The organism is Adlercreutzia agrestimuris (assembly GCF_943193125.1).
Lineage (GTDB): Bacteria > Actinomycetota > Coriobacteriia > Coriobacteriales > Eggerthellaceae > Xiamenia > Xiamenia agrestimuris.
On sequence record NZ_CALPCX010000004.1, the window covers coordinates 173,015 to 230,685 of the forward strand.

The window sequence follows — 57,671 nt, forward strand, 5'->3', positions numbered from 1 at the left end:
GTGCAGCCGATCGGGAGGAAGTTGTTTACTTTGTCCTCTAAGAATGCGGTTACAACCTGACGGTGTACGATTGGGTACAGCGGAACTTCTTCAGAAAGAACGTCGAAGCACTGTGCCCAGAGTTTCTTCTGCTCGTCACCTTCTGCAGCAAATGCCTGATCCATGAGCTCATGAAGCTTGTTGTAACCGTCAGAACCCTTCCAAGAAGAACGCTTTTCGGTCCATGAATTGTCGCCGTACCACCAGTTCATCAACAGGTCGGGGTCGGTGCCGAAGCAGCCCGGGTCACCAGGCGCAACAACGATATCAAACGGTTGTACGTCGTCGTCGGTGTCGCAGCGATTTGCATACAGTGAAGCAGAAGCTTGTGAAGAAATTTCAGCGGTTACGCCGATTGCCTGCAGGTCTTGTTGGATTTGGGTTGCCAGACCAGCAATCCAGCCAGCGTCGGTAGTATCCATAACGATGGACAGATCCTTAACACCAGCCTCTTCAAGCAGTTGCTTTGCTTTGTCAGCATCATGGGCAAAGTCGTTTGTAGCAGGACCGGTGTAGTCAACATGAGACTCCGGCAAGAAGCTCTGAGGACGCGTTGCAACATCAGGCAAAGCGTTTTGGATCATCTTCTCGTAGTCAATTGCATACAGGAATGCTTGGCGTACGCGAGCGTCATCAAACGGAGCCTTCTTGGTGTTGAACATCATAAAGGCAACAGCGAAGCCCTGAACGTTTTCAACTGCAGCACCAGTGCCGCTAACCTGAGCAACCAAGGTTGCCGGAACGTTTTCCATAATTTGGTCGGTGCCGTCTTGCAGATGTGATGCACGTGAAGTGTCGTCTACGATAACGTCATAGGTGATTTTGTCTACCAGAGCAGGGTTCTGGCCGTTGTACTGATCATTCTTGACGAATACGAGCTGACCGCCTTCTTGGCCATTTACTGACTCATACTTGAAAGGACCAGAGCCAATTGGCATCTTGGTAAGTTCTTCGTCACTTACGTCCTTCGGAACAACAACAACAAGCGGCAAGCGGGTGGTCAAAAGAGACGTGGGCTTGTTGAGCTTGATGGTAACGGTGGTGTCGTCTTTTGCTTCCATGCTATCAATAAAGGAAAGCATGGGAGCATACAGCGAACCATCAGCTTCTACGCAGCGCGTGTAGCTTGAAACAACGTCTTCAGCAGTGACAGGGTTGCCGTTTGAGAACTTGGCGTCTGCACGGAGCTTAACTTCGTATTCGGTCTCTGAAACCTCAGTAGGATCGCCGTCTGCCAAAGCCGGGTATGGCTTGCAGCCGTTTGCCATGTCAAGCATGTAAAGACCCTCAACAACGTTCCAGTTAGCACCTTGTGCCAAACCCGAAGAGTTGTTCATCGGCAAGAAGTTATCAGTTTGATAGCTTACGCCTGCACGCAACTCAGTTGCGCCGCCGGTTGGGGTAGAACCGCCATCGGCAGGGGTGCCATCAGTGTCGGTATCACCACCGCAAGCGGTAAGTGAAAGACCTGCTACAGCAGCAGCTGCTGCTCCGCCGACCAAGAAAGAGCGGCGAGATAATGACGGACTAGATAAATGTTGCATAGGTTTCCCTCCATTTCGGTTTAAAGCTTTACGCTTTGCAACATGCATGCGCACCAGTGTGGTGTGCATAAACATTTCGTTATTATCCCAGATTCAAAGTAAAATGAGGTGCTCGCGACCACAAATAATTGATTTTTGTAAAGTTGGGGATGCTGTAAATCCTGATTGCTGCCATATTTAAGCTTTTGTGTTACCAAATTGTTACGTGAATTAGCAGAGCGTATCCCCTGACCACTTGCCGAACACAGACCCCCCGCAATGAGCGATATTTCGCTTGTGAGGTCGCAGACAACCCTTCGCCTGCTACTATGCAACTACCAATTAGTCTTGGGGTGTGGCGCGTGGTTTGACGCGTCACTTTCCGTAAAAGGCGCTCTTTTATAGGGCTCAGATAAAGATTGATTGGTCTGCAGGCAAGAGGAGTTCGCAGTGTTTGCAGGTTGCCCCTTATTTCGCGAGGAGATATCTATGGCTAGAGAATTCAAGTCAATGGATGGTAACAACGCGGCGGCATATGTTTCATATGCATTTACCGAAGTTGCTGGCATCTATCCCATTACGCCATCAAGTCCTATGGCTGACTTAGTGGATCAGTGGTCCGCTGCAGGTCAGAAGAATATTTTTGGCACCACCGTTAAGGTGTGCGAAATGCAGTCAGAAGGCGGAGCAGCTGGTTCAGTTCATGGTTCGCTTGCTGCTGGTGCATTGACGACAACCTATACTGCTTCACAAGGTCTGTTGTTAATGATTCCTAATATGTACAAAATCGCAGCTGAGATGTTGCCTTGCGTTTTGCATGTTTCAGCTCGTACTGTTGCTACGCAAGCACTTTCAATTTTCGGTGATCACTCTGACGTTATGGCTTGTCGTCAGACTGGTTTTGCAATGCTTGCCGAGAGCAATGTGCAAGAGATTATGGACCTGTCAGCGGTTGCCCACTTAGCTGCCATCAAGGGTCGCATTCCCTTCATCAACTTCTTTGATGGATTCCGCACCTCTCACGAAGTGCAAAAGATTGCTGTTTGGGATTACGCAGACTTAGCTGAAATGTGTGACATGGATGCTGTTCGTGCCTTCCGCGAGCATTCTCTTAATCCCGAGCGTCCCGCTATGCGTGGTTCACACGAAAACGGCGACATCTTCTTCCAGCATCGCGAGGCATGCAATAGCCATTATGACGCGCTGCCATCTGTGGTTGAAGAGTACATGGCTCAGGTTAACGAAAAGCTTGGAACCGATTATCAGCTCTTTAACTACTACGGCGCACCTGATGCTGATCGCGTTATTGTTGCCATGGGCTCATTTAATGATGTAGCTGAAGAGGTTATTGACTACTTGAATGCACAAGGCGAAAAAGTTGGTTTGATTAAAGTTCGCCTTTATCGTCCGTTTGTGACGGACAAGTTTGTTGCGGCACTGCCTCAGACATGCAAGAAACTTGCTGTTATGGACCGCACAAAAGAGCCAGGTGCTGTTGGCGAGCCGCTCTATATGGATGTGGTAAACGCATTGGCGCAAGAAGGCGTTGAAGGCATTACGGTTGTTGGCGGTCGTTACGGCTTAGGTTCAAAAGACACGCCGCCTTCATCAGTTTTCGCCATCTATACCGAGCTGGCAAAAGACAATCCTGCACGCGAATTTACTGTAGGCATCGTTGATGACGTGACCAATTTGTCGTTACCTGAGGATCCTTCTGCTCCAAATACCGCAGCTCCTGGCACTATTGAGTGCAAGTTCTGGGGTCTTGGTGGCGACGGAACTGTGGGTGCGAACAAAAACTCAATTAAGATCATCGGCGACCATACTGATAAATATGTACAAGCATACTTCCAGTATGACTCGAAAAAGACAGGTGGCGTGACAATTAGTCACTTGCGCTTTGGTGATGCTCCTATTCGCAGCCCGTATTATGTTAATAAAGCAGACTTTGTTGCATGCCATAATCCTTCTTACATCACCAAGCGTTTCCCCATCGTAAAAGATGTTAAGCCTGGTGGTACGTTTATGATTAACTGCCAGTGGGATCTTGAAGAGCTGGAGCATCACTTGAGTGCTGATGCAAAACGCTACATTGCCAACAATGGAATAAATCTTTACACCATTAATGCTATTGATTTGGCACGTGAGATTGGTATGGGTAAGCGCACAAATACCATTTTGCAATCAGCATTCTTTACGTTGGCTAAGGTTATGCCGCAAGAAGATGCTATCCGCTACATGAAAGATGCAGCTACCAAGTCATACCTGAAGAAGGGTCAAGACGTGGTAGATATGAACCATCGTGCTATTGATGCGGGTGCTACGGCATTTGTTAAGATTGATGTTCCTGAGAGCTGGAAAGAGGCGGTTGACGAACCGGTCGCCAACGAACTTGAGGGTCGTCCTGAAGTGGTTCGCATGGTTGAGACCATCATGGAGCCTGTTTCTCGTATGGATGGTGACAGCCTGCCAGTATCTGCTTTCGTTGATCATGTTGATGGCCAGTTTGAGCTGGGTGCGGCTGCGTATGAGAAACGCGGTGTAGCAGTTACTGTTCCAACTTGGGCAAAAGAGACGTGTATTCAATGTCATCAATGCTCGTTTGTGTGTCCGCATGCAACCATTCGCCCCTTTGCTCTTACTGAGGCTGAGGCACAGGCTGCTCCTGAGGCAATTAAGCTGGTACCGGCAAAGGGCAAACCTGCTCAAGCAGCTGGCTATTTGTATACGATGGCTGTTTCGCCGCTTGATTGTATGGGTTGCGGCGTTTGCGTTAATGTTTGCCCGACGAACTCCTTGGCAATGGTTCCCACCGAAGATGAGCTGGACCAGCAAGCAGTCTTTGACTATTGTGTGGCTGATGTTACGCCGAAGCCTGAGCTTATTAATGCAACCGTTAAGGGAAGCCAGTTCAGCCAGCCCTTACTTGAATTCTCGGGCGCATGCGCAGGTTGTGCTGAGACTGCTTATGCTCGCTTGATTACGCAACTTTATGGCGATCGTATGTTTGTCTCGAACGCTACTGGTTGCTCTTCAATCTGGGGTGGCCCAGCGGCAACTTCTCCTTACACCGTCAACAAAGACGGTCATGGTCCTGCTTGGTCAAACTCACTGTTTGAAGACAACGCAGAGCACGGTTTGGGTATGCTTTTAGGTCATGAGGCCGTGCGCGCTAAATTGGTTGCTGATACCGAAGCGCTGCTTGAGCTGGATGCTCTTGATGAAGGCGTTCGCGCTGCCGCAAATGCATGGCTTGAAGCTATGAACTCGGCAGAAGAGAGCAAGGCTTGCGCAGCAGCATATGTTGCAGCGCTTGAAGGTGTGAGTGGCGAAGCACAAGCTCTTGCGAATGCAATTCTTGAGAACAAAGAGTATCTCACCAAGAAATCTGTTTGGATCTTTGGTGGTGACGGTTGGGCATATGACATTGGTTATGGCGGCCTAGATCACGTGCTTGCATCTGGCGAAGATGTAAATGTCTTCGTATTCGACACTGAGGTGTATTCAAATACGGGTGGTCAAGCTTCTAAGGCTTCAAATATCGGTCAGGTTGCACAGTTTGCAGCAAGTGGTAAAGATATCAGCAAGAAGAGCTTGACTGAAATTGCTATGGCTTATGGTTATGTATATGTTGCACAAGTTGCAATGGGTGCAAATCCTGCTCAGACCATCAAAGCCATCACCGAAGCTGAGGCATATCCTGGACCATCTCTTATTATTGGTTACTCGCCGTGCGAGATGCATTCAATTAAGGGTGGCATGACCAATTGCCAGGCTGAAATGAAGAAAGCGGTTGAATGCGGTTACTGGAATTTGTTCCGCTTTAACCCTGCGGCTGATGCTGGTAAGAAATTCGTGCTTGACTCTAAAGAGCCTGCAGGTGGATACCGTGACTTCCTGATGAATGAAGCACGTTACAGCCGCCTCACACGCGAATTCCCCGAGCGTGCTGAAGAACTCTTCGAGCTCAACGAAGAAGCAGCTATGAAGCGCTTTGATCACCTGACTAAACTCAAAGAGGTGTATTCGGGCGAATAAACACTTCAAGGTGTACTTAGCTTAGGTCTTTGTAGAAGACAAAGCACACGCTTTTGAATGCGAAACAAAATGGAGCCAACTCATTTGTGGTTGGCTCCATTTTTTGTGGAGAGACACATTGTCTCTGAGCAATTTTGAGCGCGCACCTGCTTTTAATAGGTAATTGAGGTGCGTGCTTTATTAAAGAGTTTTAGACATCCATTGATGCTCAACGTGTTCATCAAGCTCAATGGGTCCATAAGCGCTATAACCAGCTCGTTCATAGAAAGGTTTTGCGTGCATTTGTGCATGAAGATGGGCAGAGGTGGCTCCTTGGGCTTGTAGATAACGTTCTACTTCGGCAAGAATCGCTGAACCATACCCCTTTTTTCTAAACGCTGGCAAAATAGCTATTCTTCCAATAATCCATATCTTTGGATCTGCATCAAAACCCGCTTGCAAGCGTGATGGACAGACACGTGCGCACCCAACAAGAGTGCCGTTGTCATATGCGGTTATATGGCCAACTTCTTCGTCATCGTCAATATCTTCAAACTCAACTTGAAATCCCTGTTCATCTATAAAGACACACTGGCGTACATACTTTGCGTCTTCAAATGAATCGGTCTTAAATATGAGCGACATGCTAACTCCTTAGCCATACAGGACTGATAGTGTTATCAAATCTTATGATAACAGTTTGATTGGTATTGTTATTGATCTGAGTAAGCAAAGAACAGAGACACAAACTGAGGGACTGATCTCGAAACGACTACGGGAATTTGTCTAGTTGATAACAAAGGCGTGTCGCTTTGCTTGCGCTTCACCGCATATTCCACCTTTATTTTGTGCCGGCTTTATGATGGCGAAAGCAGGATATAGTAGACCAAGGAGGTCATTATGAAGCGCTTTTCACGTCGTCAGTTTGTTGCTGGGGGAGCTCTTGCGGCTTTCGGTTCCACATTGGCATTGGCTGGATGCGCACCTATGAGTCATGATGAGGCTCAGGAAAAAGAAAAAGAGGCATCTGCTCAACGCGCAAGCAATTCACAAGGACAAGTGACTGCTATTGGGCAAGGCATGGGAAAGCATGGTAACTTTAACGTCGAAGTGTCCCTTAAAGATGGTGCAATTGATCGCATCACAGTACTTGACTCACGCGAAACACCGGGTATGGGCGATGTTGCCATGGATAAGCTTACCCAGGCAATTATTGAAAACCAAACACTTGCAGTTGACACCATTACCGGAGCAACGCTGTCTTCGATGGCATTTTTAACTGCGGTTGGTTCAGCGCTTGATGCCATGGGCGAAGATTCAAAAGATTGGCAGAATCGCACAAAGGCCGCCTGGGTAAGCGATGTTGAGGTGCCCAAACAAGCTGACGTTGTTGTTGTGGGTGCAGGCGGCGCTGGTTTTGCGGCAGCAATTACGGCAGCAAACGAAGGTAAAAGTGTAGTTCTTTTAGATAAGATGGGAGTCTACGGAGGCGACACTGCCTTGTCTGGCGGCGAAATGGCCGTACCGGGTAACTGGATCCAGGTAACACAAGGTGTTGAAGATAGTCCTGAGAACCTCATTGAAGATATGCTTGTTGGTGGCGACAATAAAGGCGACCCTGAGCTGGTGAGCATTATCGCCAATGGTGCCTTGGATTCTGCGAATTGGCTGACATATGAAGGTGGTATTTCGTGGAAGCATGACCTGATGCAATTTGGAGGTCATAATATTAAGCGCTCTATTATTCCTCTTACTCATTCAGGTTCTGAGATGACCACCAAGCTTACTAATCGCGTAGGCACGATAGACGAGATTACTTTAATTGATAATCTCAAAGCCACTGAATTGATACAAAACGACCAAGGTGCAATTACTGGCGTTAAGGTAGAAAATCAAATTACCGGCGATGAATCTACTATTTCTTGCAACGCAGTCGTCCTTACAACCGGTGGTTTTGGCTCAAATGTTGACATGCGTGTGCAATATAATCCTGATATGGATGACAAAATCTTATCAACCGACTCAGTAGCCGCTCAAGGTGACGGTATTGTTATGGCGCAAGCAGTAGGCGCGGACACCATTGATATGGAATACATCCAAACATATCCAGTTTGCGATCCTGAGACAGGAGCCCTTTTGTATGTGGGTGATGTTCGTCTTGAAAACTATGGCATCTTGGTTAACAAAGAGGGTCAGCGTTTTGTTCAAGAGCTTGATCGTCGAGATGTAATTTCAAATGGCATCAAAGCGCAGACAGACGGAATTGCCTATCTCCTTTTCAATCAAAAGGCAGCTGATGAGACGGGGCTTGTTGAGCAGCATGCTGACGAATACGAAAATAGCGAGTCACGTGGCGTGATTGTAAAAGCAGACACCCTTGCCGAGGTAGCAGAAGCGCAGGGTGTTGATCCGGATGCACTTCAGGCAACTGTTGATCAGTGGAATGAATATTGTGCACAAGGAGAGGACCCTGATTTCAATTACAGTGCAGAAATGAACACAATTGAGGAAGGGCCATATTATCTCATGGCATGCAAGCCGGCTGTTCATTACACCATGGGTGGCTTACATATTACCCCTGAAGCAGAAGTGTTAAGTGTTGATGAAGAGGTTATTCCGGGCCTCTATGCTGCGGGTGAAGTTGCTGGTCACAAGATGGGCACTAATCGTCTGGGCTCTTGTTCTATGACCGACATTTATACCTTTGGTCGTATTGCAGGCAAAAACGCTGCAGCATATAACGCATAACCGCGCACCTCAGATAACCACACAAAGGCAAACCTTAAAAGGTTTGCCTTTGTTGTTATGATGCATAAGGTGAGACATTAATGCAGTTGGGCTTATGGTGCGAAAGCGCATACAATCGTTTTGATCGAAGTGCCGAAAGATCAAGTGGCACAAGCGGTACTGGTTGGCTCAGGCGCGGGTAAGCGGTCTTTCCTGCAAGCGCAGCAGGACTTTGATGCACCATAATACTATTAAGGCGAAAACCAATCAGATAAGCTGAACTTTGAAGGGTTGACCCATAAAGATTCATAAGCTCAATACAGGGCGCAATATCAGTTTCTTGGACAAAGAGATGCACACAATAACTAGGTCGAGGCGGCTTGCCTTCGCGTGTATTTTCTCCACCCGTTGTGGTGCGACGGTCAATGAAATTGGTGTTTTCCATGGCTGCGCCTTCAATATGCGCTAAGAAGCTTGCAGCATCATCAAGCTGTGCAAAAGATAAGCAAACAGCACGTTTGAAGCATTCTAAGAGCTGTTGCTGATCTTGGTGCGACTTTGATTCAAGTGGATCAGCCGAAACAAATGTTGGCTTTTGGGCATGAGCTGGAAGGGTGGTGTGTCCAGCTTGTAGATGCGCTACAAACTCTGGATACAATTTGCGCTGTTTCATGCCGCGCGTAGCGGAGAATAGCGTGATTTCTTCAGCGGAAATACCCTCAACGTGTAAATAATGCAAGAGTAGTTCTCTGCGTGCATTGATTTCGGTTTTTGCGAGGGGATCATCCACATAGATTTGCATAATAAAATGCTTTTGCTGTTCGGCGTCGCCTTTATAAGCGCGCGTATCTTCACAGATGTACATTGTGTTGATGTGCGCGAGCAAGTAAAGCGCGGCGGATTCAGCTGTTGCCCAGGTAGCTATAATAGCGCGAGCAAGTGCCGCGTTGTTTTGCGCAATATGCTGAGCTTTCTTCTGTTTTGGCGAAGCTTTGGCCATATAAGTAGCAAAGCTTGTCTCAAGACTTTCCACGCGTATCCTTCTCTTTGTTAGCAATGCACGTTATTGTATCAGGGTATGTTGGGTTGCAATTACTTAAGCTGCAGCAACAATTAAAAGAATATAGAACAGATGTTTGTATTATATGATAGAATAGCGAACGCGTAATTTCAAGAAGGAGGATCGTGCCACCGTGACAAAAGATTATAACAATCAGGCCAATATGCGTGATTCGTCTTTGGTGGCTGATGCTCTTTCGCGGTTTACCTCATCGGTGCGGCGATGGTTTACGCATGCTTTTAATGCGCCTTCTCCCATACAAGTTGATGCATGGAATTCTATTGGGAGCGGCAACAACACTCTTGTCATAGCTCCAACAGGATCAGGAAAAACACTCTCAGCTTTTCTCATTGCCCTTGATGAGCTCATGCAAGAGCATGTGCGTGCAGCACAAAAAGGAGAGGCAATTAAGCCGGGAGTACGAATTATTTATGTTTCACCTTTGAAGGCACTTGGCGCAGATGTAGAGCGCAACCTTCGCATTCCTCTTGCCGGAATAGAACGCTATGCGCATGAGGAACAGCTTTCGTTTGAGCCTATTCGCGTTGGGATACGAACGGGGGATACGACCCCTTCCGAACGTCGTAAACTAGTGAATAAGCCACCCGATATTTTAATAACTACACCTGAGTCGCTTTATCTCATGCTTACGTCAAAAGCGCGAGAAACCCTTCGTTTAACTACCACGGTTATTGTGGATGAAATCCATGCGCTTGCCTCTACCAAGCGCGGCGCTCATTTGTCGCTCAGTCTTGAGCGGCTTGATGATTTATTAGAACATCCGGCCCAGCGTATAGGGCTTTCTGCAACCGTTTGGCCTCATGAGCGTGCAGCTGCTTTTTTGGGTGGCATACATCCAGTTACTATCGTGTCGCAAACAGCACAACTTCCTTTTGAGCTTACTATTTCAGTACCAGTGCGTGATATGACCTCCATTCCGGCACTTTCTTCGGGAAGTACTTTTGCAACTAAAGAAGGCGTGCGTGGTTTTGGACCACGTCGCGCGCCTCTTGAGCAGGCATGGAAGACGGATAGGGCACTCAGTGCTGCCATGAGAAAAGATGGTATTACGGCACCTGATACGCGAGCAAACACCACTTCAATTTGGCCGTTTATAGAAGAAGCAATACTACACGAAGTGCAGACTCATACGTCCACTCTTGTTTTTGTTAATTCGCGAGGCCTTTGCGAGCGCCTGACGGCCCGACTTAATGAACGCTATGCCGCCTCGTTTGATGCGCAATCTTGCAATCATGAATCACAAGAAGGTGGTGGGCGCGCTAATCAATATGAAGAGGAAGTGGTAGGCAGAAAAACCCCCGTTAAGGCATCTTCGTCTTTTGTGTCAGTTCGTTCTGATATAGGTTCAACTTCTGAGCTTATTGCGGATTCGGAACATGTTATTGCAAAAGCACACCATGGATCAATTTCAAAAGAAAAGCGCCGTGTGGTTGAACAGGAGCTCAAACAAGGCATTATTCCATGTGTTGTTGCAACGTCGTCTTTGGAGCTTGGCATTGATATGGGTGCCATAGATCTGGCAATTCAAGTTGCAGCCCCTCCAAGTGTTGCAAGCGGCCTTCAGCGTATCGGTCGTGCAAATCATCAGTTCGGCGGAACATCAGTTGGGGTGGTGTATCCACGAACACGAGCGGACATTTTAGATGCTGCGGTAATTGCTGAAGGTATGCACGAAGGTATGATTGATGAGTTGACGCTTGTTGAAAATGCCTTAGACGTGCTCTCGCAGCAAACAGTTGCTGAGGTGGCTGTTGGTGATCGTACAGTTGAATCATGGTATGACACAGTGCGCAGAAGTGCTTGTTATCAGAACCTGAGTAGGCGCGCTTTTGATGGAGTACTTGAGATGCTTTCAGGCGGTTATGCCTATAGAGATCTTGCAGATATAGCCGCGCGAATTGTTTGGGACAAATCCCAGCAAATACTCAAAGCACGTCCAGCAACTCAGCGTCTTGCCGTAGGTTCTGCGGGCACCATACCTGATCGTGGAACATTTTCGGTTGTTTTACCCGAGGGAGATGCGCAGCTTGGGCGGCGTCGCGTGGGCGAACTTGACGAAGAGATGGTACATGAATCTCGAGTCGGAGATGTGATTGCGCTTGGCACTACTACGTGGCAAATAACTGAAATAACTGCAGATAGAGTGATGGTTAAGCCTGCACCAGGAAAGATGGCGCGGCTTCCGTTTTGGCATGGTGAATCAGTTGCGCGCAGTTATACGGCGGGCTGCGCTCGGGGTGTCTTTTTACGTGAAATATCAGCTGAGCTTGAATGCGCTCAAGAAACAGAACAGATAAGCTTCTCGTCTGCAGCGCAAGATCGACTAGCGCGCGCTGGCTTAAATGAGTTCGCGCAAGATAATCTTGCACAATATTTGGGTATGCAAAAAGCATCAACGCATATCATTCCAACTGACAAGCATCTGGTTGTAGAACAATGCGAAGATGAGACAGGTCAATGGCGTATTATTTTGCATTCGCCTTTTGGCAGGCGTGTCCATGAGCCTTGGGCGCTTGCTGTTGCGCAGCGCATCATGACAATCGAAGGTTTTGATGCACAAGTCGGCGCAAATGATGATGGTATTATCCTTCGCTATCCGTTAACCGAGACTACTATTCCAGGTGCTGAGCTCTTTTTGTTCGAGCCTGATGAATTAGTAGCAATTGTTACAAACCTTATTGAAAGTACTGCTTTATTTGCTGCTCGTTTTCGCGAATGCGCTGCTCGCGCGCTCATTCTGAACACCAAAGGCCATGGTAGGCGTATGCCTTTGTGGCAGCAGCGTCATGCAGCGGGTCAATTATTAGAGGTAGCGCGAACACTTCCTGATTTCCCGCTTACCCTTGAAGCTGCCCGTGAGTGTCTCGTGGATGTATTTGATTTGAACGCGCTCAGTGATGTGATGCAAAAGCTTGCAAGCAACACCATTCGTATAACAAGCATTCAGACGCAAACGCCCTCACCTTTTGCGGGAAATCTTCTTTTCGGCTATGTAGGAGACCACCTTTATGATACCGATATGCCTCATGCCGAGCGGGCAGCATCGCTTTTATCGGTAGATCCAGGACTACTTAAAGAATTGCTTGGTTCGCAAGATCTCTCAGCGCTCATAGATCCCGAAAGCGTCCAAGAGCTTGAGGATCAACTACAACGACGCAAGACATACCGCATTATTGCTTCCAAAGAAAACATTTTTGACCTGATTACCAAATTGGGATATCTCAGCAGCGAAGAAATAGTGCAGCGTATACAAGATAAGCCAACACAGCTTACAGCAATGCTTGAGGAACTCCAGCGCGAACAACGCATCATGCGATTTCGCTCTGGTCGTGATTGGTGTTGGGCGAGTGTGCCAGTAGCGCAACAGATTGCCCAGGTGGCACATGTTGAGTTTGATGATCCTTTGGCGTTCAAGCAGATGCAGGGAGTCCCAACCGCGCAACTTGACGAAAACAACGGAGAGCCAAACCATAGAGAAGCATTGTCAAGCATAGAAGAGCTTGCGCGTCTTTTTGCTCTAACACATGGAGTATTCTCGGTTGAAGCATTTGCTGCTTGGGCTCACATTGGTAAGGCATTTGCTGCAGAAGCGCTTGCTCACCTTGCTTCTACTGGGTTTTTGATGCAAGGATCTTTTGGTGACGATGCGGCTGGATGTGAAAGGCGCTACATTGCTGCACGCGTTTTTAAGCGCGTCCGAGCACTTTCGTTAGCGCGTGCGCAAGAGCGTATTCGCCCTGTTGAGATGGCAGCCTATCTTCAATTTCTCTTTGATTTGCAAGGGAGAGGAAATAAAGCTCAACCGGCATTGTATGGAGTTGAGGGAGTAGCTGAGGTTATTGCTCAGTTTGAAGGAGTGGCTTTTCCAATGTCTTTGTGGGAAAACGTCATCTTTCCTCAACGTGTCAATGCGTATAAGCAAGCTTATCTTGATGAATTGCTCAATCAAGGTGAAGTAGTTTGGGTTGCAGATGCAAGTAGAAGCGACAAAGCGGTTTTGTTCTATCCTGCCGATTCTCCCTTCGCACCGCTTGGATATGATCAAGCGGAAGGTCCTCATGACATACTCTCTTTTGATGAGGCGCATTTTGCTGATGAGCCAACCCAAGATTCAAGACGCGCCATACAAGCTGTTGCTCAGTGTTTGGCTGAAAGAGGACCATGTGATATTGATCAACTCCTGCGCGGTGTGGAATCCGCTCAAGAGATGACGCTTCCTCAGCAAACTATTCTCAATGCGCTAAATGTACTTGTTCTGCAGGGGAGAACAACGTCAACATCTGCTGCTTTCCTTCGTCAGCACGAAGACCCGCTGCACAGCAAAGCTCCCAGCAATGATCTGGTTAAGCAGCCTCGTATGCGTAATCGCGTGCAAAGCAGAAGATCCTCTTTGCGTTACAAATCGGAATTATCAGCAGCTAAACAAGCAGCTCGGCAAACTGTTCTGGCACGCACCAAGGCGTTTGCGGCATATGAGGGACAATGGAGTTTGCTTGCACCACCGCACCAAGAACCAACAGCATATGCTTTAAATTTGGTAGAAGGACTTCTAGATTGCTATGGCATCATCACGCGTGATATTGCCTTATTGGCGGGCTTAAAGGGTGGTCTTTCAGCGCTTTATCCTGTGCTTCGTCAGATGGAAGAACAAGGTGCTTTGATTCGCGGTATGTTTGTTGAAGGGCTTGGTCCTCTGCAGTTTGCAACGACGCAAACTATTGATACGCTGCGCACCTATGCCCATTCTGAGAATAGTTTGCCTTCTGAGGAAGTGTCATCTGGCGCAAAAGACGCCTGCGAACCCTTTGTTTTAGCCGCAGATGACCCGGCATGTCTTTTTGGTGCAGGGATAGCCTGGCCAAAAACAACTGGTCCAAAACCAAGCAGAAAACGGGGAAGTGTTGTTGTTATCGATGCGGGTGTTCCGCTGCTTTTTGCAACTGCGGGTCTTAAAAACATTTCAACTTTCGTGAGTGATGAGGCGCTCCTTATGAGTGCATGCAAGGCTCTTGCTGCTTGTACTGAGATAGTTTTGCAAGCAGAGGCAACACCCCAGCGCACTCGAAAAAAGATTCTTGTGCAAACATGTAACGGACAGCCTGTTTTGGGCTCAGATATAGAACCGTTCCTTGCGCAGGCTGGTTTTGTGCGCATGCCTGATGGTATGCGTCTTTATACTTCTCCCTTTTAATTTCGTTTCAAGGATGTTGTGTTAAGGCAGGTGTAGCCATCTTGTGTGTCGGCACAAAAAAGCGACTCCCAAAGGAGTCGCTTACTCGTATTTATAGCACTGAATGATCTTTGCTAGACGAAGATGCTATTTAGGCGTCTGCAAGTAGTTTTTCAACAGCAGCAAGCTTCACGCAGGTAACGAACACATCCATGGCAGCATCCAACTCTTCAAGAGGCGGAAGGGTGGGCGCAATGCGGATATTTGAGTCATGGGGATCCTTTTTGTAAGGATATGTTGCTCCCGCACCCGTCATAGTAACACCAGCTTCTTTAGCCAACTCAACAACGCGTTTTGCCGTACCGTCTGGACCATTGAAGCTCACGAAATAGCCACCGCGTGGATTTGACCAGCTGCATCCATTCACTTCAGTCAAACCGTCATTGAGCTTGTTGACAACGAGTTCAAACTTCGGGCGTAAAATGGCGGCATGTTTCGCCATGTGATTGCGAATGCCTTGGGCATCTTGCAAAAAGTATACATGGCGCATCTGATTGAGCTTATCGTGTCCGATAGTTTGTACGCCCATGCGCTTTTTGATCTCGGCAACATTTTCAGGACTTGAAGCAAGTGCGGAAATGCCTGCACCAGGGAAGGTAACTTTAGACGTTGAAGCAAATTTGATTGGACGATGGGGGTGTCCAGCTTCGGCGCATGCCTTTGAGATATCTAAGACGTGATCTTGTTCTTGCGGATTGTCATAAAGGTGGTGTACGCAATATGCGTTGTCCCAAAAGATACGGAAATCATTTGCTGCGGTATCCATTGCTGCAAGGCGACGAACAACCTCATCTGAATAGGTGACACCGCCGGGGTTTGAGTAGGTGGGAACACACCAGATGCCTTTAATGGTCGGATCGTCAGCAACCAAGCGTTCAATCTCGTCCATATCAGGACCGTCGTCATTCATGGTAATCGGAATCATCTCAATGCCGAACTCTTCGGTAATGCCAAAATGACGATCATAGCCCGGTGCAGGGCAGAGCCACTTGATGGTTTCATATTGCGACCAGGGTTTTTCGCCTTGGGTGCCAAACATCCAAATGCGTGCAAGAGTGTCATACATAATATTGAGGCTTGCGTTGCCAAAAATGATGACATTTGCTGGCTCGTCGTCTAGCATGGCAGCCATAAGCGTCTTTGCCTCAGGCAGTCCGTCCAAAACGCCGTAATTTCGCAGGTCGGTGCCATCTTGTGCTGTGCAGTCTTTTAAGGTGGTGCCGCTTTCTAGCATAGGCATGCTTAAGTCAAGTTGAGCTTTCGCCGGTTTTCCGCGTGCCATATTAAGTTTAAGTCCGCGCGCTTTGATTTCGGCGTAAGCTTGTTCTAACTCAGCCTTGAGCGCTTCAAGTTCTTTGGTACCTAAATCTGCATAGGTTGGCATCGATCTTCCTTTCCGTTTGACAATCACAATAGGCATATCATTTCATAGTTACACCGTTCCCAGTATAAAGTTTCGCTTAATGAGCGTCGAGGGGTCATCAATGCCCTATAATCTCACCCGTTTTGTTAGTACGGTTTGAAAGGGGGAGCACATGGTCTCTGGTGACTTTTGGGTTATGATCGCGATGCTCGTTTATTTCATCGTTGTTCTTACCATTGGCTTCGTATATATGAAGCGCTCTAATTCATCAGCGTCTGAGTACTTCCTGGGGGGCAGAAAAGTTGGTCCTTGGCTAACTGCTCTGTCGGCAGAAGCATCGGACATGTCAGGTTATCTTTTAATGGGTCTTCCTGGTGTTGCTTACTTTACGGGTGCATCTGATGCGGGTTGGACGGCAATTGGTCTTGCAATTGGCACATATCTTAACTGGAAATTTGTCGCAAAGCGTCTGCGCAAGTATTCAGTTGTAGCGGGAGACTCTATCACGCTTCCTGGATTCTATTCGCGTCGCTTTCATGATGATCGAAATATTGTTTCCACAATTGCTGCGTTGATCATCCTTGTCTTTTTCTGCGTATATGTTGGCAGCTGTTTTGTCACGTGTGGCAAGCTGTTTAATACTTTGTTTGGTCTTGATTACGCAACCATGATGGTATTGGGAGCAATCATCGTATTCCTCTACACGCTTGTAGGTGGTTACTTATCGGTTGTTGCAACTGACTTCGTCCAAGGCTGCTTAATGTTTTTTGCCTTAGCCATCGTATTGATTGGCTCAATTACCTGGGCAGGTGGCGTTGAAAACGTCGCAGCATTTTTGCAGAGCATCCCCGGCTTTTTGTCTGGCACAGAAATTGCGGTTCCCGTCTTGAATGATGCGGGTGCGCAGATGACTGAAAACAATATGCCGCTATTTGGTGATGCAGCACCATATGGCGTGCTTTCAATTGTTTCTATGATGGCATGGGGATTGGGCTACTTTGGTATGCCTCAGGTGCTTGTTCGCTTCATGGGTATTCGCAGCGCCGAAGAGATTAAGCGCTCACGAACCATCGCAGTGACATGGGTTGTCGTTGCGCTTTTCTGCGCTATCTGCATTGGTCTTGTTGGTCGTGCGGTTATTCCTCTTGAATTCGGCACGCAATCGGCAGCAGAGAATATTTTCGTTGTGCTTTCTCGTATGATCTTGCCGTCGTTTCTTTGTGGCGTGGTGGTCTCGGGCATCTTGGCCGCTTCTATGTCTTCATCTTCGTCGTATCTGCTTATTACCGGCTCTTCGGTTGCAGAGAATATTTATCGCGGTGTGATTAATAAGAAAGCCACCGATCGTCAGGTAATGATCGTGGCTCGCATTACTCTGATCGTGGTGTTCTTGTTTGGCATTTTCGTAGCATATGACGAGAACTCATCAATCTTTTATGTGGTGAGTTATGCCTGGGCAGGCCTTGGTGCTTCTTTTGGTCCGCTTACGCTGTTTAGCCTTTATTGGCGACGCACTACCTGGCAGGGTGCTGTTGCGGGTATGATTACGGGTACCATTACCGTTTTGGTGTGGCATAACTTTATTGCACCGCTCGGTGGGGTATTTGGTATCTATGAGTTGCTACCTGCTTTCATCTTATCTGCATTGGCAATCTTTATCGGCTCGAAGCTTTCGCCTTCGCCCTCTGATGCGGTTTTATATGAGTTTGATCATTACATGGATCATGCAGACGATCTTGAAGCTAAAACTTCTGCCGAGGCCGCTCGTAATGCGCACGCAGAAACAAATGCTTAAGAGGTCAGCATACAAATAAATGGTATGCGCATATCCATAATGCGCTCTATGAATGAGAAGTCTGTCTTTTGGGGGCAGGCTTCTCATTTTTTTGAGCGTTCGCACAAGCTTGCATTCGCCGGCTTATCCACATCTTCCCTACAATCAACGAATGCTACATAATTGACCTGGTGTTATGAACGTACTGTTCACAGTTTTTTGCGCTGGGACCCAAACATGATATTATGCATGCAAGCTTTTGCCCAATCAAACTACGTGCTCAATCTAGGAGGATTATTCGCATGAGCGAGCATACAATCGAACTCTCAAGGCGAGCTTTCTTTGGTGGTGCTGCACTTCTCGGCGCCGCATCCTTGCTTTCCCCTCAGTCAGCTTTCGCCGTTACTTCTGCTGAAAAACAAGCAGAGGCAGATGAAGTGCGCAATCAACTTGTTGGTTTGCAAGCGGATCTTGAGACCGCTGCTGATAATTATTATCGTGCCCTTGATGAACAAGAGGCCGCTCAAGCTGCTATGGAAGAGCAGCAGGCAAAGATTGATGACGTTAATGCCCAGATTTCCGACTTGCAAGGACGACTTGGTACTCGTGCACGCAGCATGTATCGTTCTGGCTCATCAACGTTTTTAGATTTTGTGCTGGGAGCCGCTTCTTTTGACGAATTTACCCAAAATTGGTCATTGCTTACTCAGATGAATCAAAACGATACCGACATGGTATCGCAGACGAAATCGCTTCGCGAAGATTTACAAGCAGCTCGCGATGAGTACGCAAATCAGGAGCAGATTGCTGCTGAAAAAGCCGCAGAGGCTAAGCAGATTCAAGAAGATGTTCAAGTTAAGGTATCAAACGCCTCTGCATTACTTGACCAACTTGACGAAGAAGCCCGTCAGTTGCTGGAACAAGAGCAAGCCGCTGCTGCGGCTGCCGCTGCAGCAGCCGCAGCAGCTGAAGCAGAAGCGCGCGCTCAAGCTGAAGCTGAAGCAGCTCGTCAAGCGCAGGTTGAACAGCAGCAACAACAACAGCAGCAGAATACAGCCAATAACGGAACAGGTGTAGTGGTTGACAATGGCGGGGGAGTTACGCAAACCCCTGATGTGCCGGTACAATCTAATCCGGTTGGCAACTATGACAGTGTTGTGGGATATGCCATGAGTCGTATTGGCTGTCCGTATGTTTGGGGTGCTGAAGGTCCGGACGCATTTGACTGTTCTGGATTGGTTACCTGGGCATACCGCCAGGTTGGCATCAATTTGCCACATCAAAGCGAGGCGCAATATGCTGCAGCTGCTCGCGTGGTGCCCGTCTCGGAAGCACGACCAGGAGACGTTTTGTGGCGTCCGGGTCATGTGGGAATTGCGGTAAGTGCGGGCGGTACTCATTATGTACACGCTCCAACATTTGGTGCGCTTGTTCGCGATACCGATCCGCTATCTTGGTCAGGTTTTACCGCTGCTTTGCAGTTCTAGGTAAGCTTTTTTACGGAAAAGCATGATGGGAGAAGAGGTACAACATCCCCTTCGTCCAATTTACAACAAAGAAAGTCGCGTTCTCATTTTGGGAACAATGCCATCACCGGCCTCACGCGAGGCCGGTTTTTATTACGCGCATCCGCAAAACCGGTTTTGGCGTGTTATGGCCTGCTTATTGCATGAACCAATACCTTGCACAAATGAGGAGCGGGAAAACCTGGCATTAACTTATCATTTTGCCTTATGGGATGTATTAGCTTCGTGTGAAATCACAGGTGCTTCGGATGCTTCAATTAGTAATCCGCAACCAAACGATCTGACTGAGATATTAAGAGAGGCGCCAATTCGCGCTGTATGTACCACGGGAAAGAAAGCAGCTCAGCTTTATCGAAAATTTAATGCACAACGATATTCGCAACTTCGTCATATTGAGCTTCCCTCAACAAGTAGTGCAAACGCCGCAAAGAGTCTTGATGATTTAGTGAAGGCATACCAACCTCTTTTGCAAGAGCTTATGTGAAACCTGTGAAGGGGAGAGATGGATCGATGCTTGTCTGTAGCAACCCTTTACCGACACAAACCCCAAATTTTGCTTTGACAGGGCGTTTTGATGGGTATACTACTATATTACAACCGCGCAACGAGCCGAAAAACGGATAAATCGTGGAGACACACCCGGGGGCGTGTTAACAGTTGACACCGAGTTGTTGGTAGCGTATTATTCTCGTGCTCGTTCATTTGGGAACACCAAATCGCGGGCAGGCAGCTTGATAATTACACATGAATTAAGCAGCGAATCAGGGGCGTGTGCCCGAGTGGTTAAAGGGGACGGGCTGTAAACCCGTTGGCTTTGCCTACCTAGGTTCGAATCCTAGCGCGCCCACCATTTGCCTGTGTAGCTCAGTCGGTAGAGCACTTCGTTGGTAACGAAGAGGTCACCGGTTCAAGTCCGGTCGCAGGCTCCATGCTTTTTTTGGCGGTGTAGCTCAGTTGGTCAGAGCACACGGTTCATACCCGTGGCGTCACTGGTTCAAATCCAGTCACCGCTACCATTGCTACTATCGCGTCCGCTTGTCGGGCGCTTATCATTTTGGTTTTACTTTTCGCGTAATGCAATTCTCTTTAAGGAGGAGAAACATGGCAAAGGAGAAGTTCGAGCGTTCCAAGCCGCATGTTAACATTGGTACTATTGGCCACGTTGACCACGGTAAGACTACGCTGACTGCCGCTATTTCAAAGACGCTGTCTGAGAATGATGGCTCTCACGGCTCCGCTACCGCTGACTTCACGGCTTTCGATCAGATCGACAAAGCTCCGGAAGAGCGCGAGCGTGGTATCACGATTTCAATTGCTCATATTGAGTATCAGACGGACACCCGTCACTATGCACACGTTGACTGCCCGGGTCACGCTGACTACGTCAAGAACATGATCACCGGTGCTGCTCAGATGGACGGTGCTATCCTCGTTATCGCTGCTACCGACGGTCCTATGGCTCAGACTCGTGAGCACATCCTGTTGGCTCGTCAGGTAGGCGTACCTTACATCGTAGTCTTCCTGAACAAGTGCGACATGGTTGACGACGAAGAGCTCATCGAGCTCGTTGAGATGGAAGTTCGTGAGCTGCTTGACAGCTACGAGTTCCCGGGCGACGACACTCCGATCATCCGTGGTTCTGCTCTGAAGGCTCTTGAGGGCGACAAAGAGTGGCAGGAAAAGATCTGGGAGCTCATGGAGGCAGTTGACTCTTACATCCCGACTCCCGAGCGTGACGTTGACAAGCCATTCTTGATGGCTGTTGAGGACACCATGACCATTACTGGCCGTGGTACCGTTGCTACTGGTCGTGTAGAGCGTGGCGTTCTGCATGTAAACGACCCGCTGGAGATCGTTGGTATTAAAGAGACCCAGAACACCGTTTGCACCGGTATTGAGATGTTCCGCAAGCTTCTTGATGAAGCTCAGGCTGGCGACAACATTGGTTGCTTGCTCCGCGGCATCAAGCGTGAAGAGATCGTTCGCGGTCAGGTTCTTTGCAAGCCGGGCAGCGTAACTCCTCACACCGAGTTTGAGGGTCAGGTTTACATCCTTACCAAGGAAGAGGGTGGACGTCATACCCCGTTCTTCGATGGTTATCGTCCGCAGTTCTACTTCCGTACCACCGACGTTACTGGTGTAGCTCATCTGCCCGAGGGCACCGAGATGGTTATGCCTGGCGACAACGTAACGATCAAGGGCGAATTGATTCACCCGATCGCTATGGAGGAAGGCCTTAAGTTCGCTATCCGCGAGGGTGGTCGCACCGTAGGCTCAGGTCGTGTTACCAAGATCTTTAAGTAACATAACCTTTTAATTCGCAATTGAGTGGGGTTCGCCGAAGCGCGAACCCCACTTTGTGAGAGATTCATGTGTAGTCTATCTAGTGAGCTTTAAAGAATAGGTAAAAGGAGAATTCATGCGTACGATGGTCACTTTGGCGTGCACTGAGTGCAAGCGTCGCAACTATACGACCACCAAAAACAAGCAGAACAATCCTGACCGCATCGAGTTGAAGAAGTATTGCAAGTGGTGCCGCGAGCACACGCTGCACAAAGAAACTCGTTAGTGCGTCAGAGGTTTGTACGAGCATAGGCCAGTAGCTCCAATTGGTAGAGCGGCGGTCTCCAAAACCGCATGTTGGGGGTTCGAGTCCCTCCTGGCCTGCCAGCTCGAAACCAGCTCTACATATGAGCAGCTTGTATTCAGGTTGCTTTGATGAGCAGCTTGAGGACAGGCTGCTTGTTTGATGTTCAGACGGAAACGATCCCGACAAAGGATTCACATGGCAAAGAAATCAAAAACTCAGCGTGCAAAGGCTTCAGCTGCTCGTGCTGCTCGCAAAGAGCAACAGCTTCGTGATGCTCAAATTGCGGCTGAGGCAAATGAGATCTCTGAGGCAGAGGTTGATACTCTCGAGGATGCTAAGAAGAAGCTCTTCAAGCGCTCTGAGAAAAAGGACGCTTCCGTAAGCAACGCCAAACAAGAAAAGGCTCAGGAGAAAAGCGTTGCTAAAAAGGCTGAGAAGAAGCCGGCAAAAAAGAGCCGCTTCCAGTTTTTAAAGGACGTTAAATTAGAGCTTAAGCGTGTTACGTGGCCAACGAAGCAAGATGTACTTCGTTGGAGCGTTGTGGTTGTAGTTGCGCTTCTGTTCTTTGGTGTATATGTTGCTCTTCTTGACAACGTTGTTATTACGCCGGTCCTGGTAGGTATTTCTGGATTAGCAGGACTGGGGGCATAGCACATGTCGAAGAAATGGTATGTACTTCATACTTACTCAGGGTATGAGAATAAAGTAAAAAAGAACCTTGAGACCCGTGTAGAGACTATGGGTCTTGAGAACAATATATTCGGTATTGAAATCCCAACTGAGACGGTTACTGAAATCAAAGATGGTGGTCGTCGTGTTGAGAGCGAAAAGAAAGTTTTGCCGGGTTATGTACTTGTCCGGATGGAACTTGATGACCGTAGCTGGGCTGCAGTTCGCAATACGCCAGGTGTGACTGGCTTTGTTGGTGCTGACGGCAAGCCTGCTCCGTTGACTCGTGATGAATACAACAAAATTATGAAACGTACTTCTCACGAGGCACCGAAAAAGACCTCAACTACTTTAGAGGTTGGTCAGTCGGTAAAGGTTATTTCAGGACCGCTTGCTGAGTTTGACGGTGTGGTCTCTGAGGTATCGCCTGAGGCGGGTAAAGTTAAGGTTATGGTTTCCATCTTTGGTCGCGAGACTCCGGTTGAGCTTTCCTTTGACCAAGTGTCAAAGATTTCTTAAGGCGAATTAACGGCAAGCGTGCCCGCGTGGACCGGGGCTTCTCACGCATGAAACTGTCGTTATTTCATATATTTGAGTTGATAACATCAGCTGAAAGGATTGTTCACAATGGCTGAAAAGAAAGCAACAGGCTTTATTAAGCTCCAGATTCCTGCTGGCGCAGCAAATCCGGCTCCTCCTGTAGGTCCGGCACTTGGTGCACAAGGTGTTAACATCATGCAGTTCTGCCAGGCATTCAATGCTCAGACGCAGGATCAATCTGGCACCATTATCCCGGTTGAGATTACTGTTTATGAAGACAAGTCATTCACCTTTGTTTGCAAAACTCCTCCTGCAGCAGTTTTGATCAAAGAAAAGCTTGGCATTAAAAGTGGTTCTGGTATTCCGCAAATTCAAGTTGCTGGTCGCTTGACTGAGGATCAACTTCGCGAAATTGCAGAGATTAAGATGCCTGACCTGAATGCTAACACCATTGAGGCTGCAATGGAGATCATTGCTGGTACTGCTCGTTCTATGGGTGTTCGTATTGAGGGTCGTGAAATGAAGAAGAAGTACGTACCTTCTAAGAAGGTTGCGGCTATGCTTCAGGGTAAGACGATCGACGAATAACATAGTTCATTGTCTTATATCGGGCGCCTTAGTGCGCCCGAGCTTTGTCTAAGGAATTACCCAAAAGGGTGTTCATACAGGTGGAAGGGCATATATGCCCGCTACATACCACGAAAGGAAAGAATATGAAAAAGCTTGCTAAGAAGTATGCAGCTGCAAAAGAATTGATCGGCAATGCTACCTATGTGCCGATTGACGCTTTTAAGCTCATCAAAGAAGTTTCTACTGCAAACTTCGACGAGACCATCACTGCAGATTTCCGTCTGGGCATTGACACCCGTCAAGCTGACCAGCAATTGCGTGGCACCGTAAGCTTGCCGAACGGTTCTGGTAAGACGGTACGCGTTGCTGTATTTGCTGAGGGTGAAGCAGCTCGTGCAGCACAAGAAGCTGGCGCTGACATTGTTGGCACCGAAGAGCTCATGGATCAGATTCAGCGTGGCGAATTTAATTTCGATGCAGCTGTTGCTACTCCTGATCAAATGGGCAAAGTTGGTCGTTTGGGCAAAATTTTGGGCCCGCGTGGCTTGATGCCAAACCCGAAGCTCGGTACGGTAACGACCGACGTTGCTAAGGCAATCAATGAGCTTAAGGGTGGTCGTGTTGAGTATCGTGCAGATCGCTACGGTATTGCTCACGTTATCATTGGTAAAGCTTCCTTTACTCCTGAGCAGCTCGCTGAAAACTATGGTGCAGTTTATGACGAGATCCTGCGTATGAAGCCTGCTGCTGCTAAGGGTAAATATGTGAAGTCAGTTACCGTTTCTGGCACCATGACCCCTGGTATCACGGTTGATTCTTCAGTAACGCGCAACTACACCGCTGCTGCTGAATAACGTGCACTTAAGACTTGCTCTTTAAAAGAGGAACCCATCTGGGTTCCTCTTTTCGTATTAACCTATCAAAAGCCACGCAAAGGCTTCTCAGTCATTTGCTTTGTGGGAATGATAGACATTGAGCGTACATGAAGTGAGGTAAGCGCTATGGTCGTCTTAAAAACTTCAGCAGAAATTGATGCCATGAAAGAGGCGGGTCGTCTTTCGGCGAAAGCACTTCGCATTGTTGGAGAGGCAATTCGTCCCGGAATTTCAACGTTAGAACTTGATGCGTTAGCTGAAGAAGTTATACGTGCTGAAGGTGGCATTCCTGCCTTTAAGGGCTACGGTGGTTTTCCGGGAACCATATGTGCATCTGTTAATGAAGAAGTGGTGCATGGTATTCCCTCGGCGAAAAAGATCTTGCGCGCTGGAGACATCATTTCAATTGACACCGGTGCCATCGTTGAGGGGTGGGTAGGTGATAATGCACATACATTTCCAGTGGGTAAAATAACGCCGGAGAACAAGCACCTTTTAGCAGTAACAGAGCAAAGCATGTGGGCGGGTATAGATGCCGCTCGACCGGGGAATCATCTGGGAGATATTGGTTTCGCCATACAAAGCATTGCTGAGAGGGCAGGATATAGTGTTGTGCGAGAATATACTGGGCACGGTATAGGTCGTGAGATGCATGAAGATCCTTCGGTATTTAACTTTGGGCGCAAGCATACTGGACTTGAGTTGTGTGTGGGGATGGTGCTTGCTATAGAACCTATGATCAACAGGGGAAAGCGAAAAGTGCGCACCATGTCTGATGGGTGGCTTGTGTGTACGCGTGACGGCAAACCATCAGCGCACTTTGAGAAAACTGTTGCAATTACCGCTGACGGACCTGTGGTCTTAACGCAAGAGTAATTCATTTAGCATAATCTGTCTCCATGCTCTTGCGAGGAGGCATTTGAGCCTTGTTCTACAAGGTTAATGAGCTCTTGGTGTGAATGTACTCCTAGTTTCGCATAAATATGGCTTACATGCGTTTTGACGGTGTTATACGACACCATGAGCTCTTTTTCTATATAGCGAATATTTCGTCCACGAGCTAGAAGCTCGAAAATCTCTTGCTCACGATCTGTGAGATCGTATGTTATGCCAAGTACACCACAGCGCTGCTCAATTGACTGCGCTTGACCGTGGTCATCAAGCAAAACAATTGAAGGTGGCGCGGTAATTCCGCGCACTGTGGCACTCTTGCAGCTTTGCAGCCGCAAACAATGAATAAGTATTCTCTCTCAATTGCCATCGATGGCACGACAGGTGATGGAATTAAAGCTTGTCTGTGGGCGGGCGCACAGATGGACGAGATGCACACGGCAATGGTATTTGATCGTGTTGCGGTAAAGCCCGATGAGTTCGGTGGATCTGAGACGGTTGGTTCGCTGTTCTGGATGGGTTCAAACCCTTGGCTTAAGGTTAATCTCAATGGTGAGCGCTTTATCAATGAGTCGGCACCCTATGATTATGTACTCAATGCCGCGCTGACCCAACCGCACCATACGATTGTAGATATTTGGGATGCAGATTATGCCAGCTATATGGAGCAATTTGATATTCATGGTTGCGCTCGCGTGTATCCTTTTGAGAATGGTGCACCTACCAATATGACGCTTGAGACAGTTATGGGAATTAACGAAGGTTTGCTTGCGGAAGGATACATTGTGCAAGCTGATACCATCGAAGAGCTTGCTCAGGGACTAGGTATACCAGCAGAGAATCTCAAGAAGACGGTTGAGCGTCAAAATGAGAACTTTGATAACCAGGTTGACCCTGATTTCGGTAAAGAAGACTTCCGTCTCTCGGCAATTCGCACACCACCATTTTATGGAGTTCGTACTTCGGGATATATGCTTTGCACGCTTGACGGCATCACCATCAACGAGGACTTCCAAGCAGTTAATGCAGATGGCGAAGCAATTGATGGTTTGTATGTTGCCGGTGTTGATTCGGGTTCATATTACGCAGGAACTTACCCGAATATGTCAACTGGAAACTGCTGCGGGCGCTCTGTTACCTTTGCTCGCATGATTGGCAAGGCGCTTGCCCAGAAATAAAACGTAACGTGATTTCAACCCCTCCAACGTGCGTGTGTGAAGCGAGTGCTTTACACACGCACGTGTGTTGCGGGCAGATGGAGCTACTTGAGTTGCTTGCCATCAGTATCCCAGTAGAAACGTTTAAATTTACGAATTTGGTTGAAGAGCATGATTTTTGCCCAGAGATTGTGTTTCAGTGAATCTGCGCTGTAATGAAGCGGATAAGGTTCGGGCGTATTTTTGAGCTGAGTGAGCACCTCTTTGAGAAGTGCATTATCCTTAATAGATCGTTTTAATACATAGGCAGGTACACAAGAATACACTTGGGGCTCATAGGCCTCTTTATCTTCATAGGGTTCACCCGTTATAAACTCTTTGACCAGTAATTCTGCGAAGTTTTGACCACCGATAGACATATAGTAGGTATTGCGACCACAGCGCGTGTTAACTTCAAAGAAGCGATATGAGCCATCACGACAATCGTATTTGATATCAAAATTAGCAAACCCGCGATAGCCAATATGTTTCAAGAACTTGGTTGCATCTGCAATGATTTGCGAGTTCTTTTTCAGCATGATTGTTACAGGGTTTCCAAGCGCGGTAGGGTCGTGATCTTGAAGACAAACCACGCCGCCTGATACGACATGCATATTGCCTTGCGCATCGGAGAAAGTGGTCAGTGTGCAAATAGCATCGTCTTCACCAGGAATAAAGTCTTGGATAACCAATAAGTTGTTGTAGTCAGAGCGTTTGATGGAATGCCAAACTTCTTGAAGTTCTTCGGGCGTGTCAATTTCATAGATCTTTCGCCAGCCATCAATGTGTGCCATCTGGAATTGAGCCGAGTTTGAGGGCTTAGCAATAAGCGGATAGGTGAATTCTTCAACCGCAAGATCATCAGGACCGGTTGAGTCGCAGGCAAAATACCAAGTTTTAGGATAGGGAATGCCTAATTCTTCGCACAATTCGTAAAACCGGCGCTTTTGTGTAATCTCATCAAGGAGATCAAAGTCAATATAGGGAACCACATAGCCTGCTTTTTCAAGTTTATCTTTGCCGGCGGAGAGCATGCGTGCATGACGATCATCGCAGCCAAGTACTAACAACTGTTTACGCGGATTTTGGGCGTGTATCTCTTGAGCAAGTGTTATGAGTGACTCAATGAGTGTATCGGGTTCTCCTGCGCCGGGTGTAATGCGATAATCGGTGAATTTTGAGCTGGAAAGCATCTTGATGTCTTGGGTTGCGAGCACAATGCATGAGGTTATGCCGTATGCGCGATTAAGCTCTCGAACATAGCTATAAGCTAAAATGTCGCCACCGACAATTACTGGTTGTAAAAGAGAAGAAACTTCTTCGCGTTTGAGAAGATGCGCGTTGCTGGAATGCTTTGACATAGGTTTTAAGCTGCTTTCTCGTTGTCCTAATGTAGTATCAGGTCTGTTTGTGTTTCGGTGCAATCTTAAACTATTACACCCTGGTCGTTTCGTGAAATGATAGGGTATATCGGCATTGTGTCGTATTATAGTGAGTTAGCTTTATGAATGCTTTGAGAAGTTGCGTGCCAAGGTGCGCATATGGGATAAAGGAGTAATTAGTCCATGTGTGGTTTTGTGGGGTTCACTACCGTTGATTACGATCGCGCTGTGAATGCTGAAATTGTAAAAGATATGGCAGATCGCATTGCCCATCGCGGACCTGACGACGAAGGCTTTTTCTTAGACGAACAAGATAAAATTGCCATGGGCTTTCGTCGCCTTTCTATTATTGACCTAGAAAAGAGCCATCAGCCCATGCAAAATGCAGATGGCTCGGTCACCGTTACCTTTAATGGTGAGATTTACAATTTCCAAGAATTGCGCGCTGAGCTGCAAGAATTGGGATATGAGTTCTTGACCGATGGTGATACTGAGACCATCGTACATGGATACGAGGCGTGGGGTACGAAAGTATTTGAGCGCTTGCGTGGTATGTTTGCTATTGCTATTTGGGATGCGCCATCTGAGCGTCTTGTGCTTGCGCGAGATTTGTTCGGCATTAAACCGTTGTATTATCAGCATGACGGAAATCGTATTATGTATGCTTCGGAAATCAAGGCGTTTTTGGCGCATCCGAAGTTTCACAAAGAGCTCAACCGAGACATGCTGCCGCAGTATTTGTGTTTTGAATATATGAACGACTCGCAGACCATGTTTAAAGATGTCCACAAGCTTATGCCAGGTCACTTCCTCGTTTTTGAGCAGGGAAAAGTTGACATTACGTGCTTTTATCACATCACCTATAAGATTGACGAGACGAAGTCTTTAGATGAGTGGGCAGATATCATTAATGAGGCGTTCGACGAGTCAGTGGCAGCACATGAAATTGCCGATGTTGAAATTGGAAGCTTTTTATCAGGCGGTATTGACTCTTCGCTTGCAGCCTATTGTATGGGACAGCATGCCGATGAGATTAAGACATTCTCGGTTGGCTATGATATTGGGTGCGAAGAAAAAATCGCCGAGATTAATGCGCTACCAGATTTTGACATTAAGCTCAACGAATTGGATGATTCGCGTGCTTTTGCCCAATGGGCGAACCTTCCCAATTATGAAACACGCGTCAGCGCTCAGGAATTTTTGGATATCGTTCCCACTGAGCAATATCACATGGATGAGCCACTGGGTGCACCAAGCGCCATCCCGCTCTATTTCGTAAGCAAGCTTGCTCGCGAACAAGTAAAGGTTGTACAGTCAGGCGAAGGTGCTGATGAGCTCTTTGGTGGTTATTGGATCTATCATGATCAGTTTGAGTTTGAAAAGTACTTCAAAGTGCCACGCCCTTTGCGTGCAGCTGCAGGTGCAATAGCTGAAAAGATGAAGCCATTCCATGGAAGACGCTTTTTAATGCGCGGGTCGGCTGGTCCGGAAAAGAGCTATCAGCGCGCTTCTATGAACTATATGTGGGATGAAGTGCCCAACGTCCTCAAAGATTATGAGGGTCCATGCAAACCATGGGAATGGTGTAAGCCCTATTTTGATGATGCTGCTAAACAAGACATTGATGTCATTACGCAAACGCAATATGTTGACATGGTGAGCTATATGCCTTCAGATATCTGTCTGAAGGCCGACAAGATGTCAATGTCGCAATCGTTGGAGCTGCGCGTACCATTCTTGGATAAAAAAGTACTTGATGTGGCGCTTCAGTTGCCGACTGCATGCCGCGTGGATGATGAGCATTCCAAATACGCATTGCGCGTGGCAGCCAGCAAATTAGGTTTCCAAAACCGTGTAGCTAATATGCCCAAGCAGCCTTTTATTACGCCATTGACGGTCTGGCTGCAGACAGATTTGTATTACAACCGCATCAAAGAGGCTTTTACGAGTGAGGCTGCACAGGAGTTCTTTAATGTGGACTACTTGATGCAGATGCTTGATGATCACAAATCAGCTGACTTCTCTACCGTAGAAGGTCGCGGTAAGCTCAAGATGATGCGCATTTGGAATATCTATTGTTTCTTATGCTGGTATGAAGTGTTCTTTGGCGAATCAAGCAAAGCACTTGCTCCAAAAACTGCAGTGTAGGTATTAAGCGCGACCGAGCTTCGCGCGAACCTTCGCTATCAGTGAGCCAATGAATGCTGCTTCGGCAATATTGAGTTTCAAAGCCAAACCAAAGGTGGTCGCCAGAGCAAGGAGGCCACCTATTATTATGTAGACAAGCGCTTGTAAGATGGAGCCAGACAAAGGTGCAATAAAGGTGGTTAACGCAAACAATACGCCCGCGCCAACCCCTGCTCCGAGTGCACCAAAGATGACACCAAAGACAAAGGCTTTAAGAATTGATGCAAGACCGAATGGGCCGAGGTGCGTACGAAGATAGATAAAGAGGCATACATCTGAGACGACATAAAACGCCACCTCAGCAACGGCTATCGTCTCTAAGGGGAGAATATTTGCATGTGATGCCCCAAACATAGTCAATCCAATTTGCGCCGCTCCAGCAACGAAGTTAAAGAGCGCAAAGATCCCCATCTTTCGCAGGCTACTAAATATTTTTTGCAGGTAGGTATTGACGCCGTATACTGGCAGAGCAAATGCCAATACTGCAAGATAGGTTGCAATTGATGAGACGTTTTCCATGGTAAAAGCGCCTGCGTGATATAGCGTTACCAAAGGTAGCGAGAACACTATCAAATAAAGCGCAAAGGGAATCATGAAGAACAAGATCTGATTAGTTCCAGACACGATACCGCGCTTGACGCCTTCGCTATTTCCTTCCGCTTGCATATCCGCAAGTTCAGTAAACATGGCTGTGGTGATAGGTACCGCTAAAAACGCATAGGGAAGGGTGAACCACAAACGCGAATACGCCAAGATGGACGGTCCGTTTTCGGCAAAGCTATACGATGCAGCATTCTGTACTGATACCACAGCAAATGAGCAAAGCATGACAAACACTGCCGGAATGCCAATACCGAGCGTTTCGCGCAGAGCTGGGTCATGAAGATTGATGCGTGGTCGAATGCGAATGCCGTTGCGTTTGAGCGCCGGTATTTGAATAGCAAGTTGCAAAAATACACCGAGGGGATTGCCAATGGCAATGATGTAGAGCGCAAGATGTGCGTCGTGTTGAGCGACAAAGGCATACGCCACGAAAGTTGCAATAACCACAACATTGTTTGCAACAGGAGCAATGGATGACCAGAGATAATCTCGATTTGCATTCAATAACCCTGAAAGAATGGCTGTTGCACCATAAAAGACAATCTGGATGGCGAAGAATTGGAAGAAAAATACCGATGTTGCCATTTCGGACTGATCGGAATAGAAGCTTTGGGTGTAGATGATAGCCCCAGGAAAGAGCATGCAAAGAAGCGAAACAATACCAAGAAGCACAACTACAATGGTGAGCAGGTTGGAGGCGTATTCATTGCCTGCTTTCTGCCCAAGTTTTTTCTTGACGCTTAAGTAGACCGGCAAGAATGCGGTAACAATCATGCCTCCTGCCACCAGTTCATACAATTGGTTAGGAAGGTTGTTTGCTACCTGATATGAGCTGGAAAGCAGGGTAGATCCGAGCGCAAATGCCATAGCCCAGGTGCGAGCAAAACCGGTAATACGCGAGATCATGACACAAATGCTGATAAGTGCGGCTGACCCACCTACTGCCTGCGCGCTTCCTTGGAGTTCAATTTCTTCAGTTATGCTGTCGCTTTGAAAGGCTGTTTCGGCGTAGCGCTCTTCGGTAGCAACAAGCGTAGAAGGGCTTTGCTGGGATGGTGCATGGCTGCGGGATACAGACGTGCGCGGGTCGGGTGTTTGAGGCTCAAACGGATCTCGCACAACGCGCGTCTTGTCTATGCCTGCATGTTTGCCGCAAATGATTATCTCAGACGTTTTTGCAGGATCTTGTGGTTTGCGTCCTGGTTTGGGGACGACTTGCTGAGCCACGGCAGCAGCAACGGCGCTTCTATCAACGCCCACATGTTTGCCTGTGATAAAGATTTCGCCCGTGGAGCCAGGTTCATACGGACGCATATGTTGAGCTCGTGAGAGCTTGTCTGCCATAGCTAAACGCTTTCTGATGCTTATGTATATAATGTCTCATCATAACAAAGTCAGAAAGAAGTCTTTTATGCGCATTTTGATCATACGCAATAATTCCAACTCACAGGCAGTTGATGCCTCGTTGTTGTTGGCAACTTATTTAGCAACTCAAGGTATTGACTTTGAGATGATTGATGTGAAATCACTTGATAAGCAACCCGACGGCTTAATGATGGATGGTTGTGATTGTGCAGATGCGGCGCTTAAAGATGTTGATATGGTTGTAGCGCTTGGCGGTGATGGCACTATTTTACGTACGGCGCGGATGGTTGCTTTTTCTGGGATTCCTATTCTAGGTATCAATTATGGGCATCTTGGTTTTTTGGCGAACGCTTCAGAGGGCGGTATTGTTGCGTTGGTGGCGGCCGCTTTAAGCGGAGATGCGGTATCGGAAAAACGCTCTAATCTTCTTGTTGAGGTGGTGTGCGTAGGTGATGTTGACCCTTATGAGGGAGCTTCTAGCGAACGGCAAGACGACGCTTGGGAAGACGAAGTTTGCCCGCGTCGTTATTTTGCACTCAATGAGGTGGCGCTCACACGAGGAGCAAACGGCCGCATCATTGATTTTTCGCTCGGTATTTCTGGAGAACATGTTGCCGATATGCGGGGGGACGGATTTGTGGTTGCCTCGGCTACGGGATCTACGGGCTATGCGTTGTCTGCAGGTGGCCCTTTGGTGGCACCAGGATTTACGGGCTTGGTGGCGGTGCCCGTTGCGCCGCATACGTTGCGTGCGCGTGCGCTGGTGACCGAGAGCAGTGATGTTGTGGAGTTGACGCTTGCAACAGATCGCTCTTGCGAAGATGCCACACTTTTTATTGACGGCAATCTCGTTGAGCTGGATGCGCCGGTAAAACGCATCTATGTCTCACGTGGGCAAACCCCTACGAAGCTGTTGCGATGCAACAGTGACGGGTTTTATGCCCACGTTTCACAAGTGTTCTTCTAGTCGTTTGGGTTAAAGAAGAAATTGTCAATGAGGCGCGTCTTTCCAATGCGTACAGCAAGGGCGCATAATATGGGTTCATTGATGCGTCCAACTATTGGCTTGATGTTTTCTTGGCTGACAATTTCAACATACTCAACATCTGCCAAAGGTTCTTTCGCCAGTATGTCGCGCATGGCTTGCGTGATAGCGGAAGGGTTGCTTTCGCCTGATGAGGCAAGCTTTTGACCATATGCGATAGCTTGCGAGAGCACGACGGCAGCTGCACGTTCGCGCTCGGATAAGTACGTGTTGCGCGAGCTTTTCGCCAGACTGTCAGCTTCGCGAATAATAGGGCAGCCAATAATGTCGATGGGGAAATTAAGATCGCGCACCATGCGTTTTATGATGAGCAACTGCTGCGCATCTTTCTGGCCAAAATAGGCGCGATCGGGGGTGACAATGTTGAACAGCTTTGCCACTACCAAGCACACACCATCGAAATGAATTGGGCGGCTTTTTCCGCATAATTCTTCAGAGAGTACCGCCATATGGATAGTAGTTGAGCGGTCGGGATAATAGAGCTCCTCGGGAGTGGGATGAAAGACGAGAGATGCTTGAGCATCTTCACACAAAGCCAGGTCATGATTGAAGTCTCGCGGATAGCTTTCCAGGTCTTCTCCAGGACCGAATTGAGTGGGATTAACAAAAATACTTACGACAACACAGTCATTTTCGCGCACTGCTTGGTCAATGAGGCTTTTATGCCCTTCGTGCAGATAGCCCATAGTAGGAACAAGTCCAATTGTTTTGCCGCTCGCACGCCACTTGGAAACAGCTTGGCGAACTTCAGCAATGGTATGAGCAACAATGGTCATGTGTGGTTCCTTCCGAAATTACTCTATCAAGCGCAAGCCATCAGCAGGCGCGCAATATGTCTGATCTGGTCTAGTAAGGATCAATTAATTAGTACAGTTTATCGAGTACGTCATCAGAGGCGCTAAAAGTATGTTCTGGAGCAGGGAAGGTGCGTTCTGAGACTTCCTTGATGTAGGCGTCAAATCCCTCTTTCATAACGTTGCCTGCGCAGCTGAATTGCTTTACAAATTTTGGAGTAAAGTCTCCATATAAGCCAAGCATATCCTGATAAACAAGAATTTGGCCGTCGCATCCAGCACCCGATCCGATGCCGATAGTAGGTATACGCAATTCAGAAGAGATCTTCTCGGCAATTGCGGCAGGGATGCATTCAAGGACAAGCGCAAAAACTCCCGCTTCTTCAAGTGCGCGGGCATCGTCTAAGATCCGCTGAGCAGCTTCAAGCGTTTTACCTTGTACCTTAAAGCCACCAAAAGCATTGATGGATTGTGGGGTGAGGCCCAAATGACCCATAACAGGAATGGAAGCTCTGGTCATGGCGCGCACTTCATGGGTAAACTCAGCACCACCTTCAAGCTTAACGGCTTGCGCGCCACCTTCGGTGATGAGTCGACCGGCGTTTTGGACTGCTTGTTCAACAGAGACGTGGTATGACATATAGGGAAGGTCTGCTACCACCAAAGCGTTCTTTGCTCCACGAGATACCGCCTTTGTGTGGTGGATCATATCTTCCATAGTGACTTTGAGCGTGTCATCATATCCGAGCATGACCATGCCAAGTGAGTCGCCGACCAAGATGCCATTAATGCCTGATTCGTCCTCAAGTTTTGCTGTCGAGTAATCATAGGCTGTCAACATGGCAATTGGCTTATGGTTGTCTTTCATGCTTTGGAATGTAGTGATGGTATTTTTCATAATGAATCCTTACCGACAATTCCTTTTTTATTCACTATAACGAATAAAAACTTACACAAGGGGTAAGAAAAGAGGGGCGGGAGAAATGCGAAGACGAGTACCGTTACTGCGCAAAATGCCCGCTTACGGTGCAAGTATGAAGTAAGATCGGGTTTCTTTTTTTGCTATCTTGAAAATTGTGTATTCGGGCTTCATAATGTGCGCGTCATATCACACAGAGAGGAACTTATGGAAAAGCGCGTTTTGACGCGGCGTCAGGCACGTCGTGGCTTTGTTGCGGCAACAACTATATTTTTGACTGTTTTTGCATCAACGGCTATTCCAATTCCGCTTTATTCTACCTATCAGCAAACTATCGGGCTGACCACTACCGATATATCTAACACCATGTTGACTTATTTAGTTGGTGTGGTGCTGATGCTTTTATTTGCGGGTCGTATTTCTGATGCTCTTGGACGAAAGCCAGTGACCATCATAACTATCCTTTGTGCCATTATAGGATGCGTGATGTTTATGGAGGCACAAAACGCACCTTCGGTGTTGACAGCGCGTTTTGTGCAGGGTATTACAAGTGGTCTTTCCATGAGCGCTATTTCTACGTTGGTGATTGATTGCGCCTCGTATTATCACTTGTCATGGGGCTCGATTGTTTCAAGTTGCGGACCGATGTTTGGGATTATGCTTGGCTCTTTGGGAGTAGGTGCGCTTTATGCAGTTGTCCCGAGTGTCTTTGTTGCGTTTTCCCTTATGATTGCCCTGTTGTTGGCATCGATGGTTTTGATGGTGTTTATCCCTGAGCCTATTGAGAAGCGCGCATCGTTTCGAGCATCGCTTAAAGTGCGTTTCTTTGTTCCTAAAAACGCACGTCTTCTTTATGTAATTACAGGAGCGTTGTATGTGGCAACCTGGTCAGTGGGTTGTTTCTTTCAATCGTTTTCGTCGCCCATTGCAACAACTTGTTTCGATGCTACAACCCCTTTGCTTGGTTCAGCAATTCTTGCAACCACTATGGCGCCGAGTGTGCTTGGTGACCCGCTCACGTCTCGCTTGCGTCCCAGTGTGGCACTTCGCTCAGCCTCTGTTGTCTTTTTGCTTTCCTGTATAGGGCTCACCTTTGTCGTTGATTCTCATATTGCGTGGCTCTATTTGGTGGTGTGCGTGATTTTTAGTTTGGCTATGGGATCATGTGTTTCCACGTCGTTGCGTATGTTGCTTTTAGCGGTTAATGCTTCACAGACGTCTGCTATCGTGTCGTCGGTCAACCTGACGGCTTATATCGGGTCTGCAATTGCAACGGTGCTTACCGGTATGCTGCTCAATGCCACTTCGTATTTCGTGGTGTTTGCTACGCTTTCGATATTGGCGCTTGTGGTAACTGTGGGAGTTCTTAGGTTTGCACGCCGATTCGATTCGTAGTGCTTACAAGGTGCACCATGGTGCATTGCGCGCTTCACTATAAGCAGCAGCGCGCAATGCAGGTGTTTATTTGTGGTAGTAGCGATGCTGCTCGTACTTTGGTTCGCAGCAAACATTAATGCCGAGTGTTTTATACAGATGCTCGTCGGTTGCTGAAATAATGACGCTAAAGAATGCATCGCATCCGCGCAGATCGTCGATGTGTTGTAAAAGCTTTTCTGCTAAAGGATTCTCTGCTGAGCTAACCGAAAGCGCTAAGAGCGTTTCGTCAGAATGTAAACGCGGGTTTTTAGAATGCAGATGTGCTGTCTTGAGGTGGCATATTGGTTCAATTACGGCATCGCTGATGACATCCACATCTTCAATACCAGCCAACGTTTTTAGGGCATTCATGAGCACCGTGGAAGCCGCACCCAAAAGAGTGGAGGTTTTTCCTGTGATCACCGTGCCATCAGGTAATACCATTGCGCCAGCAGGCATGCCAGTTGTTTCCTCTTTAAGGAGTGCTGCAGAGCGTGCTGGTGAATAAGACGGGTTGACATCAGCTTGACTCATGAGCATCTCAAGCTTGCTTACCATATCAGAGCCATCGCCAGTGCATTTAGCCTTAACGGCTGCTTGGAAGTAGCGGCGAACAATCTCCATCTTGGCAGCGTCACGTACCGCTTCATCATCTGTGATTGCCATGCCGGCCATGTTGACACCCATATCGGTGGGTGATTGGTAAGGACAAGATCCAGAGATTTTATCCAGAATAGTTTTGAGTACGGGGAAAATTTCTACATCTCGGTTGTAGTTAACCGTGCGCTGATCATAGGCTTCAAGATGAAATGGATCAATAATGTTTGCGTCATCAAGGTCAACCGTTGCTGCTTCATAGGCAATATTGACAGGGTGCTTGAGTGGCAAATTCCAGATGGGGAATGTTTCATATTTTGCATACCCTGCTTCAGTTCCGCGCTTGTGTTCATGGTAAAGCTGCGAAAGGCAGGTAGCCATTTTGCCTGAGCCGGGGCCAGGCGCAGTTACCACAACAAGCGGACGAGAGGTTTCAATATAGTCATTTTTACCATAACCCTCATCGCTTACGATATGTTCGATATCGTATGGATATCCTGCAATGGGGTAGTGAAGGCTGCTTTTGACGCCCAGAGCATCAAGTCGGCGCCTAAAGGCATCAGCTGCTGGCTGGTTGGTGTAATGCGTAATTACGACGCTTCCCACCAAAAAGCCCATAGAGCGGAAGATGTCCATTAGGCGAAGCACATCATCATCGTAGGTGATGCCAAGGTCACCGCGAACCTTATTGTTTTCTATGTGGTTAGCGTTGATGACAATAATGATTTCAACATCATCTTTTAGTTGCTTAAGCATGCGAATCTTAGAATCTGGCTCAAAACCAGGTAAAACGCGCGAAGCATGGTAGTCGTCAAAGAGCTTTCCGCCAAACTCTAAGTAAAGCTTACCGCCAAATTGGTCAATGCGTTCGCGAATTCGTTCTGCTTGAAGTTCAATGTATTTTTCATTGTCGAAACCAATGCGCATGCGCACATTCCTCCTTGAAGCTGGCAAACTGTGGCGCCGTGAAGACTGGTGTTTCTGGTCGCCTTTTGTGTCAGACAGATAGTATAGCGCTTAGAACTCTCAGTAAGGTTGTTAAAGTGTTAAAGAACCGTCGTAGTTAATGGAGCTATTTGGTTGTATATTGATCAAGACTGCTTTCAAGAGAAAGCAGCAAAGATCTGCTTCATGTATCACAGTGGATAACCCGTGTACTACGTCTTGAATGCCACCGTCATGTGCCGTATGCGCGTGTAGCTCTGTGATGGATGAAGCATGAGGACGAAATGGGGTGTGCTATGGAGGCTTTTGCTGACGTGGCGTTGTTGTCGCGTATCCAGTTTGCGCTCACCGTTGCTTACCACTTCTTGTTCGTGCCCCTTTCAATCGGGCTCGGCTTGATTTTGGCAATCAACGAAACGCGTTATTACCGTTCACGCAAACCAGAGGATGCTGCCGCAACAAAGTTCTGGGTAAAGATATTTACCGCTACTTTTGCCATTGGTGTTGCTACGGGCATCACAATGGAGTTTTCTTTTGGCACCAACTGGGCAAACTATTCGCGTTTTGTCGGCGACATTTTTGGTGCTCCGCTGGCAGCTGAAGCGCTTTTTGCCTTCTTCTTGGAGTCAATCTTTTTGGGTGTTTTGCTCTTTGGCCGCAAGCTCGTTAGTCCGAAGTTTTATATGGTTTCTGCGTGGCTGGTATGGTTTGGTTCATGCTTGTCAGCGCTTTGGATTCTCATTGCGAACTCGTGGATGCAAACACCTGCTGGTGGCGAGCTGAATGCAGAAGGTACGGAAGCTGTCATCACGAATTTCTGGGAGGCGGCTTTCAATCCATCGATTTTTGCCCGCTATACACACACTGTTGATGCGCTGCTGATCATGGGTGCCTTTGCTGCTATGGCAGTTGCAGGCTGGTATCTGCTCAAAGGCCGCAATAAGGACTTCGCAATGAAAACCATGCGCATCGCAGCAGTTGTTGGTATTGTGACCTCATGTGCCATGATTGTGTTTGCACACGCATCCGCTGTGAATGTGTGGGAGGAGCAACCCACGAAACTTGCCATGATGGAAGGCATGTATGATTCTGAAGTGCCTCCGCTATATGCGATTGGCATTGTTGATGAAGAGTCGCAAGAGGTTATTGCGCCTTTTGCCATTCCTGGTGGTACGAGTTTTTTGGCAACTGGTAATTTTGAAACCGAGTATCCCGGCTTAAATGAACTTGCTCAAACCGAACAATTTGGCGATATGAATATCGAAGACATGCCCGTTGGCCTGGTGTTTCAGAGTTATCACATCATGGTGGCAATGTATGGACTTATTATGCTCACGGCCATTTTAGTGCTGATCTTTAGCTTTAAGGGTGGTCGTATTCAAAAGATGCGTTGGCTGCAGTGGGCTGCTGTTTTGTCGCCTATTTGGCCGTTTATCGCAATTCAAACGGGCTGGATTACTGCAGAGGTTGGTCGTCAGCCTTGGGTAGTTTATCCGTCAATGACCGGACCTGATGGCGTGTCGTTGCTGACTAATGACGCAATTTCAATGTCAGTTTCTTCAGTTGAACTATGGATTACGCTTGCACTCTTCGTAATTGTCTACCTGATCTTGCTCATCGGCTGGATTCGTGTGGTTGGTCGCTTTATTAAAGAGGGACCTGTTGTTGAGGCTGATGCAGTAAAGGAAGGTGAATAGCCATGATGGAGTTTTTGAGCGTCTTGTGGTTCTTTTTGATCTTCTTGCTTATTGCTGGCTACTTTGTACTTGACGGTTTTGATCTAGGTATTGGTGTTCTGTCACCATTTATTGCTAAAAACGATGAAGAGCGCGCGATTCTTCGCCGTTCAATCGGACCGGTATGGGACGGTAATGAGGTATGGCTGTTGACTGCAGGTGGTGCGCTGTTTGCGGCATTTCCTGATGCCTATGCAACGACGTTTTCTGGTTTTTACCTGGCTGTCATGCTGGTGCTTTTTGGCTTAATCGTTCGTGCTGTTTCGTTTGAGTTTGGCGCAGGTGATCCTCATTGGCGTGGGCTTTGGAACGTATGCTTTTTTGTGGGATCGCTTTTGCCGGCTCTTCTTTTGGGTGTTGCGGTAGGTAACATTTTTGCTGGTATTCCGATGGACGCAATGGGAGACTATGCGGGTGTACCGCTCTTTGGGCTTATTACGCCATTTACCCTGCTTACCGGGCTTTTGGGTTTGAGCATGTTTTTGGCAGCTGGTGCTGCTTGGGCAGCGCTTAAGACCCCGCTTGGATCTGAACTACGCGCTCGCGCAATTGCTCTGCGCATGCCGTTGCAGGTTATCTCCCTTGTATTGTTTGTGATTGTGTCCATCTATGCGCTGATCCTTATCGGACCTGAGATGGATCCAAACCTCAATGTTTTGCGTATTCTGTTTGCTGTGCTTGTAATAGCTGGTTTGGTGGTTGCTCTGATTGTGGGCAAGTTGCAAGACAATGACCTGAAGGCTTTTTTGGCGCAATCTTTGTCGATGATTGCTCTCGTGGCACTTTTGGCATGCTCCATGTTCCCAGTACTGGTGAATGCAACACCTGATTCAATTGGCCCAGCAATTACCATTTACAATGCAGCATCATCAGAGCTTTCACTTGCGTGCATGTCCATTATTCTCTGCATTGGATTACCGCTGGTGCTGATTTATCACGTTGTCATTTATCGAACGTTTAGGGGTCGTATTAGTGCTGATGATTTGAAGCACTAAATGATGCTTGGCGCAAAAAGCGACACCTCTTATGAGCGGCACGTATTGTAGGCAGTACGTACCGACAAAGCAAAGGGCACTTCGCAACCTTTCGAAACTTCCGGAAGGTAGCGAGGTGCCCTCTTTCTATCTTAGGTCTTGCTTATTGGGCATGGTTTGCTGGGGAAAGAAACAACGGCATAGCGGTTTTGTTGTGTTACGCGTGAGTTAAAACTGTCTGCCATTGTCTCTGTGTCAGAGGCGGGGTTTCTACAATGAGTGGGAACGATAGGAAGCTCAGCGCAGCGTGGCGCGATGCAAGTTGCAGGTTGCGATGAATGCGGATTCTCTAGCTAGAGAAGCAGGTGCGCTGAGTATGAGCTTTAAGGCGGGAAGCATCATGGCAAAGCATATATTTGTAACAGGTGGCGTTGTTTCTTCTCTTGGTAAAGGTATTACAGCGGCTTCGCTGGGATACCTCCTGAAGGCGCGTGGTTATAAAGTCACTATGCAAAAGATGGATCCGTATCTCAATGTTGATCCGGGCACTATGAGTCCATTTCAACATGGCGAAGTATTTGTTACCGAAGATGGCCACGAAGGAGATCTTGACCTTGGGCATTACGAGCGTTTTATTGACGAGAATCTCTCACGTGAGTCGAATTTTACGCAAGGCTCCATCTATCAAAGTCTTATCGCCCAAGAGCGTAGGGGAGATTTTCTTGGCGGAACCGTGCAAGTGATACCACATGTGACCGAAGCCATTAAAGCGCGGCTTCGTCGTGCAGCTGAACAGTCTGGTGCGCATATTGTGATCTCCGAAATTGGAGGGACTGTTGGTGATATTGAATCGCTTCCTTTTATTGAAGCGGCTCGACAATTCAAAAAGGAAAAGCCTGATGATGACGTGTTGTTCATCCACGTTACTTTAGTTCCCTACATTGCTGCAGCGCATGAAGTTAAAACCAAGCCTACGCAGCATTCAGTGAAAGAATTGCGCTCACTTGGTGTGCAGCCAGATTTTATTGTGTGCCGATCTGATCACGAGATCTCATCAGCTGTAAAAGATAAAATTGCACTCTTTTGTGATGTTGCAGCTGAAGATGTTCTCTCTTGTGTGGATGCACCGAGCATCTACGAGGTTCCGCTAGAGCTATCCCACCAAGGGTTTGACGTCTTAGTGCTTGAGAAGCTTGGGTTGCCCGTATGTGATGCTGATATGGATGGATTGGTTTCATACCTCGATGCACAACACACCTGTTCAGACGCAGTTGACATTGCAATTGTCGGAAAGTATGTCAGTTTGCCAGATGCCTATCTTTCGGTCATTGAGGCTTTACATCATGCAGGTGTGGCATGCGGTGTTAAAGTCAACGTCCATCTGATAGATGGAGGATTGCTTGATGAAACAAATGTGGAAGAGACTCTGAGTGACATGGACGGCATTTTGGTGCCAGGCGGTTTTGGGCAGAGAGCCTTTGAGGGCAAGATCATCGCAGCGCGATATGCGCGTGAGAATAATGTGCCTTACTTCGGCATTTGTTTGGGGCTGCAAGCTGCTGTATGTGAATTTGCGCGCAGCTGCTGCAATCTTCCCGGCGCCACATCGGCTGAGTTCGTGGACGAAATTGCTGCCAGCGCCGATGAAGCGTGCGCCTCTAATCTTTTTGCTGCCGCTTCGCATTCGTTGCCGCTTGTGGTGGATCTCATGCCAGAACAAGCTGACATAGAAGATAAGGGTGGCACTATGCGTCTTGGTGCATATCCTTGTTGTATTTTACCTGGTACGCGCGCATATGAAGCATACCAGCAAGAGCTGGTTTACGAGCGTCATCGTCATCGATTTGAAGTGAACAACTCGTATCGCGAATGCCTAAAAGAGTCTGGATTGGTTATTTCGGGTACATCTCCTGATAAGCGATTGGTTGAAATGATTGAGTTGACGGATCACCCGTGGTTTGTTGCTACGCAAGCCCATCCTGAATTTAAAAGCAGGCCAACGCGCCCGCATCCACTCTTCCTGGGCTTTGTGCGCGCCGCCCAATCTGCTTCAAGGGCAGCCGAAAAGACACACAAAAGTGCTGAATCGTCAGAAATCGCATAGCTAAAACGGAGAATCGCGACGAAGCTAAGCTCCGCGTGGAAAAATACGTTAGTATTGAGGAATGAAAAACGAACTCGCACAAGACTATCTTTCCTACTTGCGCGTTGAGCGAGGGAGCTCTTCGCTCACTATTGAGGCTTATCAGCGTGATTTGGCTGACTTTGTGAGCTTTTGTGAAGAAAAAGGCATTATGCAAGTGGAACAAGCCACGCGAGAAGACATTGTTGATTTTGAAAATGCGTTGTTTGCACGCGGGCTTGCTCCATCAACGGTTGATAGACGTATCTCTGTTCTTAAAGGGTTTTATCGTTTCTTAGTGCGAGAGGGCTATCTCACCACAACGCCTACTGCGCTTATTAAGCTTCCTAAAACACCTGAAAAGTTGCCCGATGTATTAACGATTGACCAGATCACGCAAATGCTCTCCGAACCTGTTGAGCCTACGCCTACCGCCAAACGCGACCGGGCTATTCTGGAAGTGTTGTATGGGTGTGGGTTGCGTGTAAGCGAATGTGTGGGACTCAGCTTAGCCAATCTCGTGTTGGAGGAGGGCTATTTTCGTGTATTTGGCAAGGGAGGCAAAGAGCGCTTTGTACCAATCTCGGGTGCTGCACTGAGATCCCTTGTTATTTATTTGAATGAAGGACGCCCCCAGCTGGTGCGATCAAGTGTCAACAACGATGGTGCCGTTTTTTTGAATGCGCGCGGGGGAAGACTCACACGACAAAGCGTTCATTCTGTAGTAGCACGAGCGGGGTTGGTGATAGGGGTTAAAAACTTGCATCCCCATACGCTTCGTCATTCGTTTGCAACTCATCTTCTTGAAGGTGGGGCGGACTTGCGTGTCATCCAGGAGCTTCTTGGGCACGCCGATATCTCAACTACGCAGATTTATACACACGTCAATAGAGCTCATGTACGCGAGGAATATCAGCGAGCACATCCTCGCGCGAAGTGCAAGTAATCATTCTTTTTCAAACTTGCGTATAAATTGTGGGGCAAGTGGTACACCCTACAAACTTTTTTCATGGAGTGCAAAATGCGCTCCTTTTTTATGTCAGCACTATATCTTGTGGTGCAAAACAAGACTTGAACAATATATTGGAAAACCATGCCAAACGTCTGTTCGAAGATGACGAATTTGCCGTAAGACCTGGGGTTTAGGTGTGTTGGAATAGGGGGCAAATTGGTCAAAAAATGTTGTAAAGTGGGGCAAAGTGGGATAAGATGTGAAACACAGAGAGCCCGACTGGGAGTTCAGCCGAAAGGAAAAGATGTCAGAAGAGACCCCAAAAGCGAAAACGCTCAAGGGCACCCATCGCTTCAAGGTGGATGCAAAGGGTCGCATGTCTTTGCCGGCAAGCTTTCGTAAGGTTCTCTCCTCGGACTTGGTAGTAACGCCCAATCCGCATGACGAGTGCATTTATGTTTTCGAGCCTGAGAGTTTTGATCAATGGATTGAAGACGCATTCAATCGTGTGGGCGGTTACAACCCGCTGGATAACGGACATGTTGCACAGCGCAGAAAACTTTTTGCGCGTGCCGTAGATGTCACAACGGATTCAGCAGGACGCATTATGTTGTCAGCTGACCAACGTAAGACGGTTGGCATAGACAAAGATGTGGTACTCGTGGGCAACTCGGGTTACTTCGAAGTTTGGGACGCGAAGCGCTACGACCAGGTTGATGCTGATGTTGACCTTAGCCAGTTGTTTGGCTAGGCCCATGAGTACGACCAACCGTAAGGCGTGAGCGAAGTGACAAGCGAATATCGGCATACACCGGTTCTGCTCGCCGAGTGCCTCGAATACTCGAACCTTAAAACACAGCAAACATTCGTGGACGCAACACTCGGCGGGGCAGGGCATTCATATGAGGCGGCAAAGCTCATAGGGTGCGGCGGCACATTAGTGGGTATTGATCAAGACGAAGTTGCTCTTGAGGCAGCTTCTCGCAAACTCGGCACATTATCTGATGACGTGCGCCCGCACCTTGAGCTTATTCGCAACAATTTTGCACATCTTGATGATGCTTTATTAGAAGCAGCAATTCCTGGAATGGATGCAATCCTTTTTGATCTGGGAGTTTCATCAGTGCAAATTGACACGCCAGCGCGCGGCTTTTCCTTTAAGGAAAATAGCCCACTTGATATGCGGATGGATCCGGGCAATCAAACCTTAACCGCAGCAGAGATCATCAACACTTACAACGCAGCAGATCTCACTCGGATCATCCGGCAGTATTCAGATGAAAAATGGGCAAGTCGCATTGCAGACTTTATTGTCCGCGCACGTGAAAACCAGCCTATTACTGAAAGCGAGCAGCTTGTTGAGATCATTAAAGCTGCCATCCCGGCATCAGCACGTCGTGCGGGTGGCCATCCTGCTAAGCGCACGTTCCAAGCGTTACGTATTGAGGTAAATGGCGAACTTGATGTGCTTAGATCAGGATTAGAAGCCGCAGTTCGTTGGCTGAATCCCGGAGGTCGGTTGCTGGTAATTAGTTATCACTCGCTCGAAGATCGTATTGTTAAAGACACTTTCGCATCGTATGCAAATCGCTGCGAATGTCCTGTTGACCTTCCTGTTTGTGTCTGTGGTAAAGAGCCGATATTACAAATTGTTACACGCAAACCGATTGTGGCAACCGACGAAGAGGTTGCACGCAATCCGCGAGCTCGCAGCGCAAAGCTTCGTGTGGCACAAAAATTAGCTACGCGTTTCGACGTGTAAAACAGCCGACCGCTCACAAAGCATAAACACAGAAAGGAGGCGGCTATGGGCGCAGCGCCAGCATATTCGCTGTACAACTCTCGTGCAACCGCACCCGCGCGTACGCGTCAACATATGCCAAAACCCTCTTTTCAGGTGATTCCCGGTAAAGCACCGCGTACCCAAAGTGTACCCACCGCTTCGCCGGCGGCTTTTGCGCTTAAACTTACTGTTGTGGTTTTGTTGGTGCTGACTGTTGTTGCTTGTGTTCGACTTTCGCTTTCAAGCGCAACGGCGGCAACTGCTATGGAGTCCCAAAAACTGAGCGCTTCAATTGAAGATGCACGCAGTAATGGTGCTGCGCTTGAGGTGTCGCTTGGATCACTTACTAACCCTACTCGTGTGCGCGATCAAGCCAAAGCGCTCGGGATGGTTGCTCCAGAAACAACGAGCGTTATCACCTTAGATGAAGATATCGTAATGACCGATCAAGCAGGCAATCTTTCGCTTTCGTCAAGCGTTGAAGCCGCACATGAACGGGGAGTCTAACTCGTGGCGGCCTCTACAGATAAGAGAAGCTCGCGACCGTTCTGGCCGCTTGTTTTCTTTTTGGGAATAGCTTTACTTATTTTTGCGCGCTTGGGCTACCTTACTGTTGTGAAAGCTCCCGAGTATAGTGCTATGGCTTCAGAGGCTCGCACGGTTAGTTTCCCCATTGAACCTCGTCGCGGTACGATTTATGACCGCAATGGCACGGTGCTAGCGGTAAGCGTTGAAGCTACTACCATTTATGCCAATCCTGTTGAAATTGATGATCCGGCCGCTACGGCAGCTCAGCTTGCAAGCGTGCTTGGTGGCAAAATGGAAGACTTTCTTCCTATTTTGACAGCCAATAAAACCAACTATTCTGTCATCGAACGCAAGGCTGACGTAGCACTTGCTGACAAGGTCAAAGAACTTGATCTTGATGGCATTTATTTTGTTTCAGAATCTCGTCGTGAGTACCCACACGGTCAAGTTGCGGGTCAAATAATTGGAGCGTGCTCAATTGGCGTAGATGAAGAGAACAATCGCGAATATTACTATGGTGTATCTGGTCTTGAAGCTTACTATGATGATATTTTGTCAGGCGAGGTAGGCTATTACGAAGCCGAGCGCGGACGAGACGGATCTCCCATTCCTGGTGGCGTGCATGAGTCGGTGGCTGCGGTGGATGGCCAAGATATCATTATCTCTATTGACCTTGAACTTCAAGAAGCTCTTGAAAAGCGCCTGGTGCAAGGGATTGAAGACTTGGATGCTGAAAGCGGAAGCGCGCTCGTTATGGATGGCGGTTCGGGCGAAATCTATGCTGCAGCTTCATTACCACTTTTTAATCCCGCAGACAGAAGTGAAGTAGAAGAGGGCGCTACGAAACTCAAGTGTGTTACTGATCTTTTTGAGCCCGGTTCAATTTTCAAATCGGTGTCCACTATGGCACTTCTTGAGACCAACACGATGTCGCCTGATGACGAGTTGTTCTGCCCGGCTTCAATTACCGCAGACGGTTACACAATTTCAGACGCACATGAGCGCGGAGATGAAACATTTACGCTTCGCCAAATTCTTGATCAATCGTCAAATGTTGGTATTTCGCTTGCGGTTGAGTCTATGGGATTCGATAAGCTTTACAATCATATTATTGACTACAATCTTCACTCAACAACGGGAGTAGATTATCCGGGTGAGGGAGAAGTGGGCACCGAGTATCTAGGCAACTTACCTGCGTTTGATAATTGGAGCCGTGTAACGGGATACAACATTAGCTTTGGCCAGGGCCTTTCGGTAACACCGCTGCAGATCACGCGTTTTTATGGCGCGCTGGTAAATGATGGTGTTGAGTGTACACCCCACTTCTTGGTGTCAAAACCGCAAAGTGGTGAAGTGGTTGACTATCCCACCGAAGACGTTATTGCAAATAAAGCTGCAATTCCAACAATCACCAGCATGCTGCAAACGGTAGTTACCGATGGTACAGGTAAACGTGCTGCAATTGAGGGATTTGATGTGGCTGGCAAGACATCCACTGCTGAAATTTATGACGAAGAAAATGGCGGATATCGCGAAGGCGTCTACAATTTGGCCTTTACGGGTTTTTTGGCGAATTCATCAAGTCAATTAGTATGTTTTGTGGGTGCGAATGAGGTTCCTGACGATAGTTCGGTTACCCCTCTATTTAAGGATATAATGACAACCGCAATTGATCGTTTCAGGATTTCGCCCGATAAGTGAGGAACTCATGGCTAAGACATGCGAGCAATTATTCGAAGGTGTGAGTGGCACCGTTTTAGGAAACCCAAATGAGGTTGTTGAGGGTATTGCGTATCGAAGTGATCGCGTGCAGCCAAAAGACGCATTTTTTTGCATCGTTGGCATGACAAGCGATGGTCACACCTACGCCCAAGATGCCATTGATAGAGGCGCTAATGTGTTGGCCGTTGAACGCAAAGTATATCTCGCGGATGCAACTGATGTCACCGAGGTTGTTGTTAATGACACTCGCAAAGCCATGGCGGTGTGTGCTGATAACTTCTACGATCATCCTTCACAGGCGTTTTCGCTCGTTGGCGTTACCGGTACTAATGGCAAAACAACTACTACCTATTTGGTAGAGCATATCGCTCAAACTGCTGGAAAGCGCACGGGCGTTATTGGAACTGTAGGTATCCGGATTGGCGACACGCAATGCAAATCTGAGCATACAACACCTGAGTCTCCTGATCTGCAACGAACATTTGCTCAGATGCGTGATGAGCATTGTGAAGTGGTTGCTATGGAAGTTTCCTCGCATGCCTTGGATTTGGAGCGAACGTGGAAGACGCATTTCGCCGTAACAGCGTTTTCAAATCTCACGCAAGATCATCTTGATTACCACCACACGTTTGAAGCCTATTTTGAGGCTAAAGCACGTCTATTTTCAAAGGACTATCCCGCCAAGCGCGTGATCTGCATCGATGATGCTTGGGGCAAGCAGTTGCTAGCCCGTTGTGTGGCGGCTGAAGACAACATTGTTACCACTGGTTTTGATCCGTCTGCCCAGATTCATCCGGTATCAGTAGAGTATGCTCCCACTCATACCGCACTCACGCTTGATGTGCGCGGTAACCAGGTGAGCTTTGATTATCCGCTTGTTGGCAAATTTAATGTCGAAAACGTTATGTGCGCATTTGGCATTGGTTTGCAGCTTGGATATTCGGTTGAAACTATTGTTGCGGCTCTTGAGGATGCCCCTCAGATTCCTGGCCGCTTGGAACGAGTCGGAGATGCTCATAAGACAGGCGTGGCGGTATTTGTGGACTATGCTCATACACCTGATGCGCTTGATAATGCGCTTTCAACCATTATTGAACTTACTCCAGGACGCACCATTTGTGTCTTTGGGTGCGGCGGAGATCGTGATGCGTCAAAGAGACCCATTATGGGAAATTCTGCGCTTGCAGCTGATGTGGCAATTGTGACATCTGACAACCCGCGCACAGAAGACCCGCTTGCCATCATTGATGATATTGTCAGTGGCATGTCGCAAGGTCAAGATCATTACGTAGTTGAACCGGATCGCAGGAGTGCAATTGCTCGTGCGCTTGCTCTTGCAAATCCAGGAGATTCCATTCTGATTGCAGGCAAGGGTCATGAAGATTATCAAATCGTAGGAGACCAGGTGCTCTCGTTTGATGATCGCGTAGTTGCCGCCGAAGAACTGATAAAGCGATTTGGTGCATAAGGCATAAAGAAAGAAGTAAACAATGCGATTGAATCTTAAGCAAATAGTTGCCTGTTGCGGCGGTCAATGTGTGGTTGACCCTATTGACATGCGAACCCTTGCAACGGGTCTTACATGGGATTCTCGCACGGTTTTAGAAGGTGATATCTATGTTGCTTTGCAAGGTGAGCGCGTAGATGGTCACAACTTTATTGATCAGGCATTGCGCAAAGGTGCGGTAGCCGCGCTGGTCATGCAGCCTATAGATGATCAGTTGCGCCTGTTGGCACAAGAAATGGGCGCAGCAATTATTGAAGTGCCCGATAGTGCTCATGCCATTAGCGATATTGCAGCAGCTTGGCGTACCCATATCACAGGTACCATCATTGCCTTAACTGGCTCGACGGGTAAGACCACCACAAAGAATTTGGTGCGTGATGTATTGGCTTCAGTTCATTCTGTTGTAGCCACGCAAGGAAACCAAAACAATGAGCTTGGTGTGCCTAATACTTTATTGCGTGCAGAGGCAGATACGCAATATGTCGTGGTTGAGATGGGTATGCGCGGTCAAGGTCAAATCTCACAGCTTTGTGATTTTGTGCGACCTGACTGGGGATTGTTAGTTAACGTAGGCGAAAGCCATATTGAGCTTCTTGGAAGCCGAGATAACATAGCGCGTGCCAAGGCTGAGCTTTTATGCGCACTTCCCGAAGGAAGAGGCGCAGCGTTTGTTAATCTGCAAGATGAATATGCTTCATTTGTACGGGAACATGCTCATTTAGACGCACGTCAGATTACAACGGTATTTTTTGACGGTTCAGAAGATGCGCTTGTTCATCGTGAACAACTCTCGCGCACCGAACAGCAGTTTCCCGCAGTATGGGCCGAAGAGATAAAACTTGATGATCAGGGGCACCCTGAGTTTATGTTGTGTGCCAGTGGTTTTCAGCACAAAGAAAATGGAACCATTTCCCCTCTAGAAGAGCGAGTGCCTTGTAAATTGATTCTGCGTGGCGTACACAATGTTTCAAATGCGTGCGCCGCTGTTGCAGTTGGTAAGTTTGCTGGCATGTCTCTTGAGGCATGCGCACTTGCGCTTCGTGGTGCACAGCCTGAAGTTGGGCGCCAAGAGGTACTCCAAGCACGTGGCGGCTTTAGCGTCATCAATGATGCTTATAATGCAAATCCCGATTCCATGCGTGCATCTCTTGCAACTTTTAGTGCCATGAATGTAGCCGGGCGCAAGGTAGCAGTGTTAGGAGACATGGGAGAGCTTGGATCTTTTGCAAAGGCGTGCCATCGTGGTATTGGCGAATATTTGGCTACGCTTGCGCTTGATCGCGTCATCTGCGTAGGTGAACTGGCGCAAGATATTGCCGATGGTGCGCTTGATGCAGGTGCCGATGAGCGCAAGATCATACGTGCCAATTCGCTATCAGAAGTATTAGGTGATCTTGATTCTTGGGTAGAATCAGGAGATGCGGTGCTGGTTAAAGCATCGCACTTTATGGGTTTGGAACGAGTGGTTGAAGGGTTGATCAACTAATGTTAGATAATGTTGCTCAATATCCAACCTTTTTGGTGTTTGTGGCAGTAGTGGCTGCGGTGGTTTTAACTATCGCACTGATGCCTTTCTGGATTAAGTTTTTACGTTCAAGTCATATTGGTCAGCAAGTAAGAGCTGATGGTCCTGAGTCTCATTTGGTGAAGCAGGGCACGCCAACTATGGGTGGCGTCATTATGCTTGTCGCTGTTCTTGTGGTTGCATTGGTGATCGGTAAATATTCGCCAAATATCTATGTCTTGTTAGGCGCTACCGTTTTAACGGGTATTTTGGGTCTTGTTGATGACGCATCAAAAGTTATTAAAGAGCGTTCGCTGGGCCTAACGCCCAAAGCAAAACTGGTTGGACAATTTGCAATTGCAACCATATTTTGCTTGGTTGCGGTGAACTGGCTCGGGGTGGCGCCGACGGTTGATATTCCCTTTATCTGCTTACTTGACCTGGGAATATTTACTACTGTTATCCCTCTTGGTGACGGCATTGCAATTCCGTGGTTGTACTTGCTTTTTGTAGACATTTTGCTTGTGGGTATGTGTAACGCCGTAAACCTAACTGACGGATTAGATGGTCTTGCTGCGGGTACGGTTATGATCGTTATGATAGTAATGGCAGCCATCGCTTATCGCTCAGATATGTTTGGTCCAGCAGTTTTTGCGGCAGCGCTTGCAGGCGCATGCGTGGGCTTTTTGTGGTACAACTCATTTCCTGCAGACATTTTTATGGGCGACACAGGTTCTCTTGCGCTTGGTATGGCGCTCGGGTGCTTATCGGTTCTTACGAAGACTGAGTTTTTAGTCCTGATCATTGGCGGCTTGTTTGTAGCTGAAGCACTTTCAGTCATGATTCAGGTTTTCTATTATAAGAAAACAAAGAAACGTATTTTTCTTATGGCACCGCTTCATCATCACTTTGAGAAAAAGGGATGGTCTGAGACAAAGGTAGTTGTTCGCTTTTGGATTATCTCGGGTGTATTAGCGGCGCTCGGCTTTACGATCTATTTCGCTCAAACGCTTTTTGGGGCGGTGTAGGGATGAGTGGTGGTGTTATGACAACAACACGCATATGCGCGCCCCAATCTCTTGGGCGCGTTCTCATTTTAGGATTAGGCAAAAGCGGTCAGGCTGCAGCGCGTTATTGTGCTGATTTACTCGGCAGTCGCGTAAGTGAGTTGTATGTTGCGGCAGGTGCACCAAATGAGGCTGCGCAGGCATTTGCGCGCGAACTTGAAGCAAGTGGTGCCAAAGTGGCTTTTGGCGATGAGGCTCTTGAATTATTTGCTTCATCCGCACCTTTTTCCCTTTGCATTGTAAGTCCAGGTATTTCGCAGTTTAGTGACTTGTATCAGCGGGCTTTAGCACTCTGCGATGAAATGATGAGCGAAGTTGAGTTTGCATGGCGAGAGAGTGCTTCTGATAGCGTATGGATTGCAATTAGCGGTACCAACGGGAAGACAACCGTTACGTCGCTTGTTGCCCATATACTGCAAGTAGCAGGCTTTAGGGCTTCAGCGGTCGGCAATATTGGGGATACTTGTCTTGATGCGGTTGCTGCAAAGCAAACTGATATCTATGTGGCAGAGGTGTCATCATATCAATTAGCTTCAACGATACGCTTTGCACCCCGTGTAGCAGTGTTGTTGGGCATCACTCCTGATCACTTGATTTGGCATGGTAGTTATGAGGTATATCAAGCAGCCAAATTCAAACTCTTTGAACATTTAAAAGACACCCCGAATGCATTCGCCATCCTAGATGCCACCAACGATATTGTCCGCGGCCGTGTGCGCATGTTGCGCAAGCTCAACGATGAAGATCGCGGTTTTTCGTATGTGCCAGTGGGGACAAGTTGTGGATATCACTCTGACATGCGTGCAAAGTGCGGAAGCGAAAACGCAGCTTATGTTTCAGCTGACGGCACGTTGACTGTTGCCATAGATGGCGTTGAGCATGAACTCCTCTCTGCTGCTGATCTGCAGATTCTCGGTGAGCATAATGTGGCAAATGCGCTTATGGCAGCATCTGCTGTACTTGCGTTGGGTGTTGATACGGCAACGGTTGCGCGTGGTTTGGCAAGCTTTGCCCCGCTTGAACATCGCATTGAACCATGTGGTGTTGTGAGAGGTGTGGCTTGCTACAACGACTCTAAGGCAACAAATGTTGATGCCACGCTCAAAGCGCTTGAGTCATTTCCCGGTAAACGAGTGACCGTGCTTTTGGGCGGCCGTGATAAGATGACCGACTTAGATGAATTGGTGAGCGCTGTCACGAAAACGTGCGTCTGTGCAGTTTGCTACGGTGAATCCGGACAGCGCTTTTTTGAAGCTTTTGCACACGATGCTCAAAGTGAAGACAATTCTGGTAGTGCCTTTGCTTTGCTGCAAGCTCATCACTTGCAAGACGCCTTTGAATGTGCGCTTTCGCAAGCACTCCCGGGAGACGTGCTATTGTTGTCGCCTGCGTGTGCCTCATTTGATGAATTCAGTTGTTTTGAAGAGCGTGGAGATGCATTTAAGGCACTTGTTTCTGCGGCGTGCATCTCATCGAAATAGTAAGGACAAGAGCAGATGCCAGCATGGTTTGCCAGCACTACATCCGGGCGCGCAGATACGCGCGTAGCACAGGCTGTGCTGCTTTTGTGCGTGCTTGCACTTACGCTTCTTGGCCTTGTGATGATCTATTCCGCTGGTTCTCCTTCTGCGTTATCAGAGGGTGAAAACGCTGCGTCTTACGTACTTGATCAGCTTAAGTTCACCGTATTGGGCGTGATTGCCCTGGTAATTCTTTGGCGTTTTATTCCCTATAACGCATGGGGCGGCATATTCGTATGGATTATTTGGGCGGTCTCCGTTGGTTTGTTATTAATGGTGGCCGTGAGTGGATCGCGTGCATTAGGTGCTACACGCTGGTTATCTTTGGGCTTTATTAGTTTGCAGCCTTCTGAGTTTTTCAAGATTACCGTCTTGTTGATGTTTGCGCGTATGCTCTATGACTATCAGTCAGGATCAATGAGCACTCAAGCGTTTTTTATTCAGCTCTTTTGCTGCGTGGTAGCACCTATAGGCTTTATGTATGTGACGCAATCTGACCTTGGCACAACACTTATTTGTTTTGTTGGCTTGGTTGCTGTTGCATGGTTGGGCGAGGTACCTAAGCGCATTCTTGTCGGCGTGCTTGTAGTCTTTTTCGTTTTTGGGCTTATTGCAGTCTTTGGTACAGGATATCGTTCCGATCGCATGCTCTTTATGAATCCTTGGGATGATGGGGAAGAAGGCTATGGGAACGGCTTTCAGCTCATCCATTCGTTTTACGCTTTTGCCGAAGGTGGCCTTTTTGGGGTTGGTCTGGGCAATTCGCGCGAAAAGTACCTGTATCTTCCCGAAGCTGAGACTGACTTTATTTTTGCTGTAGTTGGCGAAGAGCTTGGTCTCGTTGGTGCCATGGTAGTTGTGGCTCTGTTTATGGGGATACTTTGGGCTTCTCTTCGCATTGCTCGTATGGCTCCAGATATGTTTGGCCTCATGATTGCTGGAGGTTGCGGCATCATGTTGGTGGCGCAAGCGTTTTTGAATATTGGATGCGTCCTTGGTATGTTGCCCACAACAGGAAAGCCACTTCCTTTTTTGTCGTCGGGTGGTTCTTCCCTTATTGCAACGTTTATTTTGATTGGTTTGATTCTGTCAGTTGCGCGCGGTGCAGACTTGCAACCGAGCGTTTATGAGCAACGCAGGGCAGATTTGCGCATTGTCAAAACACATAATTCCCAAAAAAGGTCTGCGTCCACGAATAGAAGCACTTCGCGTGCTTCGCTATCAAATGCTCCCTATTCATCGCGTTCGCATGCAACACAATCGCACCCATCGCGCACGCATGGCCAAACAAGGTCGTCTCGACAAAGGCGCTCAAGGAGGTAAAAGCTATGCTTATTGTTCTTTCTGGTGGTGGTACCGCCGGTCATATTAATCCTGCACTTGCTTTAGCCGAAGTACTGATCAGTCGAGGTGTAGATGTGATGTATGCAGGTACGCCTGGTGGTATTGAAGCGCGTTTGGTGCCTGAAGCGGGCTTGGAGTTTAAAGGTTTTGAGGCGGGTGGGTTTAATCGCAATCATCCGCTTACTCTTCCAAAATCACTTGCGAAGATCCAGAAGTCAACCAAAGCAGCTCGTGCATGGTTTAATCAGATACAGCCTGATGCAGTAGTTGGTTTTGGCGGTTATGTATGCATTCCGGTAGCACGTGCTGCTGAACAGATGAATATACCGGTTGTAGTGCACGAACAAAATTCGGTTATGGGTATGGCTAATGCGTATTTAGCTAAACGCGCGCAGGCGGTTTGTTTGACTTATGAGCATGCGGGGCAAGCGCTTGCTGACAAAACAAAGATGCATATAACAGGAAATCCTGTTCGTGCGCAGGTGTTTGATGCCACGCGTGAGTCGGGACGTGCACATTTTTCTATTCCTGAAGATGCGCTTATGTTGCTGATAACTGGCGGATCATTGGGGGCGCGCCATATTAATAGTGCGCTTGCTCATCTCAAAGATACGCTTTTGGCATATGAAAATCTTTACATTGTGCACATTACCGGACCAAAAGAGCTTGATAGTGTTAAAGAAGCGCTCAGCTTAACACCTGATGAGCAAGCTCGTTGGCAGCTTTTGGGCTATACCGACCATATGGGTGATGCCATGGCTGCAGCCGATCTGATTGTTTCGCGTGCTGGTGCAACCTCGCTTGCTGAAATCTCAGCGCGTGCACTTCCAGCTTTGTTGGTTCCTTTTCCTTATGCAACCGAAGACCATCAAACTATGAATGCTCAAGCGTGTGTAGAGGCAGGTGCTGCAAAAATGATTGCAGATGCTGATGTCGAATCAGAACAATTTGCCCAGACACTCTGTGAATTGATTGAGTCAGCTGAGCAGCGTCAAAGCATGCAAGAAGCAGCGGGTCAGCGTAAAACTATGGAAGCAGCCGAGCGTCTTGCTGATATCGTAATGAATGTTGCGCAAAGATAACCCCTGTGATTGTTTGCGCTACAATTAAGCTTTGTGTAATAAAAGAGATGTGAAAGTTGGCAGCGTGGATAAGCCTCTAGAACAGATACATTTTATTGGAGTGGGTGGCGTTGGCATGAGCGGTATTGCTCGTGTGGCGCATGATCAAGGCATGAAGGTGAGTGGTTCAGACCTTCGCGAGAGCCGCTATACTCAACAGTTGCGTGATGCAGGTATTGAAGTTTTTATTGGTCATGATGCGTCGCATGTGCCCGAAGGTGACCCGGTTGTCGTTGTGTCGACGGCAATTTTAGAAAACAACCCAGAGCTTATTGAAGCGCGCAAACGCGGATTGACTATCTGGCACCGTGCTCAGATGCTTGCGCATTTAGGCCAGAACCTTAAGACGTTGGCAGTTGCAGGAACGCATGGTAAAACAACCACTTCATCAATGCTTGCAACTGTTCTTGACACGATGGGTGAAGATCCAACGTTTTTGATTGGTGGTATTGTTCGTGCATATGGCACTAATGCTCATTCGGGTGCAGGCGCATACTATGTAGTTGAAGCTGATGAATCCGATAAGTCTTTTATGCATATTCATCCCCAAGCGGTCTTGGTGACAAACATTGAGGCTGATCATTTGGATCACTATAAAGACTTAGATGAGATCTATGAGAAGTTTGCCGCATTTGTGGGTTCTGTACCTCGCGACGGAGGTCTCGTAATTGCATGTGCTGACGATGCTGCCTTGGTTGATGTCGTCAAAAACGCTCAGCGTCAATATTTCACCTACGGTTTTGCACCCCAAGCAAATGCGCGCATTTTGTCATATGAGCCGCAGGGTGTTGGGTCAACGTTTACCCTAGAGTTACCTGATGGCCAGGTTGTCCAAGCGCGAGTGACGCAAAATCCTGGTAGGCACAATGTACAAAATGCTGCTGGCGTGCTGACGCTTTTATGGGCGCTTGGCTATGATCCGCATAAAGCAGCAGCTGCAATGAGTGAATTTGCTGGCGTGAAACGCCGCTTTGACTTGGTTGGTATTGAAAACGACATTACCATTGTTGATGATTACGCGCATCATCCAACCGAAATTGCTGCCACAATAGAGGCTGCCTCACAGCTGGGATACAACCAGGTGCATGTGCTTTTCCAACCGCATCGTTATTCGCGCGCACCACTTTTTACCGAGGTGCTTCATGATGAATTTGGCGAAGCTTTCAACAAAGCAGACGCCGTTACTTTCATGGATGTTTATCCGGCTGGTGAGGCTCCGGTACCCGGTGTGTCGGGTAAGACATTTTTGCAGGTCGTGCTTGATAATCCAGATCATCCGCATGCAGATTATGTTCCGCGTCGCATAGAGGTTGTACCGCATTTAATGGATGTGCTCAAACCAGGTGATCTTATTATCACGATGGGCGCAGGGGATGTGACTGCTATCGGTCCCGAGCTTTTAGATGCGCTTAAAAGGCGTAGCTCGTCGGTGATAGGCTAGTAGCTTATGTGTGCACGACACGCACAAACAGCTTTTGACGCGCTTCTGGTAGATCCGCAGTTTAAAGGTGAAATATTACTTGATGAGCTTATGGCTAAGCACACCTCATTTCGCATAGGCGGTCCTGCGCGCTATTATGCGCGCGTAGGTTCTTTAGGGTCGCTTAAGCGTCTGCTTGCAGCCTGCGCTGAATCGGGTATTCCTTGGTATGTGGCCGGACGTGGGTCAAATTTGCTTGTGGCAGATGCAGGCTATGAAGGTGTTGTTATCACCTTGAGCAACGATTTTGCGAATTTTCGCTATGACGAAGATACGCAGCGTTTTTATGCAGGTGGTGGCGTTCTTCTGTCTCTTTTGGTGCAAGAGAGTTTTCGTCGATGCCTTGCCGGTCTTGAGTTTTTGGTTGATACACCGGGATCTGTTGGTGGTGCGCTTAGTATGAATGCTGGCACATCAAGTGAGTGCATTGGAACTCAGGTGGAGTCA

At 47.8% G+C, this 57,671-nt stretch carries 43 protein-coding genes and 4 tRNA genes (2 of these 47 running past the window's edge); 37 read left to right on the forward strand and 10 right to left on the reverse strand.

What is annotated here, in order from left to right:
- Positions 1 to 1,583 carry the 5' portion of an ABC transporter substrate-binding protein gene (locus NFR28_RS07645; protein WP_251179223.1) on the reverse strand. 34 nt of this gene lie to the left of the window's left edge, so the window shows 1,583 of its 1,617 coding nt (coding positions 1–1,583); the start codon lies at positions 1,581 to 1,583; its stop codon lies off the left edge, out of view.
- Between the two features lie 468 nt (positions 1,584 to 2,051).
- Between NFR28_RS07645 and nifJ the strand changes: the two genes are divergently transcribed.
- Positions 2,052 to 5,600 (forward strand): pyruvate:ferredoxin (flavodoxin) oxidoreductase, encoded by a 3,549-nt coding sequence (nifJ, locus tag NFR28_RS07650; RefSeq protein ID WP_251179224.1) that lies wholly within the window; start codon positions 2,052 to 2,054, stop codon positions 5,598 to 5,600.
- Positions 5,601 to 5,780: 180 nt separating this feature from the next.
- Here the strand turns inward: nifJ and NFR28_RS07655 are convergent, their stop codons facing one another.
- Positions 5,781 to 6,224: a GNAT family N-acetyltransferase gene (locus NFR28_RS07655; protein ID WP_251179225.1), complete on the reverse strand. Its 444-nt coding sequence runs from the start codon at positions 6,222 to 6,224 to the stop codon at positions 5,781 to 5,783.
- A 255-nt stretch (positions 6,225 to 6,479) separates the two neighbouring features.
- On the opposite strand from NFR28_RS07655, the gene NFR28_RS07660 reads away from it, so the two are divergent.
- Entirely contained in the window at positions 6,480 to 8,327 is a 1,848-nt protein-coding gene (locus NFR28_RS07660; protein ID WP_251179226.1) for a flavocytochrome c, read from the forward strand.
- Positions 8,328 to 8,382: 55 nt separating this feature from the next.
- On the opposite strand, the gene NFR28_RS07665 is transcribed toward NFR28_RS07660, so the two are convergent.
- Positions 8,383 to 9,339 (reverse strand): hypothetical protein, encoded by a 957-nt coding sequence (locus NFR28_RS07665; RefSeq protein WP_251179227.1) that lies wholly within the window; start codon positions 9,337 to 9,339, stop codon positions 8,383 to 8,385.
- A gap of 160 nt (positions 9,340 to 9,499) precedes the next feature.
- Here NFR28_RS07665 and NFR28_RS07670 point away from each other — a divergent pair, with 160 nt between their 5' ends.
- Complete coding sequence (locus NFR28_RS07670) at positions 9,500 to 14,578, forward strand: DEAD/DEAH box helicase (RefSeq protein ID WP_251179228.1); 5,079 nt, start codon at positions 9,500 to 9,502, stop codon at positions 14,576 to 14,578.
- A 130-nt stretch (positions 14,579 to 14,708) separates the two neighbouring features.
- Here the strand turns inward: NFR28_RS07670 and NFR28_RS07675 are convergent, their stop codons facing one another.
- Positions 14,709 to 16,001, reverse strand: a complete 1,293-nt coding sequence (locus tag NFR28_RS07675) for an aspartate aminotransferase type Ic (RefSeq protein WP_251179229.1) — start codon at positions 15,999 to 16,001, stop codon at positions 14,709 to 14,711.
- A gap of 151 nt (positions 16,002 to 16,152) precedes the next feature.
- On the opposite strand from NFR28_RS07675, the gene putP reads away from it, so the two are divergent.
- The 14 genes from putP (at position 16,153) to map (ending at position 25,400) form a co-directional block, all read left to right on the forward strand.
- Positions 16,153 to 17,775, forward strand: coding sequence for a sodium/proline symporter PutP (gene putP / locus NFR28_RS07680; protein ID WP_251179230.1), 1,623 nt, complete (start codon positions 16,153 to 16,155; stop codon positions 17,773 to 17,775).
- A 281-nt stretch (positions 17,776 to 18,056) separates the two neighbouring features.
- Positions 18,057 to 19,241, forward strand: coding sequence for a C40 family peptidase (locus NFR28_RS07685; protein WP_251179231.1), 1,185 nt, complete (start codon positions 18,057 to 18,059; stop codon positions 19,239 to 19,241).
- Between the two features lie 22 nt (positions 19,242 to 19,263).
- The gene (locus tag NFR28_RS07690; protein ID WP_251179232.1) at positions 19,264 to 19,764 is read left to right on the forward strand and encodes a DNA-deoxyinosine glycosylase; all 501 of its coding nucleotides are present in this window, start codon (positions 19,264 to 19,266) and stop codon (positions 19,762 to 19,764) included.
- 281 nt (positions 19,765 to 20,045) lie between these two features.
- A tRNA-Tyr gene (locus NFR28_RS07695) sits at positions 20,046 to 20,130 on the forward strand.
- Between the two features lie 3 nt (positions 20,131 to 20,133).
- Positions 20,134 to 20,209, forward strand: a tRNA-Thr gene (locus NFR28_RS07700).
- Positions 20,210 to 20,219: 10 nt separating this feature from the next.
- Positions 20,220 to 20,296: transfer RNA gene (locus NFR28_RS07705), tRNA-Met, on the forward strand.
- Positions 20,297 to 20,381: 85 nt separating this feature from the next.
- A complete protein-coding gene (gene tuf, locus NFR28_RS07710) occupies positions 20,382 to 21,584 on the forward strand; it encodes an elongation factor Tu (RefSeq protein ID WP_251179233.1) in 1,203 nt (400 codons plus the stop codon).
- Positions 21,585 to 21,699: 115 nt separating this feature from the next.
- Positions 21,700 to 21,849, forward strand: a complete 150-nt coding sequence (gene rpmG, locus NFR28_RS07715) for a 50S ribosomal protein L33 (RefSeq protein ID WP_251179234.1) — start codon at positions 21,700 to 21,702, stop codon at positions 21,847 to 21,849.
- Positions 21,850 to 21,873: 24 nt separating this feature from the next.
- Positions 21,874 to 21,950, forward strand: a tRNA-Trp gene (locus NFR28_RS07720).
- A 115-nt stretch (positions 21,951 to 22,065) separates the two neighbouring features.
- Positions 22,066 to 22,521 (forward strand): preprotein translocase subunit SecE, encoded by a 456-nt coding sequence (secE, locus tag NFR28_RS07725; protein WP_251179235.1) that lies wholly within the window; start codon positions 22,066 to 22,068, stop codon positions 22,519 to 22,521.
- 3 nt (positions 22,522 to 22,524) lie between these two features.
- Positions 22,525 to 23,058 carry a transcription termination/antitermination protein NusG gene (gene nusG / locus NFR28_RS07730; RefSeq protein WP_120360601.1) on the forward strand — a complete coding sequence of 178 codons (534 nt, stop codon included), beginning with the start codon at positions 22,525 to 22,527 and terminating at the stop codon, positions 23,056 to 23,058.
- Positions 23,059 to 23,166: 108 nt separating this feature from the next.
- Positions 23,167 to 23,667 (forward strand): 50S ribosomal protein L11, encoded by a 501-nt coding sequence (gene rplK / locus NFR28_RS07735; protein ID WP_120360600.1) that lies wholly within the window; start codon positions 23,167 to 23,169, stop codon positions 23,665 to 23,667.
- 125 nt (positions 23,668 to 23,792) lie between these two features.
- Positions 23,793 to 24,503 (forward strand): 50S ribosomal protein L1, encoded by a 711-nt coding sequence (rplA, locus tag NFR28_RS07740; RefSeq protein WP_251179236.1) that lies wholly within the window; start codon positions 23,793 to 23,795, stop codon positions 24,501 to 24,503.
- Between the two features lie 147 nt (positions 24,504 to 24,650).
- Positions 24,651 to 25,400 carry a type I methionyl aminopeptidase gene (gene map, locus NFR28_RS07745; protein ID WP_251179237.1) on the forward strand — a complete coding sequence of 250 codons (750 nt, stop codon included), beginning with the start codon at positions 24,651 to 24,653 and terminating at the stop codon, positions 25,398 to 25,400.
- Between the two features lie 5 nt (positions 25,401 to 25,405).
- Here map and NFR28_RS07750 read toward each other — a convergent pair whose 3' ends face one another.
- Positions 25,406 to 25,723, reverse strand: a complete 318-nt coding sequence (locus NFR28_RS07750; protein ID WP_338025909.1) for a response regulator transcription factor — start codon at positions 25,721 to 25,723, stop codon at positions 25,406 to 25,408.
- A gap of 33 nt (positions 25,724 to 25,756) precedes the next feature.
- Here NFR28_RS07750 and NFR28_RS07755 point away from each other — a divergent pair, with 33 nt between their 5' ends.
- On the forward strand, positions 25,757 to 26,593 hold the full coding sequence (locus tag NFR28_RS07755) for an FAD-binding protein (RefSeq protein WP_251179238.1): 837 nt from the start codon (positions 25,757 to 25,759) through the stop codon (positions 26,591 to 26,593).
- Positions 26,594 to 26,676: 83 nt separating this feature from the next.
- Here the strand turns inward: NFR28_RS07755 and NFR28_RS07760 are convergent, their stop codons facing one another.
- Positions 26,677 to 27,972: a carboxylate--amine ligase gene (locus NFR28_RS07760; RefSeq protein ID WP_251179239.1), complete on the reverse strand. Its 1,296-nt coding sequence runs from the start codon at positions 27,970 to 27,972 to the stop codon at positions 26,677 to 26,679.
- A 204-nt stretch (positions 27,973 to 28,176) separates the two neighbouring features.
- On the opposite strand from NFR28_RS07760, the gene asnB reads away from it, so the two are divergent.
- Positions 28,177 to 30,141 (forward strand): asparagine synthase (glutamine-hydrolyzing), encoded by a 1,965-nt coding sequence (asnB, locus tag NFR28_RS07765; protein WP_251179240.1) that lies wholly within the window; start codon positions 28,177 to 28,179, stop codon positions 30,139 to 30,141.
- Between the two features lie 3 nt (positions 30,142 to 30,144).
- On the opposite strand, the gene murJ is transcribed toward asnB, so the two are convergent.
- Positions 30,145 to 32,127, reverse strand: a complete 1,983-nt coding sequence (gene murJ, locus NFR28_RS07770) for a murein biosynthesis integral membrane protein MurJ (protein ID WP_251179241.1) — start codon at positions 32,125 to 32,127, stop codon at positions 30,145 to 30,147.
- A gap of 67 nt (positions 32,128 to 32,194) precedes the next feature.
- Between murJ and NFR28_RS07775 the strand changes: the two genes are divergently transcribed.
- On the forward strand, positions 32,195 to 33,115 hold the full coding sequence (locus NFR28_RS07775) for an NAD(+)/NADH kinase (RefSeq protein ID WP_251179242.1): 921 nt from the start codon (positions 32,195 to 32,197) through the stop codon (positions 33,113 to 33,115).
- Here the strand turns inward: NFR28_RS07775 and panC are convergent.
- Entirely contained in the window at positions 33,112 to 33,969 is an 858-nt protein-coding gene (gene panC, locus NFR28_RS07780) for a pantoate--beta-alanine ligase (RefSeq protein WP_251179243.1), read from the reverse strand. The genes NFR28_RS07775 and panC overlap by 4 nt on opposite strands.
- Before the next feature lie 88 nt (positions 33,970 to 34,057).
- Positions 34,058 to 34,885, reverse strand: coding sequence for a 3-methyl-2-oxobutanoate hydroxymethyltransferase (gene panB / locus NFR28_RS07785; protein WP_251179244.1), 828 nt, complete (start codon positions 34,883 to 34,885; stop codon positions 34,058 to 34,060).
- Between the two features lie 228 nt (positions 34,886 to 35,113).
- On the opposite strand from panB, the gene NFR28_RS07790 reads away from it, so the two are divergent.
- Positions 35,114 to 36,301: an MFS transporter gene (locus NFR28_RS07790; RefSeq protein WP_251179245.1), complete on the forward strand. Its 1,188-nt coding sequence runs from the start codon at positions 35,114 to 35,116 to the stop codon at positions 36,299 to 36,301.
- Positions 36,302 to 36,367: 66 nt separating this feature from the next.
- On the opposite strand, the gene NFR28_RS07795 is transcribed toward NFR28_RS07790, so the two are convergent.
- Entirely contained in the window at positions 36,368 to 37,846 is a 1,479-nt protein-coding gene (locus tag NFR28_RS07795; protein WP_251179246.1) for a DUF1846 domain-containing protein, read from the reverse strand.
- Between the two features lie 314 nt (positions 37,847 to 38,160).
- Here NFR28_RS07795 and NFR28_RS07800 point away from each other — a divergent pair, with 314 nt between their 5' ends.
- The 16 genes from NFR28_RS07800 to murB form a co-directional block, all read left to right on the forward strand.
- The gene (locus tag NFR28_RS07800) at positions 38,161 to 39,561 is read left to right on the forward strand and encodes a cytochrome ubiquinol oxidase subunit I (protein ID WP_251179247.1); all 1,401 of its coding nucleotides are present in this window, start codon (positions 38,161 to 38,163) and stop codon (positions 39,559 to 39,561) included.
- Between the two features lie 5 nt (positions 39,562 to 39,566).
- Positions 39,567 to 40,595 carry a cytochrome d ubiquinol oxidase subunit II gene (gene cydB / locus NFR28_RS07805; protein WP_251179289.1) on the forward strand — a complete coding sequence of 343 codons (1,029 nt, stop codon included), beginning with the start codon at positions 39,567 to 39,569 and terminating at the stop codon, positions 40,593 to 40,595.
- Between the two features lie 379 nt (positions 40,596 to 40,974).
- Complete coding sequence (locus NFR28_RS07810) at positions 40,975 to 42,678, forward strand: CTP synthase (RefSeq protein WP_251179248.1); 1,704 nt, start codon at positions 40,975 to 40,977, stop codon at positions 42,676 to 42,678.
- A gap of 61 nt (positions 42,679 to 42,739) precedes the next feature.
- Complete coding sequence (gene xerD, locus NFR28_RS07815) at positions 42,740 to 43,642, forward strand: site-specific tyrosine recombinase XerD (RefSeq protein ID WP_251179249.1); 903 nt, start codon at positions 42,740 to 42,742, stop codon at positions 43,640 to 43,642.
- A 310-nt stretch (positions 43,643 to 43,952) separates the two neighbouring features.
- Entirely contained in the window at positions 43,953 to 44,399 is a 447-nt protein-coding gene (locus NFR28_RS07820) for a division/cell wall cluster transcriptional repressor MraZ (RefSeq protein WP_251179250.1), read from the forward strand.
- A 36-nt stretch (positions 44,400 to 44,435) separates the two neighbouring features.
- Positions 44,436 to 45,410, forward strand: coding sequence for a 16S rRNA (cytosine(1402)-N(4))-methyltransferase RsmH (gene rsmH, locus NFR28_RS07825; RefSeq protein ID WP_251179251.1), 975 nt, complete (start codon positions 44,436 to 44,438; stop codon positions 45,408 to 45,410).
- A gap of 45 nt (positions 45,411 to 45,455) precedes the next feature.
- Entirely contained in the window at positions 45,456 to 45,938 is a 483-nt protein-coding gene (locus NFR28_RS07830; protein ID WP_251179252.1) for a cell division protein FtsL, read from the forward strand.
- A gap of 3 nt (positions 45,939 to 45,941) precedes the next feature.
- Positions 45,942 to 47,660, forward strand: a complete 1,719-nt coding sequence (locus NFR28_RS07835; protein ID WP_251179253.1) for a peptidoglycan D,D-transpeptidase FtsI family protein — start codon at positions 45,942 to 45,944, stop codon at positions 47,658 to 47,660.
- 7 nt (positions 47,661 to 47,667) lie between these two features.
- Entirely contained in the window at positions 47,668 to 49,149 is a 1,482-nt protein-coding gene (locus tag NFR28_RS07840) for a UDP-N-acetylmuramoyl-L-alanyl-D-glutamate--2,6-diaminopimelate ligase (RefSeq protein ID WP_251179254.1), read from the forward strand.
- 22 nt (positions 49,150 to 49,171) lie between these two features.
- A complete protein-coding gene (locus tag NFR28_RS07845; RefSeq protein ID WP_251179255.1) occupies positions 49,172 to 50,674 on the forward strand; it encodes a UDP-N-acetylmuramoyl-tripeptide--D-alanyl-D-alanine ligase in 1,503 nt (500 codons plus the stop codon).
- Entirely contained in the window at positions 50,674 to 51,720 is a 1,047-nt protein-coding gene (gene mraY, locus NFR28_RS07850; RefSeq protein WP_251179256.1) for a phospho-N-acetylmuramoyl-pentapeptide-transferase, read from the forward strand. The genes NFR28_RS07845 and mraY overlap by 1 nt, the downstream gene beginning before the upstream one ends.
- A gap of 17 nt (positions 51,721 to 51,737) precedes the next feature.
- Complete coding sequence (murD, locus tag NFR28_RS07855) at positions 51,738 to 53,240, forward strand: UDP-N-acetylmuramoyl-L-alanine--D-glutamate ligase (RefSeq protein ID WP_251179257.1); 1,503 nt, start codon at positions 51,738 to 51,740, stop codon at positions 53,238 to 53,240.
- 15 nt (positions 53,241 to 53,255) lie between these two features.
- On the forward strand, positions 53,256 to 54,602 hold the full coding sequence (locus NFR28_RS07860) for an FtsW/RodA/SpoVE family cell cycle protein (RefSeq protein ID WP_251179258.1): 1,347 nt from the start codon (positions 53,256 to 53,258) through the stop codon (positions 54,600 to 54,602).
- Positions 54,603 to 54,607: 5 nt separating this feature from the next.
- A complete protein-coding gene (gene murG / locus NFR28_RS07865) occupies positions 54,608 to 55,705 on the forward strand; it encodes an undecaprenyldiphospho-muramoylpentapeptide beta-N-acetylglucosaminyltransferase (protein WP_251179259.1) in 1,098 nt (365 codons plus the stop codon).
- Between the two features lie 64 nt (positions 55,706 to 55,769).
- A complete protein-coding gene (gene murC, locus NFR28_RS07870; RefSeq protein WP_275556981.1) occupies positions 55,770 to 57,185 on the forward strand; it encodes a UDP-N-acetylmuramate--L-alanine ligase in 1,416 nt (471 codons plus the stop codon).
- Between the two features lie 6 nt (positions 57,186 to 57,191).
- Positions 57,192 to 57,671: the 5' portion of a UDP-N-acetylmuramate dehydrogenase gene (gene murB, locus NFR28_RS07875; protein ID WP_251179260.1), read on the forward strand. Its footprint extends 450 nt past the window's final position; only the first 480 of its 930 coding nucleotides appear in the window; its start codon is at positions 57,192 to 57,194; its stop codon lies beyond the right edge, outside the window.

Coding starts and splice junctions, on each gene's coding strand:
- nifJ (WP_251179224.1), top strand. CDS start 2,052: ATGGCTAGAGAATTCAAGTCAATGGATGGTAACAACGCGGCGGCATAT.
- NFR28_RS07655 (WP_251179225.1), bottom strand. CDS start 6,224: ATGTCGCTCATATTTAAGACCGATTCATTTGAAGACGCAAAGTATGTA.
- NFR28_RS07660 (WP_251179226.1), top strand. CDS start 6,480: ATGAAGCGCTTTTCACGTCGTCAGTTTGTTGCTGGGGGAGCTCTTGCG.
- NFR28_RS07675 (WP_251179229.1), bottom strand. CDS start 16,001: ATGCCAACCTATGCAGATTTAGGTACCAAAGAACTTGAAGCGCTCAAG.
- putP (WP_251179230.1), top strand. CDS start 16,153: ATGGTCTCTGGTGACTTTTGGGTTATGATCGCGATGCTCGTTTATTTC.
- NFR28_RS07685 (WP_251179231.1), top strand. CDS start 18,057: ATGAGCGAGCATACAATCGAACTCTCAAGGCGAGCTTTCTTTGGTGGT.
- NFR28_RS07690 (WP_251179232.1), top strand. CDS start 19,264: ATGATGGGAGAAGAGGTACAACATCCCCTTCGTCCAATTTACAACAAA.
- tuf (WP_251179233.1), top strand. CDS start 20,382: ATGGCAAAGGAGAAGTTCGAGCGTTCCAAGCCGCATGTTAACATTGGT.
- rpmG (WP_251179234.1), top strand. CDS start 21,700: ATGCGTACGATGGTCACTTTGGCGTGCACTGAGTGCAAGCGTCGCAAC.
- secE (WP_251179235.1), top strand. CDS start 22,066: ATGGCAAAGAAATCAAAAACTCAGCGTGCAAAGGCTTCAGCTGCTCGT.
- nusG (WP_120360601.1), top strand. CDS start 22,525: ATGTCGAAGAAATGGTATGTACTTCATACTTACTCAGGGTATGAGAAT.
- rplK (WP_120360600.1), top strand. CDS start 23,167: ATGGCTGAAAAGAAAGCAACAGGCTTTATTAAGCTCCAGATTCCTGCT.
- rplA (WP_251179236.1), top strand. CDS start 23,793: ATGAAAAAGCTTGCTAAGAAGTATGCAGCTGCAAAAGAATTGATCGGC.
- map (WP_251179237.1), top strand. CDS start 24,651: ATGGTCGTCTTAAAAACTTCAGCAGAAATTGATGCCATGAAAGAGGCG.
- NFR28_RS07755 (WP_251179238.1), top strand. CDS start 25,757: ATGAATAAGTATTCTCTCTCAATTGCCATCGATGGCACGACAGGTGAT.
- NFR28_RS07760 (WP_251179239.1), bottom strand. CDS start 27,972: ATGTCAAAGCATTCCAGCAACGCGCATCTTCTCAAACGCGAAGAAGTT.
- asnB (WP_251179240.1), top strand. CDS start 28,177: ATGTGTGGTTTTGTGGGGTTCACTACCGTTGATTACGATCGCGCTGTG.
- murJ (WP_251179241.1), bottom strand. CDS start 32,127: ATGGCAGACAAGCTCTCACGAGCTCAACATATGCGTCCGTATGAACCT.
- NFR28_RS07775 (WP_251179242.1), top strand. CDS start 32,195: ATGCGCATTTTGATCATACGCAATAATTCCAACTCACAGGCAGTTGAT.
- panC (WP_251179243.1), bottom strand. CDS start 33,969: ATGACCATTGTTGCTCATACCATTGCTGAAGTTCGCCAAGCTGTTTCC.
- panB (WP_251179244.1), bottom strand. CDS start 34,885: ATGAAAAATACCATCACTACATTCCAAAGCATGAAAGACAACCATAAG.
- NFR28_RS07790 (WP_251179245.1), top strand. CDS start 35,114: ATGGAAAAGCGCGTTTTGACGCGGCGTCAGGCACGTCGTGGCTTTGTT.
- NFR28_RS07795 (WP_251179246.1), bottom strand. CDS start 37,846: ATGCGCATTGGTTTCGACAATGAAAAATACATTGAACTTCAAGCAGAA.
- NFR28_RS07800 (WP_251179247.1), top strand. CDS start 38,161: ATGGAGGCTTTTGCTGACGTGGCGTTGTTGTCGCGTATCCAGTTTGCG.
- cydB (WP_251179289.1), top strand. CDS start 39,567: ATGGAGTTTTTGAGCGTCTTGTGGTTCTTTTTGATCTTCTTGCTTATT.
- NFR28_RS07810 (WP_251179248.1), top strand. CDS start 40,975: ATGGCAAAGCATATATTTGTAACAGGTGGCGTTGTTTCTTCTCTTGGT.
- xerD (WP_251179249.1), top strand. CDS start 42,740: ATGAAAAACGAACTCGCACAAGACTATCTTTCCTACTTGCGCGTTGAG.
- NFR28_RS07820 (WP_251179250.1), top strand. CDS start 43,953: ATGTCAGAAGAGACCCCAAAAGCGAAAACGCTCAAGGGCACCCATCGC.
- NFR28_RS07830 (WP_251179252.1), top strand. CDS start 45,456: ATGGGCGCAGCGCCAGCATATTCGCTGTACAACTCTCGTGCAACCGCA.
- NFR28_RS07840 (WP_251179254.1), top strand. CDS start 47,668: ATGGCTAAGACATGCGAGCAATTATTCGAAGGTGTGAGTGGCACCGTT.
- NFR28_RS07845 (WP_251179255.1), top strand. CDS start 49,172: ATGCGATTGAATCTTAAGCAAATAGTTGCCTGTTGCGGCGGTCAATGT.
- mraY (WP_251179256.1), top strand. CDS start 50,674: ATGTTAGATAATGTTGCTCAATATCCAACCTTTTTGGTGTTTGTGGCA.
- murD (WP_251179257.1), top strand. CDS start 51,738: ATGACAACAACACGCATATGCGCGCCCCAATCTCTTGGGCGCGTTCTC.
- NFR28_RS07860 (WP_251179258.1), top strand. CDS start 53,256: ATGCCAGCATGGTTTGCCAGCACTACATCCGGGCGCGCAGATACGCGC.
- murG (WP_251179259.1), top strand. CDS start 54,608: ATGCTTATTGTTCTTTCTGGTGGTGGTACCGCCGGTCATATTAATCCT.